The following is a 55676-nucleotide window of genomic DNA, read 5'->3' as shown; positions in this document are numbered from 1 at the left end:
CGGAGCCACTGCGGTGGGCCGGACGGCTGACCATTCAACGGTTGCCCTGCGACGACGCCCCGCTGTACGTTGCAGAGAGTCACATTTCTCGTTCTGCGGAGGTGTTGAGAGTGCTGCTCGACCAGGTCGTCACTCGTCCGGAGCAGGAGCCCGCCTCCCTCCTCGTCACCCAGCGCGAGAACGGTGAGCCGATCACCTCCCTCCCGTTCGTCCTCTGGCTCCAGAGACGCTCCCTGGACGAACTCGCGCAACAGGCGCGGACCGCCCAGGCCGCCCGGGTCCCGTTCGGTCGCGCCCTGCGCGAGGTCCACCGCGAGCTCACCGGCTGACGGGTCCCACCACGGGGGGACAGCGGGTTCCACCCGCGGGACGGGCGGTCGGAGGACGCGGGGGCGAGCCGGTCCGGACGACGCTTCTCGGGAGGCACCGCGCAGGGCGGGGCGTCACGGGAGGAGAGCGTCATGACCTTCGCCGGGGAGCCGGAGCCGTCCCCCGAGGACGACGCCGACGGGTTCGTCGTGCTGGTGGCCGACCCGGTCACCGGCCACTGCGACTGCTACGGCCCCTACCGGGAGCCGGGCGAGGCGTTCCGGCAGGCCGAGTGGCGGCGTCTCGAGCACGACCTCGCCGACCTGCCCGACGTCGTCGTCGCCGTGGTGCCGTGGCACGCCGACGACGTCCGCCTCGTCGACTCCGACCTCTGAGCCGGTCGAGCGTGGCGCCTCCCTGCCACTGGGTGTCAGCGAGGTGCCATCGCTGACACCGGACGGGAGGCGGGCCTCAGCGCACCTCCCGCTCCACCACCCGGGCCGCCAGCCGGCGCCCGAAGTACTCCACCGACAGCGGGGTGCCGGCCCGCGCGGACGACGCCGGCACCACCGCGAGGGCGAGCGAGAGGTCCTCGGTGTGCCCGGCCTCCGCGGCGGCGACCCGGCCGACGCACACCTCGCCGTCGAGCACCGGCTCGTCGCCGAGGACCACCTCGCCGGGGTCGTCGAGCGCGAGGGTGACCAGGCGCCGCCGCGGCGGGGCGAGGGCGGCGTCGCGCCCGAGGAAGAGCCCCTTGGCGGGGTCGACGAGGTGGCCGAGCCCGGCCTCGGCCGGGGTCAGGGTGGCGTCGATCCCCGTCTCGATGCCGCGGTGGCCCGCCTCGACGAGCAGGCTCGCGACGGCCCGGTCCCCGGCGGCGACGACGCCGAGGGTGGCGCCCGCGTCCCAGAGCACGTCCCACAGCGCGGCGCCGAGGTCGGCGGAGGTGCGGAGCTCCACGCCGTCGAGGCCCGCGGGGGTGCCGCGCAGCGCGAGGACCGGCACGGCCCCGACGTGGGTGTGCACCGCGTCGGCGGTGCGCCGGCGGTCGGCGGGGTCGGTGAGCCGGGAGAGCAGGACGCCCGAGGCCGGGCCCCACACCCCGACGGCGCACGTGCCGGCCGAGACGTCGGTGATGGTGACGTCGCCGAGGGCGTGCTCGGCGAGCCACCGGACCTCGAGGCGGGTCGCGGCGCCGACCGCGAAGTGCTCCGGGCCGAGCCGGGCGACGTCGAGGTCGGCCCGGATCCTCCCCGACCGGTCGAGGCACAGGGTGCGGGTCCGGGCGCCGACCGGTCGGTCGAGGTCGGAGGTCGTGAGCTGCTGGAGCAGGCCCAGGGCGTTCGGCCCGGTGACGTCGACGCGGTGCCGGCTGGTCAGGTCGACCAGGGCCACCGCCCGCCGCACGACGAGCGCCTCGGCCCCCGCCACCGTCGACCAGTGCCGGGCCGCCCACGCGCGGCGCGGGCGGACCTCGCACACCTCGGGCAGGTCGGCGTTGTCGGCGAACCACGCGGGCACCGCCCAGCCGTCCCGCTCGGCGACGACCGCCCCGAGCTCGCGGTGGCGGCCGTCGAACGGCCCCGCGCGGGGCGGCCGTACCGGGCCGGGCGCGTGGGGGTGGCCGATGGCGTACACCTCGTCGAAGGCGGCGCACGACCGGCCGCGCACGGTGGCGGGCGCGAGCAGGGCGGGGTCGAAGCGGTCGTGGTGGGCGGCGGAGACGTCGACCGGCTCGGGCTCCCCCGCCTCCCCGTCGGCGCCCGGCAGGGCCGGCAGCGAGGGCACCCCGTCGACCATCCAGCTCGCGACGGCCTGCGCCACCCCGACGGAGTGGGTGATCCACACGGCCTCGGCCAGCCAGAACCCGGGCACGTCGGTCTCGCCGAGCAGCGGCATGCCGTCGGGGGTGAAGGAGAACAGGCCGTTGACCCCGCGCTCGACCTTCGCGTCGTCGAGGGCGGGGACGAGGGCCTGGGCCGCGGCCCAGCTCGGCTCGAAGTCGAGCGCGGTGAAGGCCCGCTCGCTCGGCATCTCCCCGCGGTCGGGGCCCGGGCGGTCGAGCCCGGTGGCCTCGGCCGGCATGGCCCGGTGGCCGTAGGTGCCGACCCCGAGACGGTCGCCGTGCTCCCGGAGGTACAGCCCGGCGTCCTGGTGGCGCAGGATCGGCAGCACCGCGCCGACCGGGTCGAGCAGCCCGCGCACCTTCTGCAGGACGTCGAGCTCACGCAGCGGCGTGCTCCACGCGTACTGGTGGGCCATCGGCGAGAGGGGCACGGGCACGCCCGCCATCGCGCCGAGCAGCGGTCCCCACATCCCGGCCGCGGCCACGACGACCTCCGCCGCCACCCGGCCCTGCGAGGTCTCGACCGCGCGGACCCGGCCGCCGGTGGTGTCGATCCCGGTGACGCGCACGCCGTGGCGGAACTCGGCGCCACGCGCGGCGGCCGCGGCGGCCTGGGCCTCGGCCGCCCCCAGCGGCACGGCGAGCCCGTCGGAGGGCACGTGCAGCCCGCCGAGCACCGCGTCGCGCTCGATCAGCGGGTGCAGGCCCACGCACTCCGCGGGCTCGAGGAGGCGGGAGTCGATCCCCGCCGCGGTGGCCCAGCCGTGACGACGGCGCAGGTCGGCGAGCCGCTCGCGCGTCGTCGCCACCTCCAGCCCGCCGACCCGGCGGAAGCAGGCGCGGCCGGCCACCCGCAGCGCGGCGTACTTCGCGGCGGTGGCCCGGGCGAACCGGGTCATCGTCGGGTGCGCGGCGGTCTGGAAGACCAGCCCCGGGGCGTGGGAGGTGGAGCCGCCGGTGCGGACCGGTCCGCCCTGGTCGAGCACGGTGACACGGGTCCAGCCCCGTGCCGTGAGCTCGTCCGCGAGGGCGCAGCCGACGATGCCGGCTCCGACGATGACGACGCGAGGTCCCATGAGCGTCTCCCGCTCGGACGGGTCCGAGGGCTCGTGTTGCGCGATGCGCACGACGTTCTCTCTACCGCAACACGGTGGAACCCGCGGAGGAGCGCTGTCAAGGGGTGGCGGGCCCGCGGACGGGTGCCGTGACGCGGCCGTTCCCGCTGCTCGGCGTTCGCCGGATCGCCGACGGACGGGTGGCGGAGCGCGCTGGGCCGGTCAGCGCAGGGAGGAGCCGGGGTCGACCCAGCCGAGCTTGGCGGAGAGCTCCCCCGCGGCCTCGCGCATGTCGCCGACGATGGCCCGGGCGCGGCGGCGCGGCAGCCGGTAGGCGGGGCCGGACGCCGAGAGGGCGGCGACGACGTGGCCGTCGTGGGCCCACACCGGCACGGCCACGGCGTGCATGCCGACCTCGAGCTCCTCGAACGACCGGGCGTAGCCCTCGTCGACCACCCGGGCGAGCTCCGCGCGCATCGCGGCCGCCTCGGTGATCGTGGCCTCGGTGTAGCGGGGCAGCCGCCGGCGCAGGAGCTGGCGCTGCTCGTGGTCGTCCATGTAGGCCAGCAGGACCTTGCCCGCCGAGGTGGCGTGCAGCGGCGTGCGCCGGCCCACCCAGTTCTGGGTGGTCACCGTGGACGTGCCGAACTCCTGGGCGACGTTGATCGCCGCCTCGCCGTCGGACACCGCGAGGTTCACCGTCTCCCCCACCAGCTCGGCGAGGGCCTGGCACGTGGGCTGGCCGAGCCGGGCGAGGTCCATCCGGCCCGTCGTCGCGGCGGCCAGCCGGACGATGCCGAAACTCAGCGCGTACTTGCCCCGGTCGCCGAGCTGCTCGAGCAGGCCCCGGCGCTGCAGGGCGGACACGAGCCGCGAGGCCGTCGACTTGTGGACCCCAAGCTCCTCGGCGATCTCGGTGATGCCGGCCTCGCCACGCGCCGCGAGGATTTCGAGGATGGTGACGGCCCTGTCCACCGATTGGACCGAGGAACGGTCACCGTCCGGTTTCGACACGCCCGGAAGTGTATCGACCGGGAACGGCCGCCGTATCACCTCTTGCGGGCCGGGGACTTGACGGGTTCCGGGAATGAGGCCCACTCTGTTGCGCATCGCGCCCAACGTTCCTCTGTGCGCAACGTTCTCCCCCTCCGGAGCGCCCGATGCTCGTTCCCGTCCGTGCCCTGGCCGACCTCGACCCCGGCGACGCCGTCCGTCTCGAGCCGCGCTTCACCCCCGATCCGGCCGGCCCCGGCGTCGCGGTCTTCCGCACCGAGGAGGGGCTGCACGCCGTGGACGACTCCTGCACCCACCAGGACGCCGCGCTCTCCGACGGCTACCTCGAGGGCTGCTTCGTCGAGTGCCCGCTGCACGCCGCGCTGTTCGACCTGCGCACCGGTCTGCCCGGTGAGGGCCCGGCGCGGCGCCCGGTCCGCACCCATCCCGTCGTCGTGATCGACGGGATGATCCACGTGGAGTTCGACCGGGCGGGTGAGGTCGCCGCCTGAGGCCGCCGTGTGGTCCACGGCGCACCCGCCCCGGCTCTGGGCCGAACGGCGGTGGGCCAGACTGGGCCCCGTGTCGGGAGCGGGGGTCGGGGCCGAGGCGCCCGCGCACGCCGGGGACGCGGTGACCGGCCCGACGTCCCGCCCGCACCGCAGGCCGCCCGCCGCCGCGGTGGTGCACCGCGGCCCCGGCCCGCTCGACCGGCGCGGCCTGCGCTGGCTGCGGGTCGACGCCCTGGGGCTCACGCTCGCGGTGGCGTTCGGGTCGCTCGCGATGACGCCCTCGCTGATCCCCCGCACCTGGCTCGTCCAGGGCCTCGCCTCCGGCCTCTCGGCCGCGGTCGGCTACGGCCTCGGCACCCTCGTCTGGTTCGGCATCCGGCGCACGCACGCGGGGCTGCGGATGTTCGCCCGGGCGCGCATCTGGGTGCCCCGGCGGGTGCGGGCGGTGGCCTGGCCGCTCCTGCTCGCGGTGGCGGCGCTCGTCGTGCTCGTCGCGCTCTGGGCGGGCGTCGGCTGGCAGCGCCAGCTCGCGGCGCTCGTCGGGATGGAGCCGCCGACGGCCCTCGGCTACGCCCGGGCGGTGCCCGTGGGCATCGTCGTGGCGGCCCTGCCCATCGCGTTCGTGCGCCTGGTCCGCCACGCCGACCACGTGCTCGTCCGGGGGCTGCGCCGCTACGCCCGCCTGCCCCGGCGGATCGCGGCGGCCGTGGCCGTCGTCGTGATCGCCGTGGTCATCGCGGCGGTGACCAACAACGTGGTGCTCCGCGGGACGCTCGCGGTGGTCGACCAGGCCTTCGGCGGCGTCAACGAGGAGACCTACCCCGGCTTCGACCGCCCGACGAGCCCGACGCGCTCGGGCTCCCCCGCCTCCCTGGTGCCGTGGGAGACCCTCGGCAAGGAGGGCCGCCGCTTCGTCGCCGCGGGCCGCGACCCCGCACAGCTGGGCGCGGCGGCCGGGCGCCCGGGGGTCGAGCCGGTCCGCGCCTACGTCGGCCTCGAGTCGGCCCCCGACCCGCAGGCCCGCGCCGACCTCGCCGTCGCCGAGCTCGACCGCGAGGGCGCCTTCTCCCGGCCCGTCATCGGCGTCATCACGACCACGGGCACCGGCTGGGTGGACGACCCGGTCGCCGACTCCCTCGAGGCGATCTACGGCGGGGACACCGCCCTCGTCGCCTCCCAGTACTCCTACCTGCCCAGCTGGCTGTCCTTCGTCGTCGACCGCTCCCGCGCCGAGGACGAGGGGCGGATGCTGATCGACGCCGTGCACGCCCGCATCGACGCGATCCCCGCCGGTACGCCCCGACCGCGGATGCTGATCTTCGGCGAGAGCCTCGGGTCGCAGGGCTCGGAGGCCGCGTTCAGCTCGCTCGCCGACGCCCGCGCCAACACCGACGGCGTGCTCTGGGTGGGCCCGCCGAACAGCAACCGCCTGTGGGAGCAGATCGTCACCCGGCGCGACCCGGGCTCGACGGAGATCCGGCCCACCTACGCCGACGGCCTCGTCGTGCGCTTCGCCGGCGGCGACAGCTCGGCGACCGTGCGCCGCACCCCGCCCACGCCGTGGATCACCCCGCACGTGCTCTACCTGCAGCACCCGTCCGACCCGGTGGTCTGGTGGTCGCCCGACCTGCTCTGGTCGCGTCCCGACTGGCTCGTCGAACCCCGCGGGTACGACGTGCTCGGCGCCATGAGCTGGTACCCGGTGATCACGTTCTGGCAGGTCACCATCGACCTGATGAACTCCGTGGGCGTCCCCGAGGGCCACGGGCACGTCTACCGGGGCGAGGTCCTCGACGGGTGGGTCGCCGTCGCCGCGCCGCCCGGCTGGACCGACGCCGACACCGCCCGGGTGCGGCAGGTCCTGGCCGGCCCGTAGACCCTCACGGCTCGCACACAGGGTCGGATGGCACGGTGGAGGACGATGACCGCCCCCGCTCCCGCCCCCGCCGTCCCGCGGCGTCTCCCCGCCGCCGTGGTCCTCTCGGCCGTGGTCGTCGCGGTCGCGGCCGGCCTCGTGGCGTGGAACAACCTGCTCGTCCCGGCCCTGCCCGCCGACCCGGTGGTGCGGATGATCGCGAACGTCGCGGGCGTCCTCGTGCTCGTCCTCGCCGCCCGGGCCGGCGGCCTGAGCTGGCGCGACCTGGGGCTCTGCCCGACGACGTGGCGGGCCGGGCTGCGCTGGGGCGGCGCGGCCGTGGGTGTGGCGGCCCTGGGGTACGCGGTCGCGTTCCTGCTGCCGGCCACGCGCCCGCTGCTCGAGAACCCGGGGGTCGAGGGCAGCCCGACCTCGGCCCTCGTCCTGCGGGCCCTGCTGCTCATCCCCGTCGGCACCGTGCTGTGCGAGGAGCTGGCCTTCCGCGGGGTGCTGCACGGCCTCACCGAGCGCGCCTGGTCGGGGCGGCTCTGGGCCGGGCGCGGCGTGGTGTTCGCGGTGGCGTCGGCCTTCGCGGTGTGGCACCTGGCCGGGGCGCTCGCCGCCCCCGTCGGCGGCATCCCCGTGGTCGGGGTCGCGGTGGTGCTGCTCGTGACCGCGCTCGGCGGTGTCGTCATGTCGGTGGTACGCCGTCGGACCGGCAGCCTGTTCGCCTCCATCGGCATCCACCTGGGGACGAACGTCGTCGGGCTGGTCGCCGTGGTGCTCGCGACGCGCTAGGACCGACCCTGTGAGTCCGGGAATATCCGGGATCCCCGCGGTGCTGCTGCCCGATACGGTGTCGTTCGTTGTGCGATACACCAAACCGGACGATCGGAGCTCGGGTGGCGCAGGCTGATCAGGGACGACCGGGCGCCTCTCCCGCCCTCGTCGTCGCGGTCCTCTCCTCGGTCGGTCTGATCGCGTCGCTGTGCATGACGCTGGTGGTGCCGATCGTCCCGCAGCTGCCGGCGCTGCTGTCCACCACGCAGGCCAACGCCTCCTGGGTCATCACCGCCACGCTGCTCGGCGGGGCCGTCGCGACCCCCATCGCCGGCCGCCTCGGCGACATGATCGGCAAGCGCCGGATCCTGCTCGCCACGCTCGCGCTCCTCGTGCTCGGCGCGCTGATCTGCGCGATGACCTCCTCGCTGGTCCCGGTGCTGATCGGGCGCTCCCTGCAGGGCGTCGCGGTGAGCGCCGTCCCGCTGGGCATCAGCCTCATGCGCGACGCCCTCCCGCCCGAGCGGCTCGGCTCCGGCATCGCCCTCATGAGCGCCACCCTCGGCATCGGCGGCGGCCTCGGCCTGCCGCTCTCGGCGCTGATCGTGCAGGTGGCCGACTGGCACGCCCTGTTCTGGACCGCGGGCGCCCTCGGCGCGATCGGGATCGCCCTCGTCCTCGGGGTGGTCCCGGAGTCGCCGCAGCGCTCCGGCGGCGGCTTCGACGGTGTCGGCGCGATCGCGCTCACCGTCGGCCTCGTCCTGGGCCTGCTCGCCGTCTCCAAGGGCGCCGACTGGGGCTGGGGCAGCGCCACGACCCTGGGCTCCGCGATCGGCGCCGTGCTGATCCTGCTCGCCTGGGGCGTCTGGGAGCTGCGGACCGCCTACCCGATCGTCGACCTGCGGGTCACCGCGCGCCGGGCCGTCCTCGTGCCCAACCTCGTCTCGGTGCCGGTCGGCGTCGCGATGTTCACCGGCATGGTGACCTTCCCGCAGCTGCTGCAGGCGCCGCTCTCGTCGGGCTACGGCCTCGGGCTCTCCCTGCTCGCGGCCGGGCTCGTCCTCGCGCCCAACGGCGTCGTCATGATGCTGATGTCGCCGGTGACCGCCCGGGTGTCGTCGCGCTTCGGCCCCCGGACGTCGCTGCAGATCGGGCTCGTGATCATCGTCGTCGCCTACGCGCTGGGCACGATGCTGCTCTCGCAGCCCTGGCACGTCGCGCTCGTGATCTCGCTGGTGGGCGCCGGGGTGGCGCTGGCCTACGGCTCGCTGCCCGACCTGATCATGCGCGCGGTCCCCACCGACAAGACCGCCGCGGCCAACGGGCTCAACACCCTGATGCGCTCGGTCGGCACCTCGACGGCGTCCGCGGTGGCGGCGGTGGTGCTCTCGGCGATGACCATCCAGGTCGGCGGCACGACGATGCCCTCCCTCGCGGGCCTGCAGACCACGCTGTGGATCGCCGCCGGCTGCGGGCTCGTCGCCCTCGTCGCCACCACGCTCATCCCGGTCCTCCCCCGCTCGCGCTCGGTCGACGCCACCGTCGTCGACACCGCCGAGCCCCTTTCGGACGAGGTCGGCGGCCCGGTGGTGCACGGACACGTCCGCTTCGCCGGGGGCGCCCCCGCGACCGACGCGCACGTCACGCTGGTCGACCTGCACGGGCGCCAGCTCGCCGTGGTGCCGGTGGACGTGGACGGCGGGTTCCGCGCCCCGGTCGACCACCCGGAGACCGTGCTCGTCATCGCGAGCGGGCCGGGCGGGCGTCCGACGGCCGAGCACGTGTCGATGGCCGACCGGTCGCGGGCGCGCGATCTGGTGCTGACGCCGTAGTCCCTGCTGGAGCGAACGGCACTCCCGCTGCTTCTATGTGAGCGAGAGTGCCGCTCGCTTCGACACGGGCGGGCCCGCTACGCCGGGGTGAGCTCCGTCGACCACAGCGAGGCGCCCGTGGCGTCGCGCAGGTCGACCCGCATCCGCCCGCCCGAGATCGACACCTCGCCGAAGTGCTGGAACCCCTCGGCCGGGGACACGTCCGCCCTCGTCGGGGCGTGCACGAACACCTGCTCGGGGCCGAACGTGGGGTCGAGTGGGCTCGCCGGGAACGCGCCCGCGTGAGCCGGGCCCGAGACGAACTCCCAGAACGGGTCCGCGGCCACGCCCGCCCGCTCCGGGGTGTACCGGTTCGCCGCGGTGTAGTGCACGTCGGCCGTCAGCCACACCGTGTTCCGCACCCCGCGCTCCCGGATCCCGGTGAGCACCCGCGCGATCTCGGCCTCCCGCCCGGCCGGGGCGCCCGGCGCGTTGTTCGCGACCGCCTCGATCCCCGTGTCCCCGTCCTTCACGACGATGCCCAACGGCATGTCGGCCGCGACGACCTTCCACGTCGCGCGCGAGGAGGCGAGCCCGTCGAGCAGCCAGGCCACCTGCTCCTCCCCCAGGATCGGCGTGGAGGGCGCAGCCAGGGCGTCGGGGTTGCTGCCCCGGTTCGTCCGCATGTCGAGGACGAACACGTCGAGCTGCGGGCCGTAGGGGATGCGGCGGTGGATGCGCCCGCCCTCGATCGGCATCCACTCGCGGAAGGCCTGCGCCGCCCGGGCCGCCAGCACGTCGACCCGCTTCTCCTGGGCGTACTTCGCGTCGGTGAGGACCTCGCCGGGGTACCAGTTGTTGGTCACCTCGTGGTCGTCCCAGCTCGCGTAGGTGGGCACCGCGGCCTGGAAGGCGCGGTAGTGGGTGTCGAGCAGGTTGTAGGCCCACTGGCCGCGGAACTCGGTCAGCGTCTCGGCGACCTTCGCCTTCTCGGGCGTCAGCACGTTGCGCCAGACCGAGCCGTCGGGCAGGTTCTCGGTCTCGCTCAGCGGCCCGTCGGCGTACACGGTGTCGCCGGAGTGCAGCAGGAAGTCGGGGTCGCGCGCCTTCATCGCCGCGTAGAGCGCCATCCCGCCGCGGCTCTCGTCGATCCCCCAGCCCTGCCCGACGACGTCCCCGGTCCAGACGAACCGCACGTCCTCGGCGCCCGTGGGCGGTCGTCGGAACGTCCCGACCACCGGCTCGGCCCCGTCGGCACCCACGCGGTAGAACGTGGTGCGCCCGGGGGCGGCGGGGACGCGCAGGCGTCCCGTGAGGTCGGTGTCGGGGGTCAGCATCGGGCCCTCGAGGCGGCGGGCGCCGGCGAAGGACGGGTCGGAGGCGACCTCGACGACCATCCGCGCCGGCCGGTCGGCCCGCGTCCACACCAGCGCCGAGTCGGCCGTGACCTCCCCGGCCTGCACGCCGTGGGTCAGGACCGGGCGGTCGCCGCGCACGAGCCCGGGGCCGGTGGTGCCGGCGCACGCGGCGAGCAGGCCCCCACCGCCCAGGAGGACTCCGGCACGCAGGACGTCTCGGCGGTTCGGCACGCCCGCGAGTCTCGCCGCGGCGGTCGTCGCGCGGATGAACGACGACGGTCGTCGGGGTGACATCGGCGTCCGTGGGTACGTTGGGGAGATGCCCGAGGGTGACACCGTGTTCCTCGCCGGCCGGCGCCTCGACGACGCGCTGGCGGGCCGGGAGCTGACCCGCGGGGAGCTGCGCCACCCGCGGCTGATCGAGCACGACCTCGCCGGGCGCACCGTGCTCGGGGTCGTCTCCGTCGGCAAGCACCTGTTCACCCGGTTCGACGACGGCATCAGCCTGCACAGCCACTTCCGCATGGACGGCACCTGGCACCTCTACCGGCCGGGCCGGCCGTGGCGGGGCGCGAAGCACGACATCCGGGCGATCCTCGAGACCGACGAGCGGGTGGCCGTCGGGTTCCGCCTGCACGACCTCGAGCTGCTGCCCACCGCCGAGGAGGACCGGCTCGTCGGCCACCTCGGGCCCGACCTGCTCGGCGACAACTGGGACGACGCAGCCGCCGCGGAGGTGAAGCGCCGGCTGCGCGCCGACCCCGACCGGGAGCTCGGGACGGCGCTGCTCGACCAGCGGGTGGCCTGCGGCGTCGGGAACCTCTACAAGGCCGAGGTCTGCTTCCTCATGAAGGTCTCGCCGTGGACGAAGGTCGGCGACCTCACCGACAGGCAGTGCGACGACGCCGTGTCGTGGTCGCGCCGGCTGCTGGAGCGCAACGCCTGGCGCCCGGAGCAGTCGACCACCGGCGACCTCGGCGACGGCGCCCAGCACTGGGTGTTCGAGCGGGGCGGGCGGGCGTGCCGGCGCTGCCGCGACGTGGTGCGCGTGTCCCGCCAGGACGACGGGACCAAGGACGTCGAGGACCGCGTCGCCTACTTCTGCCCCACCTGCCAGCCCGGCCCGCACCCGGAGCTCCCCCGCCGCGGCGCGCGCCGCCCGCAGCAGCAGACGGGACGGCGCGCCCGGTACTGAGCGCTACAGGGCCTGGTCCCTACCTGGTCTGGCGCAGCGCCCGGGGTGGCACACCGTCGGGGCCGGTGAGGTCGAGCGCGTACCCGCTGATCACCGCGGCCATCGCCGTGACGTTGCGGTCGAGCGCGACCCGGTCGACGTTCGCGAGGTCGTCCTTCGGCGAGTGGTAGTTCGGGTCGAACGCCTCGTTCGCCCGGCCGCCCCAGCGCGCGGCCTGCTCGGGCGTCTTGACCTCCTCGGCGCCGGTGAACAGGCCCCCGGCGGGGATGCCGACCTCGATGAACGGCCCGTAGTCCGAGCGCCCGTCGAAGTCGGTGCCCTGGCCCTGCACGCCCACCTGCCCGAGCGCGGCGAGCATGCGGCGCTCGATCGCGTCGGACCCGGGCGGGCCCGCGGGGGCGCCCTGCCGGTCGGAGTCGTCGCCGTCGTAGGCCAGGTAGCCCGCGTTCGGCGAGGCGATCATGTCGAAGTTGAGCAGCAGCGCGATGTCGCGGCGGCGCTCGACGTCGAGGCCCGCCACGTAGGCCGTCGAGCCGATCAGCCCGGCCTCCTCGGCGCCCCACCAGGCGAACCGGACGGCGTTGGTCACCGGCGGGGCGCTGCCGAGCTGCAGGGCGGTCTCCAGCAGCCCGGCCGAGCCCGAGCCGTCGTCGTTGATGCCCGGCCCCGCGGCGACGGAGTCGAGGTGGGCGCCGGCCATGACGACCTCGTCGGTGCGGCCGGTGGCCGTCTGCGCGACGACGTTGCGGGTGGAGCGGCTCTCGGCGCGGGTGTCGAGGACGAGCGTCGAGGAGGTGCCGGCGCGGGCGAAGAGCGGGTCGCCGTCGGTCCGCGAGAGCCCCGCCGCGGGGATCCGCGACTCGGCGACCGACCCGATGGTGCCGTTGAGCGGCCCGGGCTCGGTGTTCACGACGAGGATCGCGGCCGCGCCGGCGTCGGCCGCGAGCGCCTGCTTCTGGGTGAACGGGCACACGCCGCGGCGCGCGACGACGATCGCGCCGCGCACGTCGGGGCCGAAGTCGGTCGCCTCGCAGGCCGGCGTGGGGTCGGCGGGGGTGTCGGGCAGGACGACGAGGGGTGCGGTGACGCCGCCGGGCGGGGTGGGCCGGGTGTACGTCAGCGCGACGACGCCGGGGACCGGTGCCCCGCCGACGGCGAGGGTCTGGGCGCCCGCCTCGAAGAAGTCGAACGGCACCGCCGGGGTCTCCACCCGGAAGCCCGCCTGCCGCAGCCGCTCGGCCACGTAGTCGACGCTCTGCTCGTGGCCCGGGGACCCGGAGGCGCGGTTGCCGCCGTTGCGGGCGGCGATGTCCTGGAAGGCCTGCAGGTGGACGAAGGCCGCGTCGCCGCTGACCCGGTCGGCCAGGGCCGCGGGCGGGCCGGGGTCGGCCGAAGGAGCGGCGGCCGCGGGGGCCGGGGCAGGGGGCGCGGACGCGCCGCACGCGGTCGCCAGCAGGGCGACGAGCAGGGACACCGCGGCCAGCCCCGAGCGCATCATCGTCCCGAACTCTGGACGAGTCGGACACCGCGCGCAATCCGGTGACCCGCACAGACGAACGGGCCGCCCGTCACCATCGAGGGTGACGAACGGCCCGTTCGTGCGAACCGGTGCCGCGGCTCAGTTCTGCTGCGGCGGCACGTACTGCTGGGTCGGCGCCGGGGCGGGCTGGGCCGGCTGGGTCTGCCCGGCGGCGGGCTGGCCCTGCGTGACCTGGCTCGGCCCGTTCATCGACGCCCGGATCTGCTCCAGGCGGCTCTGGCCGGCGTAGTCGTTCGACGCCTGCTGCACCTCGAGCATGCGGCCCTGCACGCTGTTCTGCGCGAGCTCCGCCGACCCGAGGGCGGTGGTGTACCGCTTCTCGATCTTGTCGCGGACCTCGTCGAGCGAGGGCGTGTTGCCCGGGGCCGCGACCTCGGACATCGACCGGAGCGAGGCCGAGACCTGCTCCTGCATCTTCGCCTGCTCGAGCTGGCTGAGGAGCTTGGTGCGCTCGGCCAGCTTCTGCTGCAGGACCTGGGCGTTGCGCTCGACCGCGCTCTTGGCCTGCTGCGCCGCGCCGATCGACTGGTCGTGCAGCGTCTTGAGGTCCTCGACGTTCTGCTCGGCGGTCACCAGCTGGGTGGCGAACGCCTGCGCCGACTGCTCGTACTGCGCCGCCGCCTGCTCGTCACCCCGGGCTCGCGCCTGGTCGGCCATCGACAGCGCCTGCCGGGCCGAGGACTGCAGCTTCTCGATGTCGCCCAGCTGGCGGTTCAGCTTCATCTCCAGCTGTCGCTGGTTGCCGATCACCGAGGCCGCCTGCTGCGACAGCGCCTGGTGCTGGCGCTGGGCGTCCTCGATCGCCTGCTGGATCTGCACCTTGGGGTCCGCGTGCTCGTCGATCTTCGAGGAGAACGCTGCCAGGAAGTACTTCCAGGCCTTCACGAAGGGGTTGGCCATCTGCTCCCGCCCAACTCGATCACCGTCAGCTCAGGCCGCATGTCCTGCCTGGTCTCGTCACCCATCGTGTCAGCTCCCGCCCGCAGGTTCCACCGAGGTCCCCCCAGGGGCGCGCACCGGTGATCGCGGGCGGCGAGCGGTCGCCCGCTCAGGCCGCCGACCGGACGGCGTCGGCCGCCCCGCGGCCCAGCGTGACGACCTCCACCAGCCGCAGCTCGCCCGCCGGCTCGACGGCCTCGGGGCCGTCCTCCGACCCGGCGTCGGCGGGCACCGCCACGGGCGCCTCGGCGAGGTCGACGACCTCGCCCGCGGTCGCCGGAGCGGCGCTCTCGCTCGCCGGGACCGCGGTCGTCGCGGCGTCGTCGCCGGCGCCCTCGAGCGCCTCCTCGACCGCCGAGAGCAGCGCGGGGTCGACGCCCACCAGGCGGCGCCGGGCCATCGCGGGCTCGCGGACGGGCCGCATGGAGTCGGCGACGTCGTCGAGCAGGTCGGGCAGTGGCAGCGCCAGCGCCTCGCAGATCGCCGCCAGCAGCTCGCTGCTCGGCTCCTTGCGCCCCCGCTCGATCTCGGACAGGTATCCCAGGCTGACCCGCGCGTCCTTGGAGACGTCCCGCAGGGTCCGCCGACGCTCGGTGCGGGCCCGGCGGATGGTTCCGCCGATCGCCTCGCGCAACAACTGCGCCATGCCGCACCTCCCGGCCGCGCCCGCCGTCGGGAACCTATGGCCCCGAGGAGAGCCCGGCATCGATGACCGTTCAGGCCACGGTACCGACTCCGGGGCACCGGCGTCGGGTCCGCCCGACCGGTTCGCCCACGGCGAACAGTCCCCGGCGCGTCGTTCAGCGCAGGGCGGCGCGCCGCAGCCGGACCGCCTGGGCCACGTAGTCGAGCCCCGTGACGACGGTGACCACCACCGCGAGCAGGAACAACAGGGCGATCGCGGGCTGGAGCACCGCGGGCAGCGGCATGATCGCGAGGCCGAGCGCGAGGGTCTGCAGGGCCGTCTTGAGCTTGCCGCCGCGACTGGCCGGGATCACTCCGTGGCGTAGCACCCAGAAGCGCAGGGCGGTGACCCCGAGCTCCCGCACCGCGATGACCAGCGTGACCCACCAGCCGAGCTCGCCGAGCACCGACAGCCCGATCAGGGCGGCTCCGACGAGGGCCTTGTCGGCGATCGGGTCGGCGATCTTGCCGAAGTCGGTGACGAGATCCCAGCGGCGGGCGAACTCGCCGTCGAACCGGTCGGTGAGCGCCGCGAGGGCGAACACGCCGAAGGCGATCCACCGCCAGCCGGGCTCGTGCCCGCCGGCGGTGAAGAGGGCCACCAGGAAGACCGGGACCAGCATCAGCCGCACCACGGTGAGCGCGTTGGCGATGTTGACCACCGGCACGCGCTCCGTGGAGCCCACCGTCAGCGCCTCCGCCGGCGGGGTCATCGCGAGCCCGCGGCAGCGGGCTCGCGTGCGGGCGCGGGGGTGAGCAGCTCGAGGGCCTCGACGACGAGGTCGACGCCCTCCGAGCCGATCACCCGGGCACGGACGACCGCCCCGCGGTGCAGGCCGGCGAGCAGGTCGTCGTCGCCGGTGAGCAGGCACTCGCCGTCGACGTCGGGGCCCTGGTGGGCGGCCCGGCCGACCCAGACGAGGTCGCCGGGATCCTCGACCTCGACCTCGGCGACGCCGTCGGCCTCGTCGTCGGGGAGGTCGACCATCTCGGGCTCGGTGTCGAGGCCGAGCTCGGCCAGGTCGAGGTCGTCGACGTCGGCGAGGTCGGGGTAGTCGCGCGCGGCGGCCTCGGAGAGCTCCTGGCGCTCGACGAGCACCTCGACCTCGGTGCCGATCCGGCGGGCGGCGCGGTCGGACGAGACGTGGTCGGCGAGCGAGGTGATCCGCTCGACGCGGGCGAGGATCTCGGCGGGGTCGACCTTGTCGGGCAGCTCGAGGGCCTCGGTGCCGTCCTCGTCGGAGTAGCCGAACACCCCGACGGCGTCGAGCTCGGCCTCGGACAGGAACGCCTCGAGCTCGGCGAGGTCCTCCTCGGTCTCGCCGGGGAACCCGACGATGACGTTGGACCGGATCCCGGCCTCGGGGGCGAGCGCGCGGATCTCGGCGCACAGCGACAGGAACGACGACCGCGACCCGAAGCGCTTCATCCGGCGCAGCAGCGGGGCGGAGGCGTGCTGGAAGGACAGGTCGAAGTAGTCGGCCACGCCGGGCGTGCGGGCGATCGCGGCCAGCAGCGGCGGGCGGACCTCGGCCGGCTGCAGGTAGGAGACCCGGACGCGGCGCATCCCGGGCACCGCGGCGAGCTCGCCGAGGAGCTTCTCCAGGTGGCCGCCCGCGGCGCCGCGGGCGTCGAGGTCCTTGCCGTAGGAGGTCGAGTTCTCGCTGACCAGCGTCACCTCGGCCACGCCGTGGTCGGCGAGCCAGGCGGCCTCGGCGAGGACGTCGCGCGGGTCGCGGGAGACGAAGGCGCCGCGGAAGGAGGGGATCGCGCAGAAGGTGCACCGCCGGTCGCAGCCGGAGGCGAGCTTGAGCGGGGCGACCGGGGCGTCGTCGAGCCGCTTGCGCGGGACCTCGGGCAGCCAGTCGTGGCCCGGGATGCTGCCGTCGCGGACGGCCTCGGGCCGCTTGACGGGGCTCAGCGGGAGCAGGGTGCGCCGGTCGGTCGGCTGGTGGGCCGCGAGCGGGCGGCCGGCGAGCACGTCGTCGAGGCGCTCGGTGATCGAGCCGTAGCTGTCGAACCCGAGCACGGCGGTGGCCTCGGGGAGGGCCTCGGCGAGCTCCGCGCCGTAGCGCTCGGCCATGCAGCCGACGGCGACGACCTTCGAGTCGGGCCCCCCGGCCGCGAGCACCGCGTCGACCGAGTCCTTCTTCGCCTGCTCGACGAACGTGCAGGTGTTGACGAGGACGACGTCGGCCGAGCCGTCGTCGTCGCCGGTGACGTCCCAGCCGTCCGCGGCGAGCCGTCCGGCCAGTTCCTCGGAGTCGACGTCGTTGCGGGCGCAGCCCAGCGTCACGAGTGCCACGCGGCCCCGGTGGTCGAGGGATTCCGGAGAACGCTGTGGCACGAGGCCAGGGTAGACGCACCGGTAGGGCACGGGCGGGGTCCGGTCGGGCCGCTGCCTAGGCTGGCCCACCGTGACCGCCCCGATCCTGCTCCGGCGCGCGCGCACCGCCGACGTCCGCGGCATCAAGACGCTGGTCGACGGGTTCGCGAACGACAACATCCTGCTGCGGAAACCGCTGGTCACGCTGTACGAGACCGTCCAGGAGTTCCGCGTCGCCGTCCGCGGCCGCGACGTCGTCGGCTGTGGCGCGCTGCACGTGCTGTGGGAGAACCTGGGCGAGGTCCGGACGATCGCCGTGGACCCCTCCGTGCAGGGTCATGGCCTCGGTCACACCCTCGTCGAGGAGCTCATCGCGCAGGCGCGGGCCCTGGGGCTGGCGAGCGTGTTCGTGCTGACGTTCGAGGCCGCGTTCTTCGAGCGCCACGGCTTCCGGGAGATCGAGGGCTCCCCGGTCAGCCAGGACGTCTACCTCGAGATGATGCAGTCGGCCGACGAGGGCGTCGCGGAGTTCCTCGACCTCGCCTACGTCAAGCCGAACACCCTGGGCAACACGCGGATGCTGCTCGATCTCTAGGGGTGCGCGAAGCGCCTGTGAGCACTAATCCGTGTCCACGGACGGATTAGTGCTCACGGGCCTCCGGCACCTAGGCGGCCATCCGCGGCGCGTCGAGGGTCGCCATCGGGCGGGTCCGAGTCGGCAGGACGACGCGGACGGAGAGCGTGCCCGTCGTCGAGGTGACCTCGACCGTGCCGTCGAGCAGGGCGGCCCGTTCGACGAGGCCGGTGGGCACGCGGCCGGAGCGGGCGGCGGGCAGGCGCCCGCGTCCGGAGGCGACCTCGAGCACCACCGCGTCGTCGCGGTGCTCCACGGCGACGCTGGCGGCCACGGGACCGGGCCGCGAGGCGACGTCGGTGACGAGCTCGGCGAGCAGGCGGGCGGCGAGCAGGCCGACCTCGGGGCGGTCGGTGCCGGGCACGCCGCAGACCACGACCGACGGGGGGCGCCCGGTGTGCCGGGCCCCGTCGAGCGCCGCGTGCTGGGCGGTGGCGACGAGCACCGCGACGCGGCCCTCGTCGAGGACGGCGTCGCCCTCGGGATGACCGCCGGGCGTGAGGTCGACGGCGGTGATCGTCGGGAGCACCCCGGCGAGGCGGTGGCGGGCGACGCGGGCGCGGCGGCGGTCGACGTCGTCGTCGGAGAGGCGGGTCAGCACCGTGAGCTCGGCGACGAGCGTCCGGTGGGTCGACTCGGGCAGGCCGAGGCGGCCCTGGCCGCCGCAGCGCCCGAGGGCGTCGACGGTGCTGAGCCAGTCGAGGCGGCGCACCGCGAGGGTGCGGCGCCGGCGGTGCAGCCCGACCCCCCAGGCGGCGGCCAGCGCCACCCCGAGCAGCAGGCACGCGCCCGACTCGGGCACCGCCTCGAGCGGGAGGTCGACGGCCCCGGCCACGGCGCCGGCCGCGGGGGCGGTCGTCGTCGCGAAGGGGGCGGCGACCGCGAGGACGCCGAGCACCACCACCAGCACCGCCGCCGAGGCGGCCAGCGGGGCGTGGCGGGCGGTGAGCCCGATCGCGACGGCGAGGGCCAGCACGAGGACGGGCCCGGCGGCCACGGTGCCGGGGAGCAGCACCGCGACCAGGGCGGCGAGGGCGTGGCCCGCGGCGCAGACGAGGGTCCCGACGACGAGGCGGGTCCGGCGCAGCCGGCCGTGCGGCACCTCGGCGGGGCCGGCGGGCACCGTGAGCCCGCCCAGGGCGGCGGCGCGGTGGGTGGCGCCGAGGGCGGCGCGGGCGTGGTCGGCGGTCTCCGCGGCCGGGGCCGCGGGGTCGAGCGAGATCAGCCGGTGCAGGTGCCCGGCGACGACGGCGCGCAGGTCGGCACCGACCAGCGCCCGCTCGTGCGCCACGGCCCGGGAGACGGCCTCGTCCTCCCCCGACGCCGATGACGCCGACGACGACGCGACGTCGGTCGTGTCGAGCTGTTCGATCATGTCCGTTCCCCCCGGCCCGCGTGGGTCTCGCCGCAGGAAGACTCCCAGACCGCCCAGTACCCCCTGCCGGGACACGCTGACCCGATCAGGCGTCCTCATCCATCCGGGAGAAGTCGACGTCGTCGGGGACGGCGGCCGGCGCCGGGGCCGGCTCCCCGCGGATCGAGGCCAGGAGGTCGGGCAGCTCGTCGGGCTTGAACAGCACGTCGCGGGCCTTCGAGCCCTCGCTGGGCCCGACGACGCCCCGGGTCTCCAGGAGGTCCATCAGCCGCCCGGCCTTCGCGAACCCGACGCGCAGCTTGCGCTGCAGCATCGACGTCGACCCGAACTGGCTCGTGACGATCAGCTCGGCGGCCTGGAGCAGGACGTCGAGGTCGTCGCCGATGTCGGGGTCGATCTCCTTCTTCTCGGCGGCGGCCTCGGTGGTGACGGTGTCGTCGTAGTCGGGCTCGGCCTGGGCCTTGCAGAAGTCGACCATCGCCGAGATCTCGTCGTCGCCGACGAAGGCGCCCTGCAGGCGGTTGGTCTTGCCCGCGCCCATCGGGAGGAAGAGCGCGTCGCCCATGCCGATCAGCTTCTCGGCGCCGGGCTGGTCGAGGATGACGCGGCTGTCGGTGAGCGAGCTCGTCGCGAACGCGAGCCGCGACGGGACGTTCGTCTTGATCAGGCCGGTGACGACGTCGACCGACGGCCGCTGGGTGGCGAGCACCAGGTGGATGCCCGCGGCACGGGCCTTCTGCGTGATCCGGACGATCGCGTCCTCGACGTCGCGCGGGGCGGTCATCATGAGGTCGGCGAGCTCGTCGACGATGCACATGATGTACGGGTAGGGCCGGTAGACCCGCTCGCTGCCGAGGGGCGCCTGGATCTTGCCCGACCGCACGTTCTCGTTGAACACGTCGATGTGGCGCACGCGGTTGGCCTGCATGTCGGCGTAGCGCTGCTCCATCTCCTCGACGAGCCAGGCGAGCGCGGTGGCGGCCTTCTTCGGCGAGGTGATGATCGGCGTGATCAGGTGCGGGATGCCCTCGTAGGGCGTCAGCTCCACCATCTTCGGGTCGATGAGGATCATCCGGACCTCGTCGGGCGTGGCCCGCGCCAGCAGCGAGACCAGCATCGAGTTGACGAAGCTGGACTTACCGGAGCCGGTGGACCCCGCGACGAGCAGGTGGGGCATCTTCGCGAGGTTCGCCAGGACCATCTGGCCCTCGATGTCCTTGCCGAGGCCGATGACCATCGGGTGGGTCTCGCGCCGGGCCGTGCTCGAGGAGAGCACGTCGGCCAGCCGCACCATCTCGCGGTCGGTGTTCGGCACCTCGATGCCGACCGCCGACTTGCCGGGGATCGGCGCGAGCAGCCGCACGTTGTCGGTGGCCGCGGCGTAGGACAGGTTGCGGTGGAGCTGGGTGATCTTCTCGACCTTCACCCCGTGCCCGAGCTCCACCTCGTACCGGGTGACCGTCGGGCCCCGGACGAAGCCGGTGACCTGCGCGTCGATCTTGAACTGGTCGAGCACGCCGGTGATCGCCTCGATCATGGCGTCGTTGGCGGCGGACCGGGCCTTCGGCGGGTCGCCGGCGATCAGCAGGTCGGGCGGGGGCAGGTGGTAGTCGGCCTCGCCCTCGGGCGGCTCGCGGTGGCTGGAGAACGACGCCGCCGCGTGCGGGTCGGTCTCGGTCTCCTCGACGACCGGCGGCGTCTCCGGCACCTGGGCGGCCGGGATGCGCCGGGGCTTCCTCGCCGGAGCGGGCTCCTCCTCGGCGACGGCCTCGGGGGCCGGCTCCGGCTCCATGACCGGCGCGGGGCCGTGCTCGCGGTGCCGGGCCGGGTGCGCCGCGGCGTCGTCGTCGGTGGGCTCGACGTCCTCCTCGGCGGCCTTCTTCCGTCGCTTCCTCGGCTTCTCGATGACCTCGGTCTCGGCGACCGGCTCCTCGTCGACGTCGTCGGCGCTGCCCCACTCGTCGTCGTACTCCTCGTCGAACGCCTCGCCGGTGATCAGGCACTGCACGCGGCGCGGGACGTCGCGGACCGGGGTGCCGGTGAGCACCAGCAGGCCGAACGCCGCCACCAGCACGAGGACGGGCATGGCCAGCCACACCGTGACCCCCGCGGTGAGCGGGTCGGCCACCCACGCGCCGAGCACGCCGCCGCCGGCCTGGCGCCCGGCGAGCAGCGGGGGCGCGCCGACCGAGAGGTGCCACACCCCGAGCACGCCGAGGGAGAGCAGGAGGGCGCCGACGACGGTGCGCGGGCGGGTCTCCGGGTCGGGGTCGGTCCGCATGAGCAGCACGGCGACGCCGAGCAGGATCACCGGGAGCCCGAGGGCGACCGAACCGAGCACGGTGCGGAACGCGATCTGGATGCCCGTGCCGACCGGTCCCCCGGCGCCGAGCCAGAGGCCCGCGGCGGTGAGCAGGGCGAGCACGACGAGGCCCAGGGCGACCCCGTCGCGGCGGTGCGCGGCGTCGATCTCGCGCCCACGCCCGATCGTGCGCGCGAGCGAGCCGAGCCCGCGGGCGGTGAGCGTCCAGGCGCCCTTCAGACCGCGGGCGACCGGCCCAGGGCCGGTGCGGCGCGGTGGCTGCCGGCGGGCCGGCGGCTTCCGGGCGGGCTGACGCCCGCGACCGGTGCCCGTCCGCGCCCCGGACCGCGACCGCGGGGCCGGCTGGGCCGCCTCCGTGGTGCGGGCGGGCGTGCGACCCCGGGTCAGGGGCCGACTGCGCGCGGAGGTGTCGGTTCGGGCCATGGCGTCACGGTAGACGGCGGACCCCACGCGTCCCGGGAGCCACACGCGTGCGGCAGTGAGGTCTACCCGGCCCGGGGAGCGGCGTCGATCTCCTTCGGGGTGAAGCGGCCGTCGTGCAGCGCCCCCTCGATCTGCTCGAGGCTGCGCCCGGTGAGCTCCGGCATCCGGTACCAGACGAAGATCCAGGCGAGGACGTTGAAGCCCGCGTAGACCCACATCGTCGCGCCGACCCCGATGCCGTTGATCATGGCGAGGACCGTGGTGGAGATCAGCAGGTTCGAGCCCCAGAGGCAGGCCGCCTGCACGCTGGTGCCCGCCGAGCGGACCCCCAGCGGGTAGATCTCCGACCCGGTCAGCCAGCCCATGAGCTGCAGCCCGCCGGCGTTGAAGACCATGAAGACGATGAGGCAGGTGATGATCAGCGGGATGCTGCCCGGTCCCCCGTCGCCGAGGATGAACACCAGGCCCAGCGCGAAGAGGGCGACCGCCGTGCCCGGGACCATGATCAGGGTGAGCCGCCGGCGCCCCACCCGGTCGATGATCGCGAGCCCGATCAGCATCATCACGAGGTAGGTGACGCCGAGGGCGACGCTGACGTCGAGGGACTGCGCGTCGGTGAACCCGTTGTCGACGAGGATCGTCGGGGCGTAGTAGATGATCATCTCGATGCCCGAGAGCTGGGTGAAGATCGCGACGCCGCAGCCGACGATCAGCGCGGGGCGCACCCAGGCGGCGCGCAGGCCCCGCCAGCCCCGGGTGCTCGCGGCGCGCTCGGCCTCCTCGGTCGACTCGATCTCCCCGAGCTCCGGCTCCACGTCGCGGCCCGACGGGCGGACCCGTTCGAGCACGGCCCGCGCCTCGTCGTCCCGGTCCTGCGACACCAGCCACCGCGGGCTCTCGGGCAGCCCGAGCAGGGCGCCCAGCATGATCGCGGCCACCACGGCCGTCGCGCCGATCGACCACCGCCAGTCGATCGACTCGGTCGCGCCGACGAGCGTCGAGACGACGATGCCAACCCCGATGGCCACCTGGAAACAGAGCACCAGCCGCCCGCGCAGCGCCGAGGGCGCGAGCTCGGCGACGTACATCGGCGCGGTCTGCGTGGCCCCGCCCACCGCGAAGCCGAGGACGAGGCGGGCGACCGCCAGCAGCACCGCGCTGGGGGCGAGGGCCGCACCGAGGGCCCCGATGACGAAGACGACGGCGATGAGAAGCAGGGTGCGGCGCCGCCCGATCCGCTCGGAGAGGGCCGAGCAGCCGAGCGCCCCGATCACCGCGCCGAGCAGGATGCTCGCGGTGACCAGGGACTTGGCCGTGTCGCCGAGGCCGAACTCCGGCGCGATCTGCAGGAGCGCGCCGGAGATGATGCCGGTGTCGTAGCCGTAGAGGCCGCCGGACACCGCCGACACCACGGCGACGAGCAGCATGCGCCCGGTCAGCTCGGAGGAGGGCGAGGACGGACGTGCTGTCACCTCGGTCACGATGGTCATCTCACCCCGTCGCACCCCGGAAGGCGAGCCGAACGGGCAAACGCTTACGTCAGACCGTCCGGGCCACCGCGCGCCGCACGATCAGCGGGGCCACGCCGGCGAACAGGGCGGTGACCACACCGAGCGCGAGGACCGCGCCGGAGAGCCCGCCGAGCGGGATCGCGACGGCGAGCAGCACGAGCGGGCAGAAGAACTGGCCGATGAACATCGCGGCGGTCCACATCCCGGTGCCCCGGCCGCGCTCGGCGAACCCGAGACCCGAGAGCGCCCAGGTCAGCAGCGTCGGCAGCAGCAGGCCGGTGCCGGCGCTGGCGATCACGGCGCCGACGGCGATCACCGGCACGGACGAGGAGATCCCGACGACGACGAGGCCCACCCCGGCGAGCGCGAGGGCGACCGGGAGCAGCACGGCGGGGCCGCGGCGGGCGACGCGGCCGAAGGTGAACCCGCCGGCCGCCGTCGCGAGCGAGGCGACGGCGCTGACGAGGCCGATCGTGGCGGTGGAGGTGACGCCGACCGAGGCGAGCACGAGCGAGAGCTCCGCGATCGGCGTGTAGAAGACGATGCCGCCGAACAGGGTGACCAGGCACGGAACGGCGATCAGGCGCCACGGCACGGGCGGGAGCGCCGCGGCCGGGGTGCGCCCGGTGTCGCGCACGAACGCCGCGACGAGGGCCGCGATCACGAGGCTGGCGGCGTAGAGGACGAAGGGCGCGCGCCAGCTGACGGCGCCGAGGGCACCGCCGAGGCCGAAGAACACGGTGGCCGCGAGCGTCGTCGCGATGGTCTGGCGGGCGAACCAGCGGTCGCGCGCGGTGCCGTCGAAGAGGTCGGCGAGCATCGTCGTGCAGGCGGTCATGATCGCGGCCTCGCAGATGCCGACACCGACCCGGCTGCCGACGATCGCGCCCAGCGAGTCGAGGTAGAGCGGCGCCGTGCCGAACAGCGCGTAGATCACCAGCGCGACGACGAGCACCCGCTTGCGCCCGGCCGCGTCGACCAGGCGGCCGGCGAACGGGGCCAGGAGGCCGATCATCAGCGCGGGGGCGGTGAGCACGATCGGGACGAGGACCTCGACGCCCGCCGTCGTGGAGAACGCCTCCATCAGCCGCGGCAGCACCGGTGCGAGCAGCACCGACCCCAGGATCGGCAGGCAGCTGCCCGCGAGCAGGATCGCGCCCGGCCCCGTCCCCCGCCCGGTCCGGGCCGCCCTGCCCTGGTCCTCGTCCTGGCCGATCACCGTCACGGTCGTCCTCCACGTCACTCGGGGGGCCGTGATCGGCACCACACGTGTGGCGAGTGTCGGGGCGGGCGACCGGTGATCGGAAATCACTCCGGTTGGGGGTCGCCATCCGTCCGGTCGATGACGGGCGCGGGGAGCTCGGCCCCCACGTCGGCGACCAGGCCGCGCAGCCAGCGGTGGGCCGGGTCGGCGTCGTACATGGGGTGCCACCACATCGCCTCGACCAGCGGGGCGGCGGCGAAGGGGCACGGCAGGACCCGCACGCCGTCGTCGGGCCGCAGCCGCGCGGCGAGCCGCGCCTGCACCAGGGCGACCCGGTCGGTGCCCGCGACGAGGTCGGGGATCGGCAGGAACGACTCGACGACGACCTGCGGGCGCGGCTCGATGCCGTGGGCGCGCAGCTGCTGGCTGGCGGGGGTGAACGCGGTGGGTCGGTGGTAGACGGTGACCCACGGCAGGGCGGCGAGGTCGTCGAGGGTGACGGTCTCCCCCACCCGGTCGTTGCCCGACGCCACGAGCACCACCCAGGTGTCCTCGTAGAGGTCGAGGAAGGGCAGGTCGTCGACGAAGCCGTGCGGTAGCAGCAGTCCGTCGACCCCGCGGAGCCGCTCGGCGGCGCCCACCACGTCGTCGGGCCGGTGCGGGCTCAGCCGCAGCCGCGCGCCCGGGGCGTGCCGGGCGAACGCCGCAGCCAGCGGCGGGCCGAACACCGTGGTGGCGTAGTCGGAGACGAGCAGGGTGAACTCGCGGGTGGTGGCGGCCGGGTCGAAGTCGGGCGCCGCGGAGAAGACGCGCTCGATCCCGCCGACCGCGGTCTCCACCCGGTCGACGAGGCGCACGGCGAGCGGCGTCAGCTCGTAGCGGTTGCCGACGCGGGTGAGGAGCTCGTCGCCGAAGTGCCGGCGCAGCCGGGCGAGGGCCGCGCTGACGGCGGGCTGGGAGAGCCCGAGCACGGCGGCGGCCCGGGTGACGTTGCGCTCGCCGAGCAGGGCCCGCAGCGAGAGCAGCAGGTTGAGGTCGAGGTTGGCCAGCCGGAGGGCCCGGGGCGGGGCGTCGGGGGACGGCCCGGCCGCGGTCGACCTCGACCCGTCGCGCATCGGACAGGGATACCGCACGCGGGCGCGCGGGGACAGGTGACCTCAGGCCGCGGTGGTGTCGCGCAGGTCCACCCACGCCCCGTCGTCGCGCCGGACCTGGGCCCGGAGCAGCTCGCCGACCATGCCGGAGGTGACCACGACGGTCAGCTCGGAGGAGCCGACCGGGGCCCGCAGCTCCTTGTCGCCGTAGAACACCGATCCCCGGTCGACCTGCTCGCCGTCGACGAACACCCGGACCTCGTTGAGGACGACGCGCCGGCGATCGAACTCGATCTCGACCCGGTGGCCGTCGACGTCGGCGCGGTAGCGGGCGTGCTGCGAGGCCATGGTGCTGCCTTCCGTCGAGTTCCGTTATCCCGGGTAACGTATCGCGCGTGCCCCGTCCCCGCGACCCCGAGATCGACCGGGCCGTCGTCGCCGCCTGTGTCGAGCTGCTCGACGAGGTCGGCCGGGCCGGCCTCACCCGGGCCCTGGTGGCCCGCCGGGCCGGCGTGAGCCTCCCCGCGGTGAACCGCCGCTTCGACGACATCGACGACGTGCTCCTCGCCGTCGCCGCCACCCCCGGCGCCGAGCCGGAGGAGCCGGGCCCGACCGGGGAGGACCTGCGGGCCTTTCTCGTCCGCACCCTCACCCGGCTCTCGCGGGCCTTCGCGGCCGGGGCAGTCCGACGCCCGGCCGCCGAGCTGCTGGCCGCGGCCGCCGGCGACGAGCGCATCGAGAAGGCGTTCGGGGCCTCCCTCGCCGACGTCCGGGCGGCGGGGATCGAGCACGTGCGGCGCGCGCAGCGCGAGGGCGCCGTCGCGGCGGACCTCGCCCCCGACCTCGTGCTCGACCTCGTCCACGGGTCGGCCTACTACCGCCTGCTCTGGCGCGGCGAGGCCGTCACCGCCGCCGAGGTGGAACCGCTGGTCGACGTCGTGCTCCGGGGCTGCGGGCCGTCCCGGTAGCCCCGGGGATCGACCGCATGGATGCCGCCCATCACCAGTTCGCTCTTCCGGGCCGACCGTGACCGCCCGCACAGTCGTGGGGCACACGCCATCGACGTCGCGGAGGAAGCATGATCAGGGTGGGGACCTTCTCGAGGCCCGGGGAGGATCGACCGTTCCCGGGGCTCGTGACCGACGCGGAGACCGTCGTCGACCTCTCCGACCTGGCCGCTGCGGCCTCCCCCGTCGCTGCGCTCGCCCCGACCACCCGCGACCTGCTGACCGCCTGGGACACGGTGCTCCCGGAGCTCGACACCCGCACCGGCGGCGAGCCGCTGGCGGGCCTGCGGGTGCACGCCCCGCTCGAGCCCGGCCAGATCCTCCAGTCGGGCGCGAACTACCGCACCCACGTCATCGACCTCGCCGCCGCCCACCACGCCGAGCGCGGCACCCGGCCCGACGACGAGATCCGGGCCGAGGTCGCGGAGCTCATGGACCGCCGCGCCGCCGAGGGCACCCCCTACCTCTTCATCGGCCTGCCGTCCGCGGTCACCGGCCCGTTCGACGACGTGACGATCCCGGCGTGGACGCAGAAGTTCGACTGGGAGCTCGAGCTCGCCGCGGTGATCGGCCGCGAGGCGTTCCGCGTCGACCGCGAGCACGCCCTCGACCACGTCGCCGCGTACACCATCGCCAACGACCTCACCGCCCGCGACCAGGTGTTCCGCCGCGACATGCCCGAGATCGGCACCGACTGGTTCCGCGGCAAGAACGGCCCCGGCTTCACCCCGCTCGGCCCGTGGCTCGTGGCCGCCCGCGACGTCGGCGACGTCGGGGACCTGCGCATCCGCCTCGAGCTCAACGGCGAGGTGATGCAGGACGAGACCACCAAGGACATGCTCTTCGACGTCGCGGCCCTCATCGCGGCGGCCTCGGAGATCACGCCGCTGCGCCCGGGCGACCTGGTGCTCACCGGCAGCCCCGCCGGCAACGGCATGGCGCTCGGCCGGCTGCTGCGCGACGGCGACGTCATGACCGGGACCGTCGGTCCGCTCGGCACGCAGCGCACGCGGGTCGTGGCGGAATGAGCACCGACACCAGCGCGATCGTCGCCGCCGGGTTCGACCCCGCCGAGCCCGAGGACGCCGTCGCCGCCACCGCGGCCCGCGTCTCGAACTGGGGCCGGTGGGGCCCGGACGACGTCCTCGGCACCCTGAACCTGCTCACCCCGGCCAAGCGCCTCGAGGGCGCGGCCTGCGTCCGCACCGGCGCCACCTTCTCGCTGTCCCAGCCGTTCGACGAGGCCGGCCCGCAGCACGGGTGGAGAAAGCGCACCAACCCGGTGCACACGATGCTCGGCACCGGCCACGAGGCCCTCGACGGCGAGTTCCCGCACGGCATCGGCGGCGCCGACGACGTCATCGCCATGCCCCTGCAGTGCTCCACCCAGTGGGACGGCCTCGGGCACATCTTCGACCACGGGCACGCCTGGAACGGGCGGAACGCCGCCGAGGTCGTCCGGGTCGAGGGCGACCTGCTCACCGGCATCGAGACCGCCGCGGCCCACCTCGCCGGGCGCGGGGTGCTCCTCGACGCCGGGCGGGCCCTCGGCGACGCCCGCGGCGAGCTCCCCGACTCCTACCCGATCACCGCCGACGAACTCGACGAGATCGCCGCCGGCCAGGGCGTCGAGATCCGCGAGGGCGACATCGTCTGCGTGCGCACCGGCCAGTACGCCCGCACCCGCCGCGAGGGCTGGGGCGGCTACGCCGGCGGCCCCGCCCCCGGCCTGTCGTTCACCACCGCCGAGTGGCTGCACCGCACCGGCATCGCCGCCATCGCCACCGACACCTGGGGCGTCGAGGTGCGGCCGAACGAGTTCGAGCCGGCCTTCCAGCCGCTGCACCAGATCGCGATCCCGCACCTGGGCCTGTTCCTCGGCGAGATGTGGGACCTCGACGGTCTCGCCGAGGACTGTGCGGCCGACGGCCGCTACGAGTTCTTCCTGACCGCCGCGCCGCTGCGGATCACCGGCGCCGTCGGCTCCCCCGTCAACCCGATCGCGGTGAAGTGATGGCTCCTCGCAACGTGCTCGTCGTCGGAGGTGGCGCCGCCGGCGCCGCCACCGCGATCCTCCTCGCCCGGGCGGGGGTGGCCGTCGACCTCGTCGAGGCGGCGCCCGACGTCACCGGCAGCGGCTCGGGCATCACCCTGCAGGGCAACGCGCTGCGGGTGTTCTCGGACCTCGGCGTGCTCGACGACGTCCTCGCGCACGGCTACGCCTTCGACGTCCTCGGCCTGCGCACCCCCGACGGCACCGTGATCGCGGAGTTCCCCGACGCGAAGACCGGCGGGGACGACCTGCCGGCCACCGTCGGGATGCCGCGTGCGGTGATGGCCCGCCTGCTGCTGGAGCGGGCCGCGGCGGTCGGCGCCAAGGTCCGGATGGCCACCCGCCTCGAGTCCGTCACGCCCGACGGGCACGCGTCCCTCTCCCAGGTCGATGGTCGAGCTCCGCTTCGCTCCGTCTCCGGCGCCACCGCCCAGACCTACGACCTCGTCGTGGGAGCGGACGGCCTCAACTCCGGCGTGCGCTCCGCGATCGGTATCCCGACGACGCCCGAGCCGCTCGGCATGGGCATCTGGCGGGTGTTCACGACGAGGCCCGCGAGCATCACCCGCACCGACCTCACCTACGGCGGCGCGGCCTACATCGCCGGGTACTGCCCGACCGGCGACGACTCGATCTACGCGTACCTCGTCGAGGACGCCGCCGACCGGACCGGCCTGTCCGGCGACGAGCGGCTCGCGACGATGCGCGACCTCGCCGCGCACTACGGCGGGCCCTGGACCGAGATCCGGGAGCGGATGACCGACGCGGCGCGGGTCAACTACACCTGGTTCACCCACCACGTCGTTGACGGCCCCTGGCACCGCGACCGAGTGGTCCTCGCCGGCGACGCCGCGCACTCCTGCCCGCCCACCCTCGCCCAGGGCGCGGCGCAGGCCCTCGAGGATGCGACCGTCCTGGCCGACGAGGTGCTGCGCAGCGACGACCTCGAGTCCGCCCTGACCGCCTACTGCGCACGCCGGCAGCCGCGGGCCGGGGCCGTCGTCGGGAACTCCGTGCAGCTCGCGCACTGGCTGCTCGCCCACGAGCCGCCGCCCCAGGCCGGCGGCACCGCCGACGTCCCCGGCCTCATGGCCCGCACCTCCGCGCTGCTCTCGCAGCGCCCCTGAAGGGATTCGAGATGGACCGCCTGATCACCCACCTCCGGCACGTCGACCTCGGCGTGCCCGACTTCGACCGCCAGCTCGCCTTCTACCGCGACCTCTGGCAGCTCTCGCCCGAGACCACCGACACCGGCATCGCGTTCCTCGCCGCCCAGGGCTCGCCCGAGCAGTACCAGGTGCGGCTGCGCGCCGACCGCGAGAAGCGCGTCGACCTCATCGCGTTCGGCGCCGGGACGGCCGCCAACGTCGACGCCCTGGCCGAGAAGCTCGGGCGCGAGGGCGTCACCCTCGTGAACACCCCCGACAAGCTGCAGACCCCCGGCGGCGGCTACGGCTTCCGGTTCTTCGACCTCGAGGGCCGCACCATCGAGGTGTCCTCCGACGTCGCGGTGCGCGAGCACCGCAAGATCGCCGAGGGCGAGTCGGTCCCGGTCAAGCTCTCCCACGTGGTGATCAACTCGCCGCAGCCCGAGGCGCTCGTCGCCTGGTACGACCGCCACCTCGACTTCAAGCTCTCCGACACCCTCACCTCCCCGCACATGGGCGAGATGATGTATTTCCTGCGCTGCAACCCCCAGCACCACTCGCTCGCCATCGCGCGCTGCCCGCACGTGTCGCTGCACCACGCGTCGTTCGAGCTGCGCGGCATCGACGAGTACATGCGCGGCACCGGGCGGCTGCTCCGCGCGGGCGTCGAGAAGGTGTGGGGCCCCGGTCGGCACATGGCCGGGAACAACACGTTCTCCTACTTCCTCGACCCGCAGGGCAACACCGTCGAGTACACGACGGAGCTGGAGTCGCTCGACGAGGACAGCTGGCACCCGAGCCTCTACGACACCAGCGACCCGATGGTCTCCGACCAGTGGGGCACCGCGAACCCGATGAGCGAGTTCGTCGCGAAGAAGTCGTTCAACGACCCCGACCGCGGCGTCTTCGTCGCTCCCCCCGTCTGATGCGGATCGCCAGCGTTCTTCACGACGATGCCGTTCGCGTCGGCGTGGTCGTGGACGACCACGTTCACGTGCTCGACTCCGCCGTGACCGTGCTCGACCTGCTGCGCTCGGGCTCGCTGCTCGAGGCGGGCACCGACGCGCTGCGCCGGCCGGCCGTCGCACTCGACTCCGTGCGGCTGCTCGCGCCGCTGCAGCCCCCGACGGTGCGCGACTTCGTCACCTTCGAGGAGCACGTCGAGGGCGTGCGCCGCGGGGTGTCGGGCGAGGCCGGCGGGGTCCCCGACGCCTGGTACGACGCGCCGACCTTCTACTTCTCCAACCCCTACGCGACGATCGGTCCCGACGACGACGTCCCGGTGCCGCCGGGCTGCTCCGTGCTCGACTTCGAGCTCGAGGTGGCCGCGGTCATCGGCCGGACGGGGCGCGACCTGTCCCCTACCGACGCGACCGGCCACATCGCGGGCTACACGGTGCTGAACGACTGGTCGGCCCGCGACGTGCAGGGCCGCGAGATGCAGGTGGGCCTCGGCCCCGCGAAGGGCAAGGACACCGCGACGACGCTGGGCCCGTGGCTGGTCACCGCCGACGAGTTCACGCCCGACCCCGACGGCTTCCTGCCGCTGGCCCTGCACGCGGCGATCAACGGCCGCACCGTCGGCGAGGACCTGCTCTCGAACATGGGCTGGACCTTCGGCGACCTCGTCGCGTACGCCTCCCGGGGCACCGAGGTGCGCCCCGGCGACGTCCTCGGTTCCGGGACCTGCGGAAACGGCGGCTGCCTCGGCGAGCTGTGGGGCCGTGGCGTCGCCCGCGACGAGCTGCCCCCGCTCGCCCCGGGCGACGTGGTGACCCTGACCGTCGAGGGCATCGGGACCCTGACCAACCGCGTGGTGCCCGGCGTCGAGCGCGTGGAGATCCCGCCCGCCCGGGTCCGTCCGCGCACCCGCCCGACGCAGAAGGAGAACGTGTGACCCCGACGGTCGACGTCCACGCCCACCTCCTCGTCGGCGCCGCCGAGGCCCTCGTGGCCGACGAGCCGGCCCTGGGCGCCGCCCGTGCCGAGGAGGGTCGCGCCGCCGGGCCGGCCTCCTCGCGGGTCAACCGCGAGCAGATCGGGGCCCTGGTCCCCGACCTCACCGACGTCGGGCGCCGGCTCGCCGCCTGCGACCGCGCCGGGATCGACGTGCAGCTCGTCAGCCCCATGCCGATCCACCACTACTGGGCCGACGCCGACCTCGCCGGGCGCTACGCCGCCGCGGTCAACCAGGGGGTCGCCCAGCACTGCGCCGCCGCGCCCGACCGCCTCGTCGGCCTGGGCACCGCCCCGCTGCAGCACCCCGACCTCGCCGTCGCCACCCTGCGCCGCGCGATGGACGACGGGCTCCGGGGCGTGGAGATCGCGACGTTCGTGACGGGGCCGGACGGGCGTCGTCGGGAACTGGACGACCCGTCGCTGGCGCCGTTCTGGGCGGCGGCGGCCGAGCTCGAGGCGATCGTGTTCCTGCACCCGTGGGGCTGCACGCTCGGCGAGCGGCTCGACGTGGGCTATCTGTCGAACACGGTCGGCAACCCGGTGGAGACCACCGTGGCGCTGTCCCGGCTGGTCGCCGCGGGCCTTCCGGACGAGGGCTGCCGGCTGCTCACCGCGCACGGCGGCGGCTTCTTCCCGTACGGGACGGCCCGCCAGGACCACGCCTGGCACGCCCGGACCGGCGACCGCGTGGCTCCGGCCCCGCCGAGCGCGGCACTGCGGCGGTTGTGGTTCGACTCGCTCGTCTACACCCCCGAGGCCCTGCGGTTCCTCGTCGCGGCGGCGGGGGCCGACCGGGTGGCGCTCGGGACCGACTTCCCGTTCGACATGAGCGTGACCGACCCGCGGGAACGCCTCGCGGCGGCGGGACTCGACCCGGCCGAGGCGGAGCTGGTGCGCGCCGGCTCGGCCGCCGCGCTGCTCGCCCCCCGGGGCGCGCCGGTCGCCTGAGGCACTCACCGGTCGGCCCGGGCGACGAGCACCACGCCCGACCCGACCGGCCCCGGCGCCGGGAGCCGCAGCTCGGCCACCAGCTGCAGCCCGGCATGCTCGATCAGTGCGACGAGCTGCTCGGGCCGCCACCGGTGGGTGGTCCACCGCACCGGGACGCCCCCGTAGGCCTCGGTGCGGACGAGGTCGTCGTCGCCGACGTGGAACGCGACGATGAGGTGGCCGCCCGGCATCAGCGCCCGGGCGAACGAGGCGAGCACGGGCGGCAGGACGTCGCGCGGCAGGTTGAACAGCGACCACCAGCCCATCAGCCCCGCGAACGACCCGTCGGCCAGGTCGAGCTCGGTCGACGACCCCACCTCGAACCGGCAGTGCGGGTACGCCCGCCGCGCGTGCTCGACCATGCGGGGCGAGAGGTCGACGCCGGACGCGTCCACGCCGCGCTCCACGAGGTAGGCCGTGACCTGGCCAGGTCCGCACCCGACGTCGAGGACCGGGCCCCGCCCCACGACCGCGTCGGCGAACACGTCCATCGCCGCCCTGAGCCAGGGATGGGCCCGGATGTCGCCGAGACCGGTCGTCGTCACCATCTCGACGTAGGCGTCCGCCGCCCGGTCGTACGACTCGCGGACCACGTCGAGATCGGGCGGCCGCGGGATCGCTGTGTCCATGCGCGGCACCATGACAGAGCCCCCCGACAGCCTCGGCCGTCGCTACCCTGCGGCGATGACCGACGACGCCCGCGCCCGGGTCCGCGACCAGGCCCTCGGGATCGCCGCCGGGTGGTCCCCGCCGGGCGCGCCGGACTCCTGGGCGCTCACGGCGGCCACCTTCCGCGCCGTCGCCGACGAGGAGGTGCTGCTCGACCTCGCGGTCGCGGTCCCGCCGGAGAAGCTGCCGCCGCTGCTCCTCTCGGCCGCCCTGCAGTACCTCGTCGGGCGCGACCACCCCGAGCCGCTCGCGGGCTACTACCCGACCCCGGGCTCGGGGCAGCCCCCGCTCGACGACGCCTTCGCCCCCACGTTGGCCGCCTTCGCCGCGGAGAACGCCACCGAGCTCGCCGAGCTGTGCCGGGCGCACCGCTACCAGATGAACGAGGTGGGCCGCAGCGCCGACGTCCTGGCGGTGCTCGGCGAGGTGCTCCGCGACGCCCCCGACCGGCCGATCGCCCTGGTCGACCTCGGCACCGGGGCGGGCCTCGGCCTGCACCTCGACCGCTACCACTACCGGTTCGGCGACACGGCCGGCGTCGGCGACGAGTCGTCGCCGGTGCAGCTCGTGTGCGCCCTGCGCGGCGCCACCCCTCCCCTGCCGCGCGCGGTGCCTACGGTGGCCGCCCGGGTGGGCGTGGACGCCGAACCGCTCGACCTCGCCGTCGACGAGGTCCGCGCGTGGCTCGCCGCGTGCGTCCCGCCCGAGACCGGCGCGGTCGACCGGTTCGCGGCCGCCTCCGCGATCGCCCGCGAGCACCCGGCGACGCTGGTCCGCGGCGACCTGGTCACCTCGCTCGCCGACGTCGTCGCCGGCCTGCCCGACGACGCCCTACCGGTGCTCGTCGACACCTACGTGCACGTCTTCCTCCCCGACGACGACCGCGAGCGGTTCCGCGCGCTGCTCCCGACGCTCGGGCGGGACCTCGAGTGGATCTCGGTCGATCCGCTGGTGCCGCTCGGCCCGGACGGAAGTGACAGCGTCCAGGGCCTGCCGGTCCCCGACCGGGCGGTCGCGGCGTGCCGGGAGGGCGTGACGGGCGTCGTCGGGCGGGTCTCGGTGCGCGACGGCGCGGTGTCGGGGCGGGTCCTCGGGCTCGCCCACCCCGGGGCGGCCTGGCTGGAGTGGCTGGCCTGACCCGTCGGCGCCGACCCCTCAGTCGGCCCGCGCCACCACGAAGAGGCGGCGGAACGGGAACCAGGTCGAGCCGTCGGGCCGCGCCGGGTAGGCCTCGCGCAGCCGTGGGGCGAGCTCGGCGGTGTAGGCGGCGTACTCGTCGTCGGACAGCGCGTCGCGGACCGGGCGCAGGGCTGTGCCGGAGATCCAGCGCAGCACCGGGTCGTCACCGGTGAGCCGCTGCAGGTAGGTGGTCTCCCAGACGTCGACCGCGGCGGCCCCGGCGAGGTCCTCGGCGTAGTCGGCCGGATCGGCCACGGTGGCTGCGTCCTGCAGGGGGACGCCGAAGTGCTGCGCGGTCTCCCGGGCCAGCACGTGCGAGGGCGCCCAGAAGTTGCCGGGCACCTGGACCGCGAGCCACCCCTCGTCCGGGAGGCCCTCGAGCCAGCGCCGCAGCAGCTCGCGGTGCCCGGGCACCCACTGCAGCACCGCGTTGCTCACGATCACGTCGCCCTCGGGCTCCCAGTCCTGCACGGACGCCTGCACCGCGTCGACCCCGCGCTCCCGGGCCGCGGCCACCATCTCGGGCGAGGAGTCGAACGCGCTGATCCGGGCGCCGGGCCAGCGGCGCGCGAGCACCTCCGTCAGGTGGCCGGGCCCGCACCCGGCGTCGACCACGTGGCGCGGCTCGCGGGCGCCGACCCGGGCCAGCAGGTCGGCGAACGGGCGCGAACGGTGGTCGTCGAAGTCGAGGTAGAGGCCCGGGTCCCAGGTCACGCCCATGGCGGTCAGGCTACGCCCGCGGTGATCAACACCGCGCCCGTGACGCCCGCCCCGAGCAGGCCCCCGACGATCACCTGCGCGAGCGTGTGCGCGGTCAGCCGCAGGCGCGCCCACCCCACCACCGGGACCGCGAGCCACGACAGCGCCCACCACCCGCCGCCGAGCAGGGTCAGCACGCACGCGGCGGCCGCGACCACCGCGACGTGGAAGCTGACCTTCCACCACAGCGTCACCGTGGTCGCGACGAGCACCGTCACCAGGACCGCGACCTGCAGGGCCACGATCGGGCGCGGCGCCCCCGCGAGCGCGAGGACCGCGAGGCCCACGAGCACGGACGCGGCGGCGAGCCCGAGCGGGACCGCCCGCTGCTCGCGGCGCGAGAGGTGATGGTCGGTGTAGCGGCCCTGCCGGACGCCGACGTCGACGATCGCGGCCGGGATCACCACCGTGAACACCATCCCCAGCAGGGACCACGCGATGCCGGCCGGACCCGCCGCGAGGGCGCCGACCACCGGGTAGAGCACGGCGAGCAGGACCGTCGGGGAGGTGACCGTGCTGATCCGCACTGCGGTCGTCGTCACGCATCCAGTGTCGACGAGACCGGTTCGGTCCGCCGTCCGGGGAGGTTCACCCGTTCGTGAGCTCACGCTCGGGCGCGTCGTCACGACATGGTGAGTACATACCTCCGAAGGAGTGGCTCATGCCGGTCGAGCACTACCCCGCACCGCCGCCGCCGGGGCCGCCCGCCCCCGGCACGGTGCTGCCGTACGACCTGGGCCTCACCCTCGACCGGATCGCGTCGACCGCCGCCGACCTCGAGCTCCCGAACTACGCCCGCACGATCGACTGCCTGCTGGGCGGCAGCGCGAACTTCGCCGTCGACCGGTGGGCCGCGGCCGACATCCTGCAGCTCGACCCCCTCGCGGAGTGCCGGGCCCGCGCCAACCGGGCGTTCGTCCGCCGGGTGATCCGCTGGGCGCATCAGCGCGGGATCGACCAGTTCCTCGACCTCGGCTGCGGCATCCCGTCGATCCAGTCGGTCCACGGCATCGTCCACGCGGTGAACCCCGACGCCCGGGTGGCCTACGTCGACCTCGACCCGGTGGCCGTCGCCCACGCCCGCGAGCTCGTCGCCGACATGCCGCGGGTGACCGTGACCTGGGGCGACCTCCGCGCCCCGGCATGCGTCCTGAGCGCCCCCGACGTCGCCGCGGTCCTCGACCTCTCCCGACCGGTCGCCGTGCTCGCCTGCGGGGTCCTGCACTTCGTCCACGACGACATCGCCGCCCTGCTGCGCGACTGGCGCAGCCGACTCCCCGCGGGCAGCGTGCTCGCGGTGAGCCACGGGGCGCGGGTGCGCCGGCCCACCGTCGACCTGCTCGACTCGACCTACTCGCGCAGCGTCGCCGGGATCGCGGTGCGCACCGAGGAGGAGATCGCCGGGCTCTTCTCGGTCATCGACCCGGTCGCCCCGGGCGTCGTCGACGTCGTCGACTGGCCGCACCCGGGCACCGGCGGCCGCCGGGCGGTGGGCTACCCGGCCGCCGTCGGCTTCGTCTGAGGCTCAGACGAGCGACAAGCCGGTCGAGACCGCCGCGAACGCGAGGACGAGCAGCGCGGTGCGGCCGTAGTGGAGCCGGTCCCAGCGCCCGACCTGGTCGCGCCAGTCGGCCGGCGCGTCGCCCTCGCTCCACGTCCGCACCCGGTCGTTGATCGGCACGAGGAGCGTCACCGACAGCACGATCGCGACGACGAGCAGCGCGATCCCGACCCCGACGGGGACGACCGCGGCGCTCCCCCAGCCGAGGACCAGCCACAGCACGCCGAGCAGCGTCGCGCCGATGTACCAGAACGGCATCAGGCGCCCGAGCACCGTCGCCCCGGCGCTGCGGCCCAGCAGGCCCGCCGTCCCGGGCAGCCGGTCGAGGATCGGGTTCACGAAGACCGCCACCGCGAACTCGACCCCCACCAGCAGGCCCACCACCACGACCGTCACCACGGCGACAACGTCCATCGGACTCTCCAGGATCTAGCGCTGCTAGGAACAGTGCCGACGCTAGCGCTTCTTCCGCGCAATTGCTAGCGCTGCTAGATTCCGGGTGTGGCCGTCCAGCAGCGCAAGGTCCGGGAGCGGGCGCTCCGGCACGGCCGGATCGTCGACGCGGCGAGGGAGCTCGCCGAGGACCAGGGCTGGGACGCCGTGACCACCCGGCGGCTCGCCGACCGCATCGAGTACAGCCAGCCCGTGCTCTACGGCCACTTCCCCGGGGGCAAGGACGAGATCGTCGCGGCCGTCGCGCTGGAGGGGTTCGTCGACCTGGAGCGGACGCTGCGCGAGGCCGTCGGTGACCGGGAGGGGCGCACGGCCGTGGCGGCATTGGCCGACGCCTACCTCGACTTCGCCGCGGGCCACCCGGCCGTCTACACGGCGATGTTCGACCTCGCCCTGCTCCCCTTCGCCTCCGACGACACGCCCGCGCCGCTCCGGGGCGGCTTCGAGGTCTTCCGGACGACGCTGGCGGGGGACCCCGAGGACGCCGAGATCGGGTGGGCGGCGCTGCACGGCCTCGCGACCCTCCGGCGGGCCGGCCGCCTGCCCGCGGGCACCGAGGAGCGTCGTCGGGAACGCGTGGTGGAACTGCTCGCGCAGCCCCCGGCACGGTAGGAAGAGCGCGTGAGCCGGGAGAACCACCTCGTGCTGGCGGTGGTGACCGCCGCGCCCGGCGTGCTGCTGCTGCACCGACCCGGGCAGACGCCGCCCGCGGTGCTCCCCGGCGGTCGTCCGGAAGCGCGGGAGTCGGTCGGCGCGACGGCCGAGCGGGGCTGCCTGGAGGAGACCCGCGTGCGGATTCGGGCCGGGAAGGTGATCGGGCGCGAGGTGGTCGACGGCATCGCCACCACCTACGTGGCCGCGCGGCCCGTCGTCGAGCCGGTTCCCGGGACGCTGGCGGTCAGCCTGCACGTGGCCTGGTACCACCCCGAGCAGGTGGACCTGGTGCTCCCCGACCTGTGGGAGCCGGTCCGCCGGTATGTGCGTGGCCGCTCGTGAGCACTTTCCGGGCCCATAGGCCCGGAAAGTGCTCACGAGTACTCACACGGGCAGGACCGTCGGGACGATCATCGGGCGCCGCCGGTAGGTCTCGCCGACCCACTTGCCCACCACGCGGCGCACCGACTGGGCGATGCGGTGGGTGTCGGTGATCCCCTCGGCCTCGGTGCGCGAGAGCTCCATCTCGACGAGCGAGACGACGTTCTCGAGGGCCTTCGGGTCGTCGGAGAAGCCGCGACCGGAGATCTTCGGCGGGGCGACGGCGCGGCCGGTGGCACCCTCGACGGCGACGGTGATCGAGATGAAGCCGCCCTCGCCGAGCACGAGCCGGTCCGAGAGCGTCGACTCGCCGACGTCGCCGACCTGGTTGCCGTCGACGTAGACGTGCCCGACCTCGACGCGGCCGGCGATCGCGGCCTTGCGGTCGACGACGTCGACCACCACGCCGTCCTCGGCGATGACCACGCGGTCCTCGGGGACGCCCGTGCGCTTCGCGATCGCGGCGTTGGCGCGCAGGTGGCGCCACTCGCCGTGCACCGGCATGACGTTGCGGGGGCGCAGCGCGTTGTAGAGGAACAGCAGCTCCCCCGCGCTCGCGTGCCCGGAGACGTGCACCTTCGCGACGCCCGAGTGGACCACCTCGGCGCCGAGGCGGGTGAGGCCGTTGATCACGGTGAACACCGCGGTCTCGTTGCCCGGGATGAGGCTGGAGAGCAGGACGACGGTGTCGCCCGGGGTGATCGTGATCTGGCGGTGGTCGCCGCGGGCCATGCGGCCCAGCGCCGACAGCGGCTCGCCCTGCGAGCCGGTCGACACGAGGACCACGTCCTTCTCGGGCATCGCCAGGGCGTCGTCGAGGTCGACGAGCAGGCCCTCGGGGATGTCGAGCAGGCCGAGGTCGGCGGCGATGCCCATGTTGCGGACCATCGAGCGACCCGTGAAGCAGACCTTGCGCTTGTGCTTGTCCGCGGCGTTGAGCACCTGCTGAACGCGGTGCACGTGGCTCGCGAAGCAGGCGACGATCAGCCGGCTCGGCGCGCGGCGGAAGACGTCGTCGATGACCGGCGCGATGTCGCGCTCGGGCGTGACGAAGCCCGGGACCTCGGCGTTCGTCGAGTCGATCAGCAGCAGGTCGACGCCCTCGTCGCCCAGGCGGGAGAACCCGGCCAGGTCGGTGAGCCGGCCGTCGAGGGGCAGCTGATCGAGCTTGATGTCGCCGGTGTGCAGGACGGTGCCACCCGGGGTGCGCACGGCGACGGCCAGCGCGTCGGGGATCGAGTGGTTGACCGCGAAGAACTCGCAGTCGAACGTCCCGTAGTGGCTGCGGTCGCCCTCGCGCACCTCGAGCAGGTGCGGCGTGAGGCGGTGCTCCTTGCACTTGGCCGCCACCAGGGCGAGCGTGAAGCGCGACCCGACGATCAGCAGGTCGGGCTTCTGGCGCAGCAGGAACGGCACGGCCCCGATGTGGTCCTCGTGGCCGTGCGTGAGGACCAGCGCGTCGACGTCGTCGAGGCGGTCCTCGATGGCGCGGAAGTCGGGCAGGATCAGGTCGACCCCGGGGGACTCCTCCGACGGGAAGAGCACGCCGCAGTCGACGATGAGCAGCCGGCCGCCGTACTCGAGCACGGTCATGTTGCGACCGATCTCGCCGATACCGCCGAGCGCGACGACGCGCAGGGCGCCCTTCGCGAGGGGCTTCGGCGCGCGGTCGGCGACGGCGCCGGAGCTCTGCGGGACCGACTGCGTCGGGGTGCCGGTGGCGTGGCAGTCGTGCTGCTGCGGCGCGGCCTGCTGCTGGTGCTGGGGATTCGGGGTGCCGCCGTTGCTGGTGCTGCGGCGGCGGCCCGCGGTGGATCGGCTCACCGGGCGACCCCGGTGGTCACGTTCTCGGAGATGGGTTCCTCCTGGTCAGGGACGTCTCGATGTCACGACGTCGGGTCGCGGGCGGACGCCCGCGGGGTGCGGCCACGAGGGGCCGCGGGAAGTGGGGGTGGCGAGCACCGGATCAAGCCTCGTCGGCCGGTTCGGCCGGGGTCCACTGGTGCTCATGCCGCCACCACCGTACCGCGACCCCGGGCACCCCGTGGTGCCCGAGGTACTCCTGCGACCGGCGTGACACTCAGTCGTGCAGCATCGCGACGAACGCGGTGAAGTCGTCCGCGAGTCGGACCGCCCCGTGATCGACGGTCCAGAACACGACGGGCGGACGGTCGTAGTCCTCCCGGAAGGAGAAGCAGAAGACGTCGCCGCCGACGTCCTCCGCGAACGGGATCACGCCCTTGTCCAGCACACCCTCGAGGGGGAAGCCCCGGGTCACGATGTTGCCGAAGCCCTCGCCGAAGTGCAGCAGCCGGGCGACGGCCGTGGCCGAGCCGTCGGGCAGGGTCACCTTCGCGGGATGGGGCGCCGCACCCTGCCGGTGCTGCGCCACCGCGAGGAAGTCCCGCGGCAGGTCCACGCGCAGCCGGTCCTCGTGCTCGCGGACCACCGCGTCGCCCGCCGGGGCCAGCGGCGGGTCGCCCGTAGGCACCCAGTCGACCACCTACAGCCCCCGGTCGGTGCCCTTGACCGCGGCGACGTCGGCGGGCTCGCCCTCGAACGAGACGACGCACTGCTCCCGGCCGCTCGTGAACAGCACCAGCTCACTGGGCTCCCCGACGATCGTGACCGTCCGGGCGCCGCTCTTCGCGTTGTGCTCGGCGCCGTCGGGGCGCCGCAGGGTGACCCCGACCGGGCTCGAGCGGTACGCGAGCTTCCCGAGCACCCCGAGCTGGGTCCACAGCAGCTTGTCGCGGGCCTCGTCGACGGGGCGCGGCGACCAGCCCTCGACCGCGCGGCGCACGTCCTCGTGGTGGATGAAGTACTCCTGCACGTCGACCCCGCCCAGCGGCGGCAGCGCCAGCGGGCTCCACGTGGGCGGGCCGCTGCGGATCAGGGCGACGTTGGCGCCGAAGTCGCGCTGCGCGGTCCGGGCCTGCACCCGCTGGGTCCAGAAGGCCAGCGGCGGGATGAGGATGCCGGGCGCGGCATCGGGCCGGCGCTCGCGGATCACCAGGTGCGCGAGGAGGTCGTTCGTCGTCCAGTCCCCGCACAGCGTGGGCTCGTCGGGCCCGCGCTCGAGGAACAGGTCGGCGAGGGCGTTGCGCTCGGCGGCAGCCACGGCGCCGGTGGACCGGGATGCAGTCATGACCCTCTGCTACCCCACCCTGGCGCCAGTCACCCCTCGGTGATGTACGGGCTCGACGCGACGCGCGAGCCGCTCGCGAGCTCGGAGATCGTGAAGTCGGCGAACACGTTGGGCACCGCGGCCTGCAGCTCCTCGAGGCAGCGCACGGCGAGGTCACGGATCTCGACGTCGGCGTGCTCGGAGGCCCGCATCGCGATGAAGTGCCGCCACGCCCGGTAGTTCCCCGTCACGACGATGCGGGTCTCGGTCGCGTTCGGCAGCACGGCCCGGGCCGCCTGCCGGGCCTGCTTGCGGCGCAGCGTCCGGTTCGGCTCGTCGGAGAAGCGCTCCTCGAGGCCCGCGAGCAGCTTCTCGTAGGAGGCCAGCGCGGCGGCCGAGGCCTCGGCGAAGAGCTCGTGCAACTCCGGGTCGTCCGCGATGACGGCAGGCTCGACCATCGCGGCGTCGCCCTCGGGCACGTAGCGCTGGGAGAGCTGCGAGTACGAGAAGTGCCGGTGCCGGACCAGCTCGTGGGTGAGGCTGCGCGACATACCCGTGAGGTAGAAGCTCACCGTCCCGTGCTCGAGCACCGAGAGGTGGCCGACCTCGAGGATGTGGCGCAGGTAGCCCGCGTTGGTCGCGGTGGCCGGGTTCGGCTTGCTCCACGACTGGTAGCAGGCGCGGCCCGCGAACTCGGCGAGCGCCTGCCCGCCGTCGGCGTCGGTCTCCCACGGCACGTCCGCCGGAGGGACGAACTCGGTCTTGGCGATCAACTGCACCCGGGGCGTCACGGTCTCGGCCACGCTTCACCGTAACTGGCAGGGAGGAACGTCCCGCGACGCCACCGGTCCCCGGCGGACGCAGCGCCGGATCAGCTCCCCGCCAGGCAGGTGATCATGTCGAGCGCGACATTCCGCGCCGTCGCGCTCGGCATGATCATCTGTCTAGCAGCTCTCGGGCGGTGACCGGTCCACGCGCTCGATCGCGTACGTCGACACCACCCTCGCCGCGCCCCGACACCACGACGGCGTTCGCGCACCGCAGAACGACACCATGTGCTGCTTGTCGTGGTGTCGCGATGGTGTCACAGTGGTGTCATGGACCTCACGCCCTACGTCACCGCTCTGCGGGACGACCTCGCCAACGCGGCCTCGGTGGGCGACGAGCAGACCGCCCGGGCCGGCACCGCGCTGGCCGGGGCCCTCGAGCCCGCCGTCCGTCTCGCCCTGATGAACGCCCTGTCCGACCTCGCCGCCGAGATCTCCGAGAAGGTCGACGGCCACAACGTCTCGCTCCGCCTGCGCGGCCGGGAGGTGGACGTCGCCGTCGACAAGACGGACGGCCCGCCGTCCGAGGAGTCCGCCGGCGGCTTCTTCGCCGGTCCGGCGTCGAGCCCCTTCGCGGGTCCGGGCGGGCCCTTCCGCCGTCCCGGGGCGGGCGCCGGCTTCGGTGCCGGCGCCGACATGGGCGACATCTCCCGGATGACCCTGCGCCTGGTCGACCAGATCAAGGGCCAGGCCGAGCAGGCCGCGGCCGCGCAGGGCATGTCCCTCAACTCGTGGATCTCCCAGGCCGTCCAGGGCGCGCTGAAGGGCGACTCCTGGGGCGGCTCGTCCCGGGGCCACGGTGGAGGCCCCGGTCGCCGGCGCTGGGAGGGCTCGTGGGGCGACGGCCGCTGGGAGGACACCCCCAGCCCCGGCACGCCCAGCCCCGGCACGCCCGGGGACGCTGCTCCCGACGCCCCCACTCCCCCGCCGGCGCCCACGCCCCCGGCGCCCGGGACGGCTGAGACGCCGCCGTCGTCGGGACCCGGTCCCGACGACCAGGGTGGTTCCGGGGTCTCGGGATGGGTGCGGGGATGAGCGCCGACGACAGCTCGACCCCCGGTCCCGACGACGGCTCGACCCGCCGCCACGAGCGGTTCGACACCACCGGCCCGGCCGACCTGCTCGTCGAGATCGACGCCGGGCGCGTGGACGTCCGGCTGGAGGCGTCCGACCAGGTCCGGGTCGACGTCGTGGCCGACACCGGGTCCGCGCCCGGTTGGATGCAGGGCCTCTCGGGGCTCGTCGACGCCGCCGGCGGCCTGGAGCGGCGGTTCGGGTTCGACCTGGGCGCCATCGCCGGGCTCGGGCTGCGCACCGACGAGTCGGCCGAGGAGCGGGCCGCCCGCGCCGTGGCGGGCACCGAGGTCACCTGGGAGGGCGGGCGGCTCCACGTCCGCTCCCCGCGGGAGATGGCGCTGCGCACGGTGCCCCTCGCGGTGACCGTGCACGCCCCGGAGTCGTCGGGCGTCGTCGTGCGGGCCGGGGCCGCCCCGGTCGACGTGGCGGGCACGCCGGGCGAGGTCGAGATCGGCACCACCGGCACCGTCTCGCTCGACCGGGTCGCCGCCCGGTCGTCGATCCGGTGCGGCGCGGGCGACGTCACCGTCGGCCGGGTCGAGGGCGTGCTGCGCTGCAAGGGCGGGGCCGGGGACGTGTTCCTCGACCAGGTGTCGGCCTCCACCGAGGTGGTGACCGGGAGCGGCTCGGTCACCGCCGGGCGCGTGTCGGCCGACCTCGCGGTGCGCTGCGGCAGCGGCGACGTGACGGTCCGGGACGCCTCCGCCGGCGACCTCGACCTCTCGACCGGGGCCGGCTCCGTCCGCGTCGGCGTGCACGCGGGCGTCGACGCCTCGGTCGACCTGCGCTCCGCGGCCGGGTCGGCCTCGTCCGACCTCCCGGTCAGCGCCACGCGACCCGACTCCTCGTCGGGAACGCCCCTGCGCATCCGCGGCCGGGCCGCGGCCGGGAACACCCGGGTCGGCGCTGCGACCTGATCGACCCCGGACGTACGAAAGGCCCGTTCGTCACCGGAGGAGGTGACGAACGGGCCCTTCGTCGTTCTGCTCGGAGCTAGTCCGACCGGGCCCCCGCGAGGGTGGCGCCGAGGACGTCGTGGTTCAACTGCGAGATCGTCGCCAGCGGGATGCCCTTGGGGCAGACCTCCGCGCAGGCGCCGACGTTGGTGCAGCCGCCGAACTCGAGCTCGTCCTGCTTGGCCAGCATGTTGATCGCCCGGGTCTGCCGCTCGGGCTGACCCTGCGGCAGCAGGCCGAGGTGCGTGATCTTCGCGGCCGTGTAGAGCATCGAGCTGCCGTTGGGGCAGGCCGCGACGCAGGCGCCACAGCCGATGCAGGTGGCCGCGTCGAACGCGTCGTCGGCCGAGACCTTGTCGACCGGCGTCGCGTGCGCCTCGGGGGCCGAGCCGGTGTTGACGCTGACGTAGCCGCCGGCCTGGATGATCTGGTCGAACGCCGACCGGTCGGTCACCAGGTCCTTGATCACCGGGAACGCCCGGGCCCGCCACGGCTCCACGTCGATCGTGTCGCCGTCCTTGAAGTGCCGCATGTGCAGCTGGCACGTCGTGGTGTTCTTCTGCGGGCCGTGCGGGGTGCCGTTGATGACCATGGCGCACGAGCCGCAGATGCCCTCGCGGCAGTCGTGGTCGAACGACACCGGGTTCTCACCCTCGAGGGTGAGCTTCTCGTTGAGCACGTCGAGCATCTCGAGGAAGGACATGTCCTCCTCGACGTCGTCGAGCTTGTACTTGACCATCTTGCCCTTGCTGTCAGCGTCCTTCTGACGCCACACGCGCAATGTGAGCTTCACTTGTAACTCCGCTGACTCGGGTGGACGTAGGAGAACTCGAGGTCCTCCTTGTGCAGGATCGGCCTGCCGCCGTTCCCGTACTCCCAGGCCGCGACGTACGAGAAGTTCTCGTCGTCACGCTGGGCCTCGCCTTCCTCGGTCTGGTGCTCGACGCGGAAGTGGCCGCCGCAGGACTCCTCGCGGTGCAGCGCGTCGGTGCACATGAGCTCGGCCAGCTCCAGGAAGTCGGCCACGCGGCCGGCCTTCTCCAGCGACTGGTTGAAGCCGTCGCCGGTCCCGACGATCTTGACGTCGCGCCAGAACTCCTCGCGCAGCGAGGGGAGCCGGTCGAGGGCCTTCTCCAGGCCCTCCTTGCTGCGGGCCATGCCGCAGTGGTCCCACACGAGCTGACCGAGCTCGCGGTGGAACGAGTCGACGGTGCGGTTCCCGTTGGCCGAGAGCAGCTTGTCGATGCGCGCCCGCGTCGCCTCGACGGCCTCCTTGACCTCCGGGTGGTTCTCGTCGACCTTGTCGAACGGCGCGTCGGCGAGGTAGTCGGCGACCGTCGTCGGGAGGACGAAGTACCCGTCGGCGAGGCCCTGCATCAGCGCCGAGGCGCCGAGGCGGTTGGCGCCGTGGTCGGAGAAGTTGGCCTCGCCGCCCACGAACAGGCCCGGGATCGTCGAGCGCAGGTCGTAGTCGACCCACAGCCCGCCCATCGTGTAGTGGATGGCCGGGTAGATGCGCATCGGGACCTCGTACGGGTCGTCCCCGGTGATGCGCTGGTACATCTCGAACAGGTTGCCGTACTTGGCCTCGACCGCACTGCGGCCGAGACGCCCGATGGCGTCCTTGAAGTCGAGGTACACACCCAGTCCGCCGGGGCCGACGCCCTGCTCGGCGTCGCACATGTTCTTCGCGGCGCGCGAGGCGATGTCGCGCGGGACCAGGTTGCCGAACGCCGGGTACTGGCGCTCGAGGTAGTAGTCCCGCTCGTCCTCGGGGATGTCGTTGGGCGGGCGCGAGTCGCCCCGCTCCTTCGGCACCCAGACCCGGCCGTCGTTGCGCAGCGACTCCGACATCAGGGTCAGCTTCGACTGGTACTCGCCCGAGACCGGGATGCAGGTGGGGTGGATCTGCGTGTAGCAGGGGTTCGCGAACAGCGCGCCCCGCTTGTGCGCCCGCCAGGCCGCCGTGACGTTGGAACCCTTGGCGTTGGTCGAGAGGTAGTAGACGTTGCCGTAGCCGCCGGTGCAGAGCACGACGACGTCGGCGAGGTGCGTCTCGATCTCGCCGGTGAGGACGCTGCGCGTGACGATGCCGCGGGCCCGGCCGTCGACGACGATCAGGTCGAGCATCTCGGTGCGCGGGTGCATCTCGACCGTGCCGGCCGAGATCTGGCGCTCGAGGGCCTGGTACGCGCCGAGCAGCAGCTGCTGGCCCGTCTGGCCGCGGGCGTAGAAGGTCCGCGAGACCTGGGTGCCACCGAACGACCGGGTGTCGAGCAGCCCCGAGTACTCGCGGGCGAACGGGACGCCCTGGGCGACGCACTGGTCGATGATCTGCAGGCTCGACTCGGCGAGGCGGTGCACGTTCGACTCACGGGAGCGGAAGTCGCCGCCCTTGACCGTGTCGTAGAACAGGCGGTGCACCGAGTCGCCGTCGTTGCGGTAGTTCTTCGCGGCGTTGATCCCGCCCTGCGCGGCGATCGAGTGCGCGCGCCGGGGCGAGTCCTGGTAGCAGAACGACTTGACGTGGTAGCCGGCCTCGCCGAGGGTCGCGGCGGCCGCGCCGCCAGCGAGACCGGTCCCGACGATGATCGCGGTCATCTTCCGGCGGTTCGCCGGGTTGACCAGGCGGGCCGTGAACTTGCGGTCGCTCCACCGGTCGCCGATGGGGCTGTCGGGCGCGCGGTTGTCGGCGATCGGGTCGCCGAGCAACCACCGGCCTTCTCCCTGGACCGCCGTGGGCTCCTGCTGCAGCTCAGACATCGTCACCTCACCAGACCGAACATGACGGACACGGGGATGATCGCGAAGCCGACGGCGACGACGACTCCGACACCCACCGAGAACGTCTTCAGGGCGTGCTGCCGGGCGGCACTGTTGCCACCCAGCGTCTGGATTCCCGACCACAAACCATGGCTGATGTGCAAGCTCAGGGCGACCATGGCCAGGATGTAGAAGATCGCCACGACCGGGCGATCGAAGCTCGCGACGAGCTTGTCGTAGGCGCTCGCGTCCCCGATCTCGGGATTCACGGTGCCGGTCGTCAGGTCGAGGATGTGCCAGATCACGAACAGCGCGATGATCACGCCGCCCCAGCGCATCGTCCGGGCGGCGTAGCTGCCCTGGTGGCCCTTGTGCTGGTAGCCCACCGGGCGGGCGCGGTTGGCCTTGCGCCACAGGCTGAAGGCCGCCGCCATGTGCAGGACCAGGGCCGAGACCAGCACGACGCGGATGATCCAGAGCACGCCCTCGTAGCCGAAGATCTCGGCACCGAGGGTCCGGAGGTGCTCGGAGTACGCGTCGAACGTCTCCTGGCCGAAGAAGATCTTGAGGTTACCGATCATGTGGGCGATCACGTACAGCAAGAAGATCACGCCGGTCACGGCCATGATCGACTTCTTGCCGACGGAGGATCCCCACGTCCTTGTGACGATGTTGCGCTGCTGCGTCATGACCACAGCGACACGCTAAGCCCGCGAACACGCCGACGGCCAATGCATGCAAGACGGTTCAGCGATGCTCCTACGCTATCGGGGTGACCCTCAAGCAGCTGGTCTACTTCCTCGCGGTGGCCGATACCGGCCGGTTCGTGCAGGCAGCGGGGGATGTGCGAGTCGCCCAGCCCACGCTGAGCCGCCAGATCCAGGCACTCGAAGATGATCTCGGTGAGACCTTGTTCACGCGGGGTAGGGATCACGTCACACTCACATCGGCGGGCGAGACCCTGCTGCCCCTCGCGCGGCGCATCGTGGCCGACGTCGAGACCGCGCGGCTGGAGATCGCCGAGCTCGCCGGGCTGCGCCGCGGGCGCCTCCGCGTGGGGGCCACCCCGTCGTTGTGCGTGAGCGTCGTCGCCGACGTGCTGGCGGTCTTCCACGCCGCGTATCCGGGCATCTCGCTGCAGATCGCCGAGGGCGGCTCGCAGGACCTGGTGGCCGACATCGAGGACGGGCAGCTCGACCTCGCCATGGTCATCCACCAGCCCGAGCGGCCGGGCGGCCCGACACCCGGGGGCGCCGCCCGCGGCCGGGCCGGCTCGCCGGGCCCCGGCACGCCCCCGGCGCCGGGCTCGACGCTGCGGCTCACGCCGGTGCTGCGCGAGGAGCTGGTCGCCGTCTCGGCCACCGCCGGCAGCGCGAACCTCGACGAGGCCCTCGGCGACCACGCCGGCATCGTCGAGCTCGCCCGCCACCCCCTGGTGATCAACCGCCCGGGCTACGAGCTGCGCGAGGTGGTGCTCTCCGCGTGCGCGGCCGCCGGGGTGACCCCGCGGATCGCCGTGGAGGGCGGGGAGATGGACGCGGTGCTGCGCATGGTCGAGCGGGGCCTCGGCATCGCGATCGTGCCCAGCCTGGTGCTCGCCGGGCGGACCGGGCTGCGCACCACGCGGCTCGACGGGTCGGGGTGGACCCACCGCACGATCGCCCTGGCCCACCGCACCGACGTCGCACCCACCCGGGCGGCCGAGGCGTTCCGCGAGACCCTGCTGGCCGTCCTGGCCCGCACCTCCCGCACCGGCGGTCTCCCGCCCGGGGTCCGGTTCATCCACCCGACGGGCTGAGCAGGCCCTCCAGCTGGTCGCGGACGTCGTCGCGGGCGCGCAGCACCTCGGCGGGGGTGCCGCCGCCCTCGGCGCGGGCCAGGGCGCGCAGCGTCTCCCCGGCCGCCTCCGGCGACCCGAACTGGAACGGCACCTGGGTCACGTAGCAGCCCACGGCCTCGACCTTGCGCTCCAGCGTCTCCCCCACGTCGACCGCGACCGCCTCCCCCTCCACGTGCGCCATCGGGCGCGCGTCGGGCCGCTTCACGACGTAGGGGGTGTCGCGCCACCACGCCCGGCGGCCCTCGGGCACGAGGTGGGCGACCACCTCGCCGACCCACTGGTGGTCGACGTGGTCGCCGAGGGCCTGGGGCGCGAGGACCAGGTCGGCGTCGGCCAGCAGGGGCCCCAGCGCCGCGGCGAGCGGGCCGGCCACCTCGTCGTCGGGCCGGCGCCCCGCGAACAGCTCCGGGGCGCTCGCGTAGCCGCGGTGCGGCGCCTCGAGCAGGTCGAGGTGCGTCCCGACGACGCCCAGAACGCTGAGCGCCCGCCGGTCCTCCTCGCGGCGCAGGGCCATGTAGTCGACGTCGGCGCCCAGGCCCTTGTCGAGCTGCGTGGAGAGTGCGAAGGGCGTCGCGGTGGCGGGGTCGACCGAGCCGGTGAAGCAGGTGACCACCAGCACCTCCGCCCGCTCGCCCAGCCGGGCCAGGGTGCCGCCGACCGAGAACACTGCGTCGTCGAGGTGCGGACTGACCGCCACAACCCTCACAGCAGGTGGGGAGCAGATCGGAACCGGCAGGACGGGTCGACGGGCGGGTCGGCGATGGCGGGGACGGGGACGTCCCGGACGACGTCGTAGACGGCGGTCACGCGGTCGGCGATCACCGGCCACGACCACACGGCCCGCACCTCGTCGAGCGCGCGCCGGGCCATGCCGACCCGCAGGCCCTCGTCGTCGAGCACCCGCGCGATCCCCGCGGCCAGCGCCGCCGGGTCCTTCGCGGGGACGAGGACGCCGTTGTCGTCGGGCCGGACGCAGTCGCGGACCCCGACGACGTCGGTGGACACCACCGGCAGCCCCGAGGCCATCGCCTCGAGGATCGTGTTGGAGAACCCCTCGGCGTAGGTGGGGCTGACGAAGACGTCGCCGCGCCCGTAGACCTCGTGCGCCCGCTCGTAGGGGGTGTAGCCGAGCTGCTCGACGTGGGCGTCGAGCCCCAGCTCGGTGACCCGCTCGGCGACCAGCGCGGTGTCGGGCCCGATGCCGGAGACGACGAGGCGGACCTCCCGGCCGGCGTCGAGCAGGGTGCGGTGGGCCTCCAGCAGGTCGAGCACGCCCTTCCGGGCGTCGACGCGACCGTGGTAGAGCAGCGTCGGCACCTCGCCGAGCGCGCCGGGCTCGTGGGTGGGCGTGAAGCGCTCGGTGTCGGTGGCGCCGGAGACGATCGTCCAGCGGGCCGGGTCGACCTCGTGGCGCGCCGACACCTCGGCCGCGAACGACGGCGACCCGATCACCAGGGCCGGCGCGTGGGTGAACACCGCGCGGATGAGCTCGCGGTGGGTGGTGCAGCAGGTGCCCACCCAGTGCCCGTCGCCGCCCTGCACGCTGACCGCGGCGGGCAGGCCCAGCTCGTGCGCGGCCCGGAGCACCGCGAGGCCGTTGGGGTAGGCGTACTGGGCGTGCAGCACGTCGAACGGGCGCTGCGCGTGCAGGCGGGTGATCGTCGCCTGCATCGTCGCGACGTCGGCCTCGAAGTCGGCGGGCCGGCCCTCGGCGACCTCCTGCTCGCCCAGGGCCTCCAGCGCCACCACCTCGACGCCCTCGGGGATGCGCTCGGGCGGCGGCGGCCCGCCGCCGTAGACCGCGCGCCCGGCGGGGTCGCCGCGGTACTGGGAGATCATCGTGACGTCGTGGCCCGCCCGGACGAGGTGGCGCAGCAGGTTCTCCGCGTACGCGCTCATGCCCGAGACCGCCGGCCAGTAGCGGCGGGAGACGAAGCAGATCCTCACGAACTGACCTCCATGGCTCGCAGGGTCTCGATGGCCCGGGGCACGAGCTGGTCGGCGCGGTGGGAGTCGCGGGAGAGCTCGAGGCTGACCAGGCCGCGGTGGCCGATCTCCCCGAGCGCCGCGACGACCGCGCGCAGGTCCATGTCGCCCTCGCCGGGCGCGCGGTGCTCGTGGACGCCGCGCGGCATGTCCTCCACGGCGACCGCCCCGAGGTGCGGGGCGAACTCGCGGACCGCGTCGGCGGGGGCCCAGCGGCCCGAGACGATGCAGTGGCCGGTGTCGAGCGCGACCGAGATGCCGGGTACCACCTCGCGCAGGCGGCACCAGTCGTCGAGGTCGTCGACGAGCATCCCGGGCTCGGGCTCCACGGCGACGACGACGCCCCGGGCGCGGGCGTGCTCCGCCACCTCGGCGACGCCCTCGACGAGCCGCGACCAGGCCTCGTCGCGGTCGAGCCCGGCGGCGAGCACGCCCGCCCAGAACGACACCGCCTCGCTGCCGAGGTCGGCCGCGACGTCGACGCACAGGCGCAGGAAGTCGACCCGGCGGGCGCGGTCGGCGGCGTCGGCGCTGACGAGGGTCGGGTGGTGCTTGCGGCGCGGGTCGAGCAGGAACCGCGCCCCGGTCTCGACGACGCTGCCCAGCCCCAGCTCCCCCAGCCGGTCGGCCAGCGCGGCGGTACGCCGGGCGAGGTCGGGGGCGAACGGGTCGTGGTGGGCGACGTCGAGGGTGAGGGCGACGCCCGCGTAGCCGTGGTCGGCGAGCAGCGTGCACGCGTCGTCGAGCCGGTGCGAGGACAGGCCGTTGGTGTTGTAGGCCCAGCGCACACTCATCGCAGCTCCACCCGCTCCCCCGCGGCCGCGCGCCCCACCGCGTGGCGGGACGGCTCCCGGTAGAGGGGGTAGAGCTCCCCGACGACGGCGTCGACGCGCTCGCGGTCGAGCCACGCCCGGCCGTCGCCGCCGCGGCGGGCGAGCAGCCGCGCCTCGACGTCGGGCATCGCGACCGGCAGGGCGCCGGCGTGCGGCGGCTCCCCCAGCCCGACGAGGCCGTGGGCCGGGTCGGCGGGGTCGGCGGCGCGGCCCAGCAGGCGCTGGACCCCGCGGCGCCCGATGCGCCCGTAGGACATGGTCTCGACCTCCAGGCCCGGGACGATCACCTTGACGGCGTAGGCGTGCTCGGCCGGGGCGACCACCGCGAGGACGTCGAAGTCGGCGAGCCGGCCGAGGAGGTCGTCGAGCCGGGCGGCCGGGGTCTCCAGGTGCTCGACCGTCGGCAGCTCGTCGAACCCCACGCGCGACCGCTCGGCGAGCACGGTCGGCTCGAGCAGCGTCCGCAGGTCGGCGACGTCGCGCCCGGCCCAGTCGCGCATCGTCTCGAAGGCGCGGGTCTCCTGCGGCAGCAGCGGGTGGGCGAGCTCGCGGTCCCAGTAGCTCGTCGGCGCGAGGGGGCGGACCCGGTCGAGGTCGGCGTGGGCGAAGGACTTGCGGACCCGCGCCGCGCAGAACTCCAGCAGCGCCTTCTGCAGGGCCACCTCGCGGTCGGGGTCGGCGGCCTCCCCGCAGGCGGTCACCGCGATGGGGTGCGGGGGCTCGCCGGCGACGTCGTGGCCGACCACGTGCAGGTCGGTGACGCCGAACGCGGTCGAGGCGAGCTTCGGGACGACCCGGATGCCGACGTCGCGCAGGTGCGCGAGCAGGGCGCGGGTCGCCGGGTCGCGCACGAGCTCGTCGTCGGGGCCGGTGTCGATGACGATGCCGCGGTCGAGCGCGCGGAACGCGGTGGAGTTGCCGTCGCGCTGCAGGAGCTCGCCCAGGGCGTGGCCGAGGGCGCGCTCGCGGGTGTCGCCCGCCCCGCAGCCGTTGGTGATGACGGTGATCAGCCGCTCGGCCGGGTCCTGCCAGTCGAGGTCGACCGGGTAGGCCGCGGCGAACTCGGCGGGCACGAGCACCGTCTCCCCCGTGCGGACGCGGGTGGCGGGCAGCCACCAGCGCGGGGCGTCGTGGTCGACGACCGTGCCCGCCGGGAGCGTCAGCGCGAGCGGGTCGACGACGCCGCCCGGCCCGAGGCGCTCGTGCAGGGCGTGGTGGGAGTCGCGGGTGCGGGGGAGCTCGCGCAGGTGCTGGGAGAGCAGCATCTCCTCGACCAGCTCGGCGCGGGCCGCGACCCGGGCGCGGGCGGCCGAGAGGCCGTAACCGAACGACCCGGAGCGCGGCCAGGCGCCGGTGGGGTCGGCGAAGTCGGCGGCCACGACGTGCACGCCGGTGCGGTCGAGACCAGAGGATCCGGGACCGCCGAGGGCGAAGTCGCCGGCCTCCCCGGCGGGCAGGGCGTCGTCGTAGGCCCGGGCGACGGCATCCAGCTGCCGGTCGGTCTCGGCACTCGTGTCGGCGTCGGCGTCGGTGGACGTCACGAGAGCTCGTCCAGCGGGATCGGGCCCGCCAGCGGCTGCCCGGAGAGCAGCCGGTCGTAGAGCGCGAGCACGTGGTCGGTGGTGACGCCCTCGACGAACTCGAAGGGGGTGGCGACCGCGTCGAAGTCGAGCTCGCCGATCACCTTGCGGGCGTCGCGGATCTCCTGGTGGGACAGCGGGATCTGGGCGTGGAAGGCCTTGTGGGCCGACAGCCCGGTGGCGCGGCCCTGCTCGTCGAGCGCGGCCTTGAGCATGTCGCCGCAGAACAGGATCCTCCGCTGCTGGTCGTGCAGCACCATGTGCCCGTCGAAGTGACCGCCGGTGCGGTGCGCGACGAGGCCGGGCGCGAACTCGTGGCGGTCGTCGAGCGGCCAGGTCACCCGGAACGCCTTCGTCCACTCCAGGTCGCGCACCCCGATCGCCATCACCGGCGGGTCGAGCGCGTCTTGGAGCTGGAACAGCGCGCCGTAGCCGTGGACGTGGCTCGCGGCCAGCGCGGCGAGGCCGCCGCGGCGACGCAGCTCGTCCAGGGCCTCGTCGGGATAGAACCCGGCGCCCTCCCAGCCGATCAGGCCGTTCTCCGTCTCGATGACCCAGCCCGACGTGCCGAGGCCGACCTGCGGCTCGCACCAGAACCCGTGGACCCCGGGGCGCACCTCGGCCCAGCGGGCCTCGCGGCCCTGCGCGATCTCGTCGAGCGGACGGAAGTCCCAGCCGTCGTCGGGCAGGGCGTTGCGGACGTCGGTGCACACCGGGCACGACGGCGGCGTGGCGAACCAGCGCTGCCAGTGCCCGCAGTTGGAGCACGACCAGGGGCTCAGGGGCACGAGGAGTCCTTCGGGTGTCGGAGGGCGTCGAGCAGCAGTCGGTGCAGGGCGAGGTCCCGCGCGAGGGGGTACGGCCACGGGCGTTCCCCGCGCACGGCCGCTCCGAACGCGGCGACCTGACGCTCGAACGGGCCGTCCGGGTCGAACGCGACGGACTCCATCGCCCCGGTGGTGGCGTCGTGGAGGGTGAGGGTGCCGCCCGCGACCTGGCCGAGGGTGTCGGTGGCGACGAGCTGGCCCTCGGTGCCCACCACCTCGAGGCGCCGCCGCGGCAGCGCGTCGGGCAGGGCGAAGCTCACGTGCGCGGTGACGAGGGCGCCCGAGGCGGTGGCGCCGACCAAGACGGCGCCGTCGTCGGCGGCCGGGTCGGCGTAGGGGTGCACCCGGCGACGGGTCACGGCGGTGAGGGACTCGAGGTCCTCGCCGAGCAGGGTCCCGACGAGGTCGATGCCGTGCGGCGCGAGGTCGATCGCGGCGCCGCCCCCGGCCAGCGCGGTGTCGACGCGCCAGTTGCCGGCGTCCTCGCGGCTGTGCGGCGGCAGCCAGGCGGGCGGCAGCCAGCAGCCGTAGACGATCCGCACCGCGGTGACGGTGCCCAGGCGGCCCTGCGCGACGAGGTCGGCGATCGTCCGGTGGGCGGGGTGGAAGCGCTGGTCGAAGGCCGTGCCCGCGAGGCCGTCGCCGACCGCCTCGACCATCGCGGCGGCGTCGTCGACGGTGTGGGCCATCGGCTTCTCGCAGAGCACCGGCACCCCGGCCGCCGCGACGGCCCGCACCACCGGGAGGTGGGCGTGGTTCGGGGTGGCGACGTACACCGCGTCGAGGCCGTCGAGAGCCAGGAGCGCGTCGAGGTCGGTGGTGGTGGGCACGTCGAGTGAGGCGAGGGCCCGCTCGTCGCGGTCGCACACCCCGACGAGGCGGGCGTGCGGGTCGGCGGCGAGGGCCGGCAGCACGTGGTCGCGCGCCACCCACCCGAGCCCGACGACGCCCCAGCCGGTGGTCGTGGTGGTCACCAGCGCTCCGGGAGGTCGACGAGGACCCGGCGGCGCGCGGCCTGCTCCCGGTCGAGCCCCACCGGGGCCAGCTCGGGGAGGTAGGCCGCGACCCGGTCGCCGTACTCCTCGCCCCAGCGCGGGTTCGGCCACTGCCGGACGCCGTCGCGGTAGAGCGGGTTGGGGTGCAGCGCCGCACCGGGCGGGGGTGCGAGCAGGTCCTCGGCCGGCGGGGCGCCGGCGCGGTCGAGGGCGAGGGCGACGGCCTCGGTGCCGCGCAGCGCGTCCGGGGCGGCGGGGCGGGCCGGGCGCGCGTCGAGGGCGGCC

Annotated in this window: 54 protein-coding genes; 22 read left to right on the top strand and 32 right to left on the bottom strand. The window is 74.6% G+C overall.

Annotated elements, in window-relative coordinates; translation table 11 throughout:
* Positions 1-110: 110 nt before the first annotated feature.
* Together ACFPBZ_RS15500 and ACFPBZ_RS15495 are read left to right on the top strand one after the other, a co-directional pair.
* Positions 111-329, top strand: a complete 219-nt coding sequence (locus ACFPBZ_RS15500; protein ID WP_378036976.1) for a hypothetical protein — start codon at positions 111-113, stop codon at positions 327-329.
* A gap of 132 nt (positions 330-461) precedes the next feature.
* Positions 462-704 (top strand): hypothetical protein, encoded by a 243-nt coding sequence (locus ACFPBZ_RS15495; protein ID WP_378036975.1) that lies wholly within the window; start codon positions 462-464, stop codon positions 702-704.
* Between the two features lie 76 nt (positions 705-780).
* Here ACFPBZ_RS15495 and ACFPBZ_RS15490 read toward each other — a convergent pair whose 3' ends face one another.
* Both ACFPBZ_RS15490 and ACFPBZ_RS15485 read right to left on the bottom strand, forming a co-directional pair.
* A complete protein-coding gene (locus ACFPBZ_RS15490) occupies positions 781-3231 on the bottom strand; it encodes an FAD-dependent oxidoreductase (protein WP_378036974.1) in 2451 nt (816 codons plus the stop codon).
* A gap of 201 nt (positions 3232-3432) precedes the next feature.
* Complete coding sequence (locus ACFPBZ_RS15485) at positions 3433-4185, bottom strand: IclR family transcriptional regulator (protein WP_378036973.1); 753 nt, start codon at positions 4183-4185, stop codon at positions 3433-3435.
* A 185-nt stretch (positions 4186-4370) separates the two neighbouring features.
* Between ACFPBZ_RS15485 and ACFPBZ_RS15480 the strand changes: the two genes are divergently transcribed.
* The 4 genes from ACFPBZ_RS15480 (at position 4371) to ACFPBZ_RS15465 (ending at position 9182) form a co-directional block, all read left to right on the top strand.
* The gene (locus ACFPBZ_RS15480) at positions 4371-4715 is read left to right on the top strand and encodes a bifunctional 3-phenylpropionate/cinnamic acid dioxygenase ferredoxin subunit (RefSeq protein ID WP_378036972.1); all 345 of its coding nucleotides are present in this window, start codon (positions 4371-4373) and stop codon (positions 4713-4715) included.
* Between the two features lie 70 nt (positions 4716-4785).
* Positions 4786-6591 (top strand): alpha/beta hydrolase, encoded by a 1806-nt coding sequence (locus tag ACFPBZ_RS15475; protein ID WP_378036971.1) that lies wholly within the window; start codon positions 4786-4788, stop codon positions 6589-6591.
* A 45-nt stretch (positions 6592-6636) separates the two neighbouring features.
* Positions 6637-7368, top strand: a complete 732-nt coding sequence (locus ACFPBZ_RS15470) for a CPBP family glutamic-type intramembrane protease (RefSeq protein WP_378036970.1) — start codon at positions 6637-6639, stop codon at positions 7366-7368.
* 104 nt (positions 7369-7472) lie between these two features.
* Positions 7473-9182 carry an MFS transporter gene (locus ACFPBZ_RS15465; protein WP_378036969.1) on the top strand — a complete coding sequence of 570 codons (1710 nt, stop codon included), beginning with the start codon at positions 7473-7475 and terminating at the stop codon, positions 9180-9182.
* 77 nt (positions 9183-9259) lie between these two features.
* Here the strand turns inward: ACFPBZ_RS15465 and ACFPBZ_RS15460 are convergent, their stop codons facing one another.
* Positions 9260-10750: an alkaline phosphatase D family protein gene (locus ACFPBZ_RS15460; RefSeq protein ID WP_378036968.1), complete on the bottom strand. Its 1491-nt coding sequence runs from the start codon at positions 10748-10750 to the stop codon at positions 9260-9262.
* Positions 10751-10838: 88 nt separating this feature from the next.
* Between ACFPBZ_RS15460 and ACFPBZ_RS15455 the strand changes: the two genes are divergently transcribed.
* Entirely contained in the window at positions 10839-11714 is an 876-nt protein-coding gene (locus ACFPBZ_RS15455; protein WP_378036967.1) for a DNA-formamidopyrimidine glycosylase family protein, read from the top strand.
* Positions 11715-11733: 19 nt separating this feature from the next.
* On the opposite strand, the gene ACFPBZ_RS15450 is transcribed toward ACFPBZ_RS15455, so the two are convergent.
* The 5 genes from ACFPBZ_RS15450 to ACFPBZ_RS15430 form a co-directional block, all read right to left on the bottom strand.
* Positions 11734-13212, bottom strand: a complete 1479-nt coding sequence (locus ACFPBZ_RS15450; RefSeq protein ID WP_378036966.1) for a M28 family peptidase — start codon at positions 13210-13212, stop codon at positions 11734-11736.
* 120 nt (positions 13213-13332) lie between these two features.
* On the bottom strand, positions 13333-14154 hold the full coding sequence (locus ACFPBZ_RS15445; protein WP_378036965.1) for a PspA/IM30 family protein: 822 nt from the start codon (positions 14152-14154) through the stop codon (positions 13333-13335).
* Positions 14155-14302: 148 nt separating this feature from the next.
* Complete coding sequence (locus ACFPBZ_RS15440; RefSeq protein WP_378036964.1) at positions 14303-14839, bottom strand: helix-turn-helix domain-containing protein; 537 nt, start codon at positions 14837-14839, stop codon at positions 14303-14305.
* Between the two features lie 154 nt (positions 14840-14993).
* Complete coding sequence (pgsA, locus tag ACFPBZ_RS15435; RefSeq protein ID WP_378036963.1) at positions 14994-15590, bottom strand: CDP-diacylglycerol--glycerol-3-phosphate 3-phosphatidyltransferase; 597 nt, start codon at positions 15588-15590, stop codon at positions 14994-14996.
* Complete coding sequence (locus ACFPBZ_RS15430) at positions 15587-17182, bottom strand: MiaB/RimO family radical SAM methylthiotransferase (RefSeq protein ID WP_378036962.1); 1596 nt, start codon at positions 17180-17182, stop codon at positions 15587-15589. Before ACFPBZ_RS15430 ends, pgsA begins: the two co-directional genes overlap by 4 nt.
* Before the next feature lie 112 nt (positions 17183-17294).
* On the opposite strand from ACFPBZ_RS15430, the gene ACFPBZ_RS15425 reads away from it, so the two are divergent.
* Positions 17295-17798 (top strand): amino-acid N-acetyltransferase, encoded by a 504-nt coding sequence (locus tag ACFPBZ_RS15425; RefSeq protein WP_378036961.1) that lies wholly within the window; start codon positions 17295-17297, stop codon positions 17796-17798.
* Positions 17799-17868: 70 nt separating this feature from the next.
* Here the strand turns inward: ACFPBZ_RS15425 and ACFPBZ_RS15420 are convergent, their stop codons facing one another.
* From ACFPBZ_RS15420 to ACFPBZ_RS15395, 6 genes are all read right to left on the bottom strand, one after another.
* Positions 17869-19212: a hypothetical protein gene (locus tag ACFPBZ_RS15420; RefSeq protein WP_378036960.1), complete on the bottom strand. Its 1344-nt coding sequence runs from the start codon at positions 19210-19212 to the stop codon at positions 17869-17871.
* Between the two features lie 85 nt (positions 19213-19297).
* Complete coding sequence (locus tag ACFPBZ_RS15415) at positions 19298-21958, bottom strand: DNA translocase FtsK 4TM domain-containing protein (RefSeq protein WP_378036959.1); 2661 nt, start codon at positions 21956-21958, stop codon at positions 19298-19300.
* Between the two features lie 62 nt (positions 21959-22020).
* Positions 22021-23430 (bottom strand): sugar porter family MFS transporter, encoded by a 1410-nt coding sequence (locus ACFPBZ_RS15410; RefSeq protein ID WP_378036958.1) that lies wholly within the window; start codon positions 23428-23430, stop codon positions 22021-22023.
* A gap of 67 nt (positions 23431-23497) precedes the next feature.
* Positions 23498-24694 (bottom strand): MFS transporter, encoded by a 1197-nt coding sequence (locus ACFPBZ_RS15405; RefSeq protein ID WP_378036957.1) that lies wholly within the window; start codon positions 24692-24694, stop codon positions 23498-23500.
* A gap of 83 nt (positions 24695-24777) precedes the next feature.
* Positions 24778-25788: a LysR family transcriptional regulator gene (locus ACFPBZ_RS15400; RefSeq protein WP_378036956.1), complete on the bottom strand. Its 1011-nt coding sequence runs from the start codon at positions 25786-25788 to the stop codon at positions 24778-24780.
* 42 nt (positions 25789-25830) lie between these two features.
* Positions 25831-26115 carry a hypothetical protein gene (locus ACFPBZ_RS15395; RefSeq protein WP_378036955.1) on the bottom strand — a complete coding sequence of 95 codons (285 nt, stop codon included), beginning with the start codon at positions 26113-26115 and terminating at the stop codon, positions 25831-25833.
* Positions 26116-26162: 47 nt separating this feature from the next.
* Between ACFPBZ_RS15395 and ACFPBZ_RS15390 the strand changes: the two genes are divergently transcribed.
* From ACFPBZ_RS15390 to ACFPBZ_RS15360, 7 genes are all read left to right on the top strand, one after another.
* The gene (locus ACFPBZ_RS15390; RefSeq protein ID WP_378036954.1) at positions 26163-26735 is read left to right on the top strand and encodes a TetR/AcrR family transcriptional regulator; all 573 of its coding nucleotides are present in this window, start codon (positions 26163-26165) and stop codon (positions 26733-26735) included.
* Positions 26736-26845: 110 nt separating this feature from the next.
* Complete coding sequence (locus ACFPBZ_RS15385; RefSeq protein ID WP_378036953.1) at positions 26846-27802, top strand: fumarylacetoacetate hydrolase family protein; 957 nt, start codon at positions 26846-26848, stop codon at positions 27800-27802.
* On the top strand, positions 27799-28788 hold the full coding sequence (locus ACFPBZ_RS15380) for a cyclase family protein (protein WP_378036952.1): 990 nt from the start codon (positions 27799-27801) through the stop codon (positions 28786-28788). The genes ACFPBZ_RS15385 and ACFPBZ_RS15380 overlap by 4 nt, the downstream gene beginning before the upstream one ends.
* Entirely contained in the window at positions 28788-29954 is a 1167-nt protein-coding gene (locus tag ACFPBZ_RS15375; protein WP_378036951.1) for an FAD-dependent monooxygenase, read from the top strand. The genes ACFPBZ_RS15380 and ACFPBZ_RS15375 overlap by 1 nt, the downstream gene beginning before the upstream one ends.
* Positions 29955-29965: 11 nt before the next feature.
* A complete protein-coding gene (locus ACFPBZ_RS15370) occupies positions 29966-30901 on the top strand; it encodes a VOC family protein (RefSeq protein ID WP_378036950.1) in 936 nt (311 codons plus the stop codon).
* Positions 30901-31872 carry a fumarylacetoacetate hydrolase family protein gene (locus ACFPBZ_RS15365; RefSeq protein WP_378036949.1) on the top strand — a complete coding sequence of 324 codons (972 nt, stop codon included), beginning with the start codon at positions 30901-30903 and terminating at the stop codon, positions 31870-31872. Before ACFPBZ_RS15370 ends, ACFPBZ_RS15365 begins: the two co-directional genes overlap by 1 nt.
* Positions 31869-32882 carry an amidohydrolase family protein gene (locus tag ACFPBZ_RS15360; protein WP_378036948.1) on the top strand — a complete coding sequence of 338 codons (1014 nt, stop codon included), beginning with the start codon at positions 31869-31871 and terminating at the stop codon, positions 32880-32882. Before ACFPBZ_RS15365 ends, ACFPBZ_RS15360 begins: the two co-directional genes overlap by 4 nt.
* Before the next feature lie 5 nt (positions 32883-32887).
* Here ACFPBZ_RS15360 and ACFPBZ_RS15355 read toward each other — a convergent pair whose 3' ends face one another.
* Positions 32888-33553 (bottom strand): class I SAM-dependent methyltransferase, encoded by a 666-nt coding sequence (locus ACFPBZ_RS15355; RefSeq protein WP_378036947.1) that lies wholly within the window; start codon positions 33551-33553, stop codon positions 32888-32890.
* 55 nt (positions 33554-33608) lie between these two features.
* Between ACFPBZ_RS15355 and ACFPBZ_RS15350 the strand changes: the two genes are divergently transcribed.
* Positions 33609-34730: a DUF2332 domain-containing protein gene (locus tag ACFPBZ_RS15350; protein WP_378036946.1), complete on the top strand. Its 1122-nt coding sequence runs from the start codon at positions 33609-33611 to the stop codon at positions 34728-34730.
* 18 nt (positions 34731-34748) lie between these two features.
* Here the strand turns inward: ACFPBZ_RS15350 and ACFPBZ_RS15345 are convergent, their stop codons facing one another.
* Both ACFPBZ_RS15345 and ACFPBZ_RS15340 read right to left on the bottom strand, forming a co-directional pair.
* On the bottom strand, positions 34749-35492 hold the full coding sequence (locus tag ACFPBZ_RS15345; protein WP_378036945.1) for a trans-aconitate 2-methyltransferase: 744 nt from the start codon (positions 35490-35492) through the stop codon (positions 34749-34751).
* Positions 35493-35497: 5 nt separating this feature from the next.
* Positions 35498-36073 (bottom strand): hypothetical protein, encoded by a 576-nt coding sequence (locus tag ACFPBZ_RS15340; protein ID WP_378036944.1) that lies wholly within the window; start codon positions 36071-36073, stop codon positions 35498-35500.
* A gap of 119 nt (positions 36074-36192) precedes the next feature.
* Between ACFPBZ_RS15340 and ACFPBZ_RS15335 the strand changes: the two genes are divergently transcribed.
* Positions 36193-37053, top strand: a complete 861-nt coding sequence (locus ACFPBZ_RS15335) for an SAM-dependent methyltransferase (RefSeq protein ID WP_378036943.1) — start codon at positions 36193-36195, stop codon at positions 37051-37053.
* Positions 37054-37056: 3 nt separating this feature from the next.
* Here the strand turns inward: ACFPBZ_RS15335 and ACFPBZ_RS15330 are convergent, their stop codons facing one another.
* On the bottom strand, positions 37057-37506 hold the full coding sequence (locus tag ACFPBZ_RS15330; RefSeq protein WP_378036942.1) for an anthrone oxygenase family protein: 450 nt from the start codon (positions 37504-37506) through the stop codon (positions 37057-37059).
* An 87-nt stretch (positions 37507-37593) separates the two neighbouring features.
* On the opposite strand from ACFPBZ_RS15330, the gene ACFPBZ_RS15325 reads away from it, so the two are divergent.
* Together ACFPBZ_RS15325 and ACFPBZ_RS15320 are read left to right on the top strand one after the other, a co-directional pair.
* Positions 37594-38157, top strand: coding sequence for a TetR/AcrR family transcriptional regulator (locus ACFPBZ_RS15325; protein ID WP_378036941.1), 564 nt, complete (start codon positions 37594-37596; stop codon positions 38155-38157).
* A gap of 9 nt (positions 38158-38166) precedes the next feature.
* Positions 38167-38541 carry an NUDIX hydrolase gene (locus ACFPBZ_RS15320; protein ID WP_378036940.1) on the top strand — a complete coding sequence of 125 codons (375 nt, stop codon included), beginning with the start codon at positions 38167-38169 and terminating at the stop codon, positions 38539-38541.
* 42 nt (positions 38542-38583) lie between these two features.
* Here the strand turns inward: ACFPBZ_RS15320 and ACFPBZ_RS15315 are convergent, their stop codons facing one another.
* The 4 genes from ACFPBZ_RS15315 to thyX form a co-directional block, all read right to left on the bottom strand.
* Positions 38584-40404, bottom strand: a complete 1821-nt coding sequence (locus ACFPBZ_RS15315; RefSeq protein ID WP_378036939.1) for a ribonuclease J — start codon at positions 40402-40404, stop codon at positions 38584-38586.
* A gap of 256 nt (positions 40405-40660) precedes the next feature.
* Complete coding sequence (locus tag ACFPBZ_RS15310) at positions 40661-41071, bottom strand: SMI1/KNR4 family protein (RefSeq protein ID WP_378036938.1); 411 nt, start codon at positions 41069-41071, stop codon at positions 40661-40663.
* A gap of 12 nt (positions 41072-41083) precedes the next feature.
* Positions 41084-41728 (bottom strand): TIGR03085 family metal-binding protein, encoded by a 645-nt coding sequence (locus ACFPBZ_RS15305; RefSeq protein ID WP_378036937.1) that lies wholly within the window; start codon positions 41726-41728, stop codon positions 41084-41086.
* 29 nt (positions 41729-41757) lie between these two features.
* Positions 41758-42510 carry an FAD-dependent thymidylate synthase gene (thyX, locus tag ACFPBZ_RS15300; RefSeq protein ID WP_378036936.1) on the bottom strand — a complete coding sequence of 251 codons (753 nt, stop codon included), beginning with the start codon at positions 42508-42510 and terminating at the stop codon, positions 41758-41760.
* Positions 42511-42804: 294 nt separating this feature from the next.
* Between thyX and ACFPBZ_RS15295 the strand changes: the two genes are divergently transcribed.
* Positions 42805-43569, top strand: a complete 765-nt coding sequence (locus ACFPBZ_RS15295) for a toxin-antitoxin system HicB family antitoxin (protein ID WP_378036935.1) — start codon at positions 42805-42807, stop codon at positions 43567-43569.
* Entirely contained in the window at positions 43566-44528 is a 963-nt protein-coding gene (locus ACFPBZ_RS15290) for a DUF4097 family beta strand repeat-containing protein (RefSeq protein WP_378036934.1), read from the top strand. Before ACFPBZ_RS15295 ends, ACFPBZ_RS15290 begins: the two co-directional genes overlap by 4 nt.
* Before the next feature lie 76 nt (positions 44529-44604).
* Here ACFPBZ_RS15290 and ACFPBZ_RS15285 read toward each other — a convergent pair whose 3' ends face one another.
* From ACFPBZ_RS15285 to ACFPBZ_RS15275, 3 genes are read right to left on the bottom strand one after another with little or no spacing between them, the layout of a single operon-like run.
* On the bottom strand, positions 44605-45360 hold the full coding sequence (locus ACFPBZ_RS15285) for a succinate dehydrogenase/fumarate reductase iron-sulfur subunit (protein ID WP_378036933.1): 756 nt from the start codon (positions 45358-45360) through the stop codon (positions 44605-44607).
* Positions 45357-47330 (bottom strand): fumarate reductase/succinate dehydrogenase flavoprotein subunit, encoded by a 1974-nt coding sequence (locus tag ACFPBZ_RS15280; RefSeq protein WP_378036932.1) that lies wholly within the window; start codon positions 47328-47330, stop codon positions 45357-45359. Before ACFPBZ_RS15280 ends, ACFPBZ_RS15285 begins: the two co-directional genes overlap by 4 nt.
* A 2-nt stretch (positions 47331-47332) precedes the next feature.
* The gene (locus ACFPBZ_RS15275) at positions 47333-48019 is read right to left on the bottom strand and encodes a succinate dehydrogenase cytochrome b subunit (RefSeq protein ID WP_378037030.1); all 687 of its coding nucleotides are present in this window, start codon (positions 48017-48019) and stop codon (positions 47333-47335) included.
* An 83-nt stretch (positions 48020-48102) separates the two neighbouring features.
* Here ACFPBZ_RS15275 and ACFPBZ_RS15270 point away from each other — a divergent pair, with 83 nt between their 5' ends.
* Positions 48103-49128, top strand: coding sequence for a LysR family transcriptional regulator (locus ACFPBZ_RS15270; protein WP_378036931.1), 1026 nt, complete (start codon positions 48103-48105; stop codon positions 49126-49128).
* On the opposite strand, the gene ACFPBZ_RS15265 is transcribed toward ACFPBZ_RS15270, so the two are convergent.
* The 7 genes from ACFPBZ_RS15265 to ACFPBZ_RS15235 all read right to left on the bottom strand — a co-directional run.
* A complete protein-coding gene (locus ACFPBZ_RS15265) occupies positions 49109-49867 on the bottom strand; it encodes a PIG-L deacetylase family protein (protein WP_378036930.1) in 759 nt (252 codons plus the stop codon). The genes ACFPBZ_RS15270 and ACFPBZ_RS15265 overlap by 20 nt on opposite strands.
* Before the next feature lie 5 nt (positions 49868-49872).
* Entirely contained in the window at positions 49873-51117 is a 1245-nt protein-coding gene (locus tag ACFPBZ_RS15260) for a glycosyltransferase family 4 protein (RefSeq protein ID WP_378036929.1), read from the bottom strand.
* A complete protein-coding gene (locus ACFPBZ_RS15255) occupies positions 51114-51950 on the bottom strand; it encodes a sugar phosphate isomerase/epimerase family protein (RefSeq protein ID WP_378036928.1) in 837 nt (278 codons plus the stop codon). The genes ACFPBZ_RS15260 and ACFPBZ_RS15255 overlap by 4 nt, the downstream gene beginning before the upstream one ends.
* The gene (locus tag ACFPBZ_RS15250) at positions 51947-53530 is read right to left on the bottom strand and encodes a YcaO-like family protein (protein WP_378036927.1); all 1584 of its coding nucleotides are present in this window, start codon (positions 53528-53530) and stop codon (positions 51947-51949) included. The genes ACFPBZ_RS15255 and ACFPBZ_RS15250 overlap by 4 nt, the downstream gene beginning before the upstream one ends.
* Positions 53527-54357, bottom strand: a complete 831-nt coding sequence (locus tag ACFPBZ_RS15245) for an MBL fold metallo-hydrolase (protein ID WP_378036926.1) — start codon at positions 54355-54357, stop codon at positions 53527-53529. Before ACFPBZ_RS15245 ends, ACFPBZ_RS15250 begins: the two co-directional genes overlap by 4 nt.
* Complete coding sequence (locus ACFPBZ_RS15240) at positions 54348-55370, bottom strand: Gfo/Idh/MocA family protein (RefSeq protein WP_378036925.1); 1023 nt, start codon at positions 55368-55370, stop codon at positions 54348-54350. Before ACFPBZ_RS15240 ends, ACFPBZ_RS15245 begins: the two co-directional genes overlap by 10 nt.
* Positions 55367-55676, bottom strand: a 310-nt coding sequence (locus ACFPBZ_RS15235; protein ID WP_378036924.1) for a hypothetical protein, incomplete at its 5' end; no start/stop codon positions are given. The genes ACFPBZ_RS15240 and ACFPBZ_RS15235, both read right to left, overlap by 4 nt.

This window comes from Actinomycetospora atypica (assembly GCF_042653685.1).
GTDB classification, from domain to species: domain Bacteria; phylum Actinomycetota; class Actinomycetes; order Mycobacteriales; family Pseudonocardiaceae; genus Actinomycetospora; species Actinomycetospora atypica.
Note: the sequence above shows the minus strand (reverse complement) of the source record. Positions and strands in the feature narration are given on the sequence as shown.

What these genes read in the sequence shown, in the direction of transcription:
- ACFPBZ_RS15495 (WP_378036975.1), top strand. Translation starts at nt 462, where the DNA reads ATGACCTTCGCCGGGGAGCCGGAGCCGTCCCCCGAGGACGACGCCGAC.
- ACFPBZ_RS15490 (WP_378036974.1), bottom strand. Translation starts at nt 3,231, where the DNA reads ATGGGACCTCGCGTCGTCATCGTCGGAGCCGGCATCGTCGGCTGCGCC.
- ACFPBZ_RS15480 (WP_378036972.1), top strand. Translation starts at nt 4,371, where the DNA reads ATGCTCGTTCCCGTCCGTGCCCTGGCCGACCTCGACCCCGGCGACGCC.
- ACFPBZ_RS15470 (WP_378036970.1), top strand. Translation starts at nt 6,637, where the DNA reads ATGACCGCCCCCGCTCCCGCCCCCGCCGTCCCGCGGCGTCTCCCCGCC.
- ACFPBZ_RS15455 (WP_378036967.1), top strand. Translation starts at nt 10,839, where the DNA reads ATGCCCGAGGGTGACACCGTGTTCCTCGCCGGCCGGCGCCTCGACGAC.
- ACFPBZ_RS15450 (WP_378036966.1), bottom strand. Translation starts at nt 13,212, where the DNA reads ATGATGCGCTCGGGGCTGGCCGCGGTGTCCCTGCTCGTCGCCCTGCTG.
- ACFPBZ_RS15445 (WP_378036965.1), bottom strand. Translation starts at nt 14,154, where the DNA reads ATGGCCAACCCCTTCGTGAAGGCCTGGAAGTACTTCCTGGCAGCGTTC.
- ACFPBZ_RS15440 (WP_378036964.1), bottom strand. Translation starts at nt 14,839, where the DNA reads ATGGCGCAGTTGTTGCGCGAGGCGATCGGCGGAACCATCCGCCGGGCC.
- pgsA (WP_378036963.1), bottom strand. Translation starts at nt 15,590, where the DNA reads ATGACCCCGCCGGCGGAGGCGCTGACGGTGGGCTCCACGGAGCGCGTG.
- ACFPBZ_RS15420 (WP_378036960.1), bottom strand. Translation starts at nt 19,212, where the DNA reads ATGATCGAACAGCTCGACACGACCGACGTCGCGTCGTCGTCGGCGTCA.
- ACFPBZ_RS15415 (WP_378036959.1), bottom strand. Translation starts at nt 21,958, where the DNA reads ATGGCCCGAACCGACACCTCCGCGCGCAGTCGGCCCCTGACCCGGGGT.
- ACFPBZ_RS15400 (WP_378036956.1), bottom strand. Translation starts at nt 25,788, where the DNA reads ATGCGCGACGGGTCGAGGTCGACCGCGGCCGGGCCGTCCCCCGACGCC.
- ACFPBZ_RS15395 (WP_378036955.1), bottom strand. Translation starts at nt 26,115, where the DNA reads ATGGCCTCGCAGCACGCCCGCTACCGCGCCGACGTCGACGGCCACCGG.
- ACFPBZ_RS15385 (WP_378036953.1), top strand. Translation starts at nt 26,846, where the DNA reads ATGATCAGGGTGGGGACCTTCTCGAGGCCCGGGGAGGATCGACCGTTC.
- ACFPBZ_RS15380 (WP_378036952.1), top strand. Translation starts at nt 27,799, where the DNA reads ATGAGCACCGACACCAGCGCGATCGTCGCCGCCGGGTTCGACCCCGCC.
- ACFPBZ_RS15375 (WP_378036951.1), top strand. Translation starts at nt 28,788, where the DNA reads ATGGCTCCTCGCAACGTGCTCGTCGTCGGAGGTGGCGCCGCCGGCGCC.
- ACFPBZ_RS15370 (WP_378036950.1), top strand. Translation starts at nt 29,966, where the DNA reads ATGGACCGCCTGATCACCCACCTCCGGCACGTCGACCTCGGCGTGCCC.
- ACFPBZ_RS15365 (WP_378036949.1), top strand. Translation starts at nt 30,901, where the DNA reads ATGCGGATCGCCAGCGTTCTTCACGACGATGCCGTTCGCGTCGGCGTG.
- ACFPBZ_RS15355 (WP_378036947.1), bottom strand. Translation starts at nt 33,553, where the DNA reads ATGGACACAGCGATCCCGCGGCCGCCCGATCTCGACGTGGTCCGCGAG.
- ACFPBZ_RS15350 (WP_378036946.1), top strand. Translation starts at nt 33,609, where the DNA reads ATGACCGACGACGCCCGCGCCCGGGTCCGCGACCAGGCCCTCGGGATC.
- ACFPBZ_RS15345 (WP_378036945.1), bottom strand. Translation starts at nt 35,492, where the DNA reads ATGGGCGTGACCTGGGACCCGGGCCTCTACCTCGACTTCGACGACCAC.
- ACFPBZ_RS15335 (WP_378036943.1), top strand. Translation starts at nt 36,193, where the DNA reads ATGCCGGTCGAGCACTACCCCGCACCGCCGCCGCCGGGGCCGCCCGCC.
- ACFPBZ_RS15330 (WP_378036942.1), bottom strand. Translation starts at nt 37,506, where the DNA reads ATGGACGTTGTCGCCGTGGTGACGGTCGTGGTGGTGGGCCTGCTGGTG.
- ACFPBZ_RS15305 (WP_378036937.1), bottom strand. Translation starts at nt 41,728, where the DNA reads ATGACTGCATCCCGGTCCACCGGCGCCGTGGCTGCCGCCGAGCGCAAC.
- ACFPBZ_RS15295 (WP_378036935.1), top strand. Translation starts at nt 42,805, where the DNA reads ATGGACCTCACGCCCTACGTCACCGCTCTGCGGGACGACCTCGCCAAC.
- ACFPBZ_RS15290 (WP_378036934.1), top strand. Translation starts at nt 43,566, where the DNA reads ATGAGCGCCGACGACAGCTCGACCCCCGGTCCCGACGACGGCTCGACC.
- ACFPBZ_RS15280 (WP_378036932.1), bottom strand. Translation starts at nt 47,330, where the DNA reads ATGTCTGAGCTGCAGCAGGAGCCCACGGCGGTCCAGGGAGAAGGCCGG.
- ACFPBZ_RS15275 (WP_378037030.1), bottom strand. Translation starts at nt 48,019, where the DNA reads ATGACGCAGCAGCGCAACATCGTCACAAGGACGTGGGGATCCTCCGTC.
- ACFPBZ_RS15255 (WP_378036928.1), bottom strand. Translation starts at nt 51,950, where the DNA reads ATGAGTGTGCGCTGGGCCTACAACACCAACGGCCTGTCCTCGCACCGG.